Here is a 57,671-nt window from a genome sequence, read left to right on the forward strand (position 1 = left end):
GCTCGACGCCGACCCGACGGTGGACGTCATCATCATCGCCCGCGGCGGCGGCGACTTCCAGAACCTGCTCGGCTTCAGCGACGAAGGGCTCGTCCGCGCAGCCGCAGCGGCGAGCACCCCGATCGTGTCGGCCATCGGGCACGAGGCCGACCGTCCGATTCTCGACGAGGTCGCGGACCTCCGTGCCTCCACCCCGACCGACGCCGCCAAGCGCGTCGTGCCGGACGTCGCGGAAGAGCTCGCGAACGTCCGGCAGGCCCGCGCCCGCATCGGACTGCGGTTGTCGCAGACGCTCGCGGTCGAGGCCGACCGGATCGCGGCACTCCGCTCGCGGCCCGCGCTCGCGTCCACCGCGTGGCTCGTCGACACCCGTGCGGAGGAAGTCGCGCGCGACCTCTCCCGGTCGCGGGAGCTGCTCGACCGCCGGCTCGAGCGGGGACACTCCGAGGTCGGGCACCTGACCGCCCGGCTCCGGGCGCTCTCGCCGCGGGACACCCTGCGTCGTGGCTACGCGATCGTGCAGCGGGCCGACGGTGGCGTGGTGCGGTCGTCCGACGACCTGTCCGGGCAGACGCAGGTGCACGTCACGCTCGGCGCGGGGACGGCGACCGGGACGCTCGAGCCGGACGGGCCGGGTCCGGACGGCTCGGGGTCGGGGTCGGGGTCGGCCGCCTGACGCGTCGGGGTCGCCGACGGTCTGCTCACCACCCGCGGTCGCGCAGCCAGGTCGTCGCCAGCGTGCTCCACGCCTCGGCCGGCCCGAGGCCCTCGGCGAGCCCGATGCCGTGCACCCCGCGCTCGAACACGTGCAGGTCGAACGGCACCCCGTGTCGCGCCAGCGCGTGTGCGTAGGACAGCGAGTGCGTCACGGGCACGTGCTCGTCCTCGGCCGTGTGCCACAGGAACGTCGGCGGGGTCCGGTCGTCGACGAGCAGGTCCGCGTCCACCGCGGACCGCTCGCGGACGCTCGCGCCCGGTCCGAGCAGGTTGTCGGTGCTGCCGACGTGCGGGTGGTCCGTCATCGACGTCACCGGGTAGCAGAGCACCGTCAGGTCGGGTCGGTCGTCGACGTCCGACACGGCGCGCTCCGCCGGCGTCGGTGCGTTCGAGACGAGGGCCGCCAGGTGCCCGCCCGCCGACGACCCGATCACGACGATCCGCGGATCGGACGGGAGGCCCGCCCAGCGTCCGGCACGCAGCTCGCGGACGAGCGCGCGGGTCGCCACCACGGCGTCCGGGTGACGGTGCGGGGCGAGCGGGTACGCGAACACGACCGCGTCGATGCCGATCCCGTTGAGCCAGCGGGCGTACCCCTCCCCCTCGTGCGGAGCGTGCATGCCGTACCCGCCACCGGGCAGGACGACCGCGAGCGCGGGGCGGCCTGCCCGTCCGCCGCGCTCCGCTCCGGATCCTGCTTCCGGTGCCGGGTACCAGTCCACGCCCTCGGGGAGATCAACCATGGCGCGACCCTACCGGCCGGTGTTCTCCCCAGGCGCAGCGGGCGGGACCGTGCGTCGGTGGACGCTCGGTAGGATCGGGTCGTGCCATCCCAGCAGGAACCCGAGCAGACCGACGTCCAGTCGCTGAGCTACGAAGCCGCCCGCGACGAACTCGTGCGCGTCGTGAGCGAGCTCGAACAGGGCTCCGCGACCCTCGAGCGCTCGCTGTCGCTCTGGGAGCGCGGCGAGGCCCTCGCCGCGCGCTGCGAAGAGTGGCTCGTGGGTGCCCGTGCACGGCTCGACGCGGCGCGCGCGGCCAGCAGCGCCGAGGACGGCTCCGCCCGATGACCGACGCGAACGGTCGTCCGATCGTCGCCGAGCTCGGTCGCCCCGAGACGGCCGAGGAGACCTGGGCGCGCAAGGACGCCGCACGGACCGCTCGCCGCCAGCACCAGACCGCCTTCAACCTCGTGATCGCGCTCATCGCGTCGCTCGGCATCGTCCTGTTCCTCGTCGCCGTGGTCGTGCGGCCGAACACCACGGTCGACCGCACCGTCGACTACCAGCAGATCGCGGCCGACGCCCACGTCGGGGACATCACCCTGGCCGCCCCCGACCTGCCGAGCGGCTTCACGTCGAACCGCGCCGACTTCTCGGACAAGGCCTCGGACGACGTCGACGTCTGGACCGTCGGGTTCGTGACGCCGGACAAGCAGTACCTCAGCCTGCAGCAGGGCATCGACGCCAACGGCTCGTGGGTGTCGAACCAGCTCGACCAGCGCCCGTCCACCGGCAGCCGCGTGATCGACGGCACGAAGTGGACCGTCTACGACCGACGGGACGAAGGCTCCGACGCCGGCAACCACGCGTACTCGCTCGTGTCGACGTTCGGCGCGAACACCGTCGTGCTCTCCGGCACCGCCGACGACTCGTCGTACCGCACCGTGGCGAAGGCCGTCGCCGAGCAGTTCGCCCGGTAACGACCGCCGGACGCCGCACCGCCGGACACCCCCGCAACCCGACACCGCCCGACCCGATCCGAGGAGCCCCATGCCCGACCGCGCCGCCTCCACCCCGTCCGACGCCCTGCGCCTGCTCGTCGACGGCAACGCCCGCTTCGCCGCCGACAAGCGCCGCATGGGCCGCACGGACCCCGACCGTCGCACCGAGCTCCAGGGCTCGCAGTCGCCGTTCGCGACCGTCCTCGGCTGCTCCGACTCGCGCGTGCCGTTCGAGCACGTGTTCGACGCGGGCATCGGCGACCTCTTCGCCATCCGCAACGCCGGGCAGATCGTCGACGACGTCGTGCTCGGGTCGATCGAGTTCGCGGTCGTCGCGCTCGGCACCCCGCTCGTCGTCGTCCTGCGCCACACCCGGTGCGGTGCCGTCGCCGCCGCCCGCTCGGGTGAGCCGGTCCCCGCGCCGCACCTGCAGGCCCTGGTGGACGCGATCGCCCCCAGCGTCGAGAAGGTCCGTGCCACCGACGCCGAGCTCCCGCAGGAGGCGATCGGCGCCGCCCACCTCGAAGCCACGCTGCGCCAGGTGCTCGAGCGCTCCGGTGCGGTCTCCGACGCGATCGCCGAGGGCCGGCTGGCCGTGGTCGGCGCGACCTACGACCTCGGCACGGGCGAGGTCACCATCGACACGGTCGTCGGCAACGCCTGACGCCCCCTCGGCGCCGCACCCGCACGTCCCCACACCCGACGCACCGGTACAGTCGAACGCGACGCCCGGCGCCGGTTCCGTGACCCACGGAGACCTCGTGCGCCGGCGCAGTCCCCCGACGCGACCGCGTCCGGCGAGCACCCCAGGAAGGACCACGACGACGTGACCGACACCACCGAGACCGAGTTCCGCATCGAGCACGACACCATGGGCGAGGTGCGGGTGCCGAAGTCGGCCCTGTACCGCGCCCAGACCCAGCGTGCGGTCGAGAACTTCCCCATCTCGGGCACCGGGCTCGAGTCGGCGCAGATCATCGCGCTCGCACGCATCAAGCGCGCGGCGGCACTCGTCAACGGCGAACTTGGCATCGTCGAGCCCGCTGTCGCCGACGCCATCGCCGGCGCGGCGGACCTGGTCATCGGTGGGCAGCACCACGACCAGTTCCCCGTCGACGTCTACCAGACCGGCAGCGGCACGTCGTCGAACATGAACATGAACGAGGTCCTGGCAACCCTGGCGTCGGAGATCGGCGGCACCGCGGTGCACCCGAACGACCACGTCAACGCCTCGCAGTCCTCGAACGACGTGTTCCCGACCTCGGTGCACGTCGCCGTGACCGAGGCCCTGCTCCGCACGCTCGTGCCGTCGCTCCAGCACCTCGCCGAATCGCTCGAGGCCAAGGCGACGCTGTGGGCCGACGCTGTGAAGTCGGGCCGCACGCACCTGATGGACGCCACCCCGGTCACCCTCGGGCAGGAGTTCGGCGGCTACGCGCGCCAGATCCGCCTGGGCATCGAGCGGGTGACCGCGACGCTGCCCCGCGTCGCCGAGGTCCCGCTCGGCGGCACCGCCGTCGGCACCGGCATCAACACCCCGAAGGGCTTCCCGCAGCGGGTCATCGCCCAGCTCGCGGCGGACACCGACCTGCCGATCACCGAGGCCGTCGACCACTTCGAGGCCCAGGGTGCGCGCGATGCCCTGGTCGAGGCCTCCGGGGCGCTCAAGGTGCTCGCAGTCAGCCTGACGAAGATCAACAACGACCTGCGCTGGATGGGCTCCGGCCCGAACACGGGGCTCGGCGAACTCCACATCCCCGACCTGCAGCCGGGCTCGTCGATCATGCCCGGCAAGGTCAACCCGGTCATCCCCGAGGCGACCCTGATGGTCGGCGCGCGGGTCATCGGCAACGACGCCACCATCGCCTGGGCGGGTGCGTCCGGTTCGTTCGAGCTCAACGTCGCGATCCCCGTGATGGGTACGGCCCTGCTCGAGTCGATCCGACTGCTGGCGAACAGCTCGCGGGTGCTGGCCGACAAGACCATCGACGGCCTGCAGGCGAACCTCGAGCGCGCCCGGGCCTTCGCCGAGTCCTCGCCGTCCATCGTCACCCCGCTCAACCGGGTCATCGGCTACGAGGCCGCCGCGAAGGTGGCGAAGTACGCCGTCGCCGAGGGCATCACCGTCCGGCAGGCGGTCGTGGCGCTCGGGCACGTCGAGCGTGGCGAGGTCACCGAGGAGCAGCTCGACGCGGCACTGGACGTCCTGTCCATGACCCACCCGAACTGAGCCCTCCGCCTCAGCGCTGACGCCTCCGCGCTGACCGCTCCGCGCTGACCCCTCCGCCGAGGCGACAGATCTCCGCGAACCGTTCGCGGAGATCTGTCGCTTTCACGAGGGGTTTGCCGGGCGCTACACCAGGTCGGGCGAGTCCAGCAGGTCCGTCACGAGGGCGGCGATCGCGGAGCGCTCCGACCGGGTCAGCGTGACGTGCGCGAACAGGGGGTGGCCCTTGAGCCGCTCGATGACGCTCGCGATGCCGTCGTGGCGGCCGACCCGCAGGTTGTCGCGCTGCGCGACGTCGTGGGTGAGCACGACGCGGGAGTTCTGCCCGATGCGGGAGAGCATCGTCAGCAGGACGTTCCGTTCGAGCGACTGGGCCTCGTCGACGATCACGAACGCGTCGTGCAGGGACCGACCGCGGATGTGCGTGAGCGGCAGCACCTCGATCAGCCCCCGTTCGACGACCTCGTCGAGGACGTTGTCGGACACCACCGAACCGAGGGTGTCGTAGACCGCCTGCGCCCACGGGTTCATCTTCTCGCCGGCGTCACCGGGCAGGAAGCCGAGGTCCTGGCCGCCCACGGCGTACAGCGGCCGGAACACCATGATCTTCTTGTGCTGCTGCCGCTCGAGCACCGCTTCGAGCCCGGCGCACAGGGCCAACGCCGACTTGCCGGTACCCGCGCTGCCGCCCAGGGACACGATGCCGATCTCGGAGTCGAGCAGCGCGTCGATCGCGAGCCGCTGCTCGGCGGACCGGCCGCGCAGCCCGAACACCTCGCGGTCGCCGCGCACCAGCGCCACGGACCCGGCGGTGTGCACGCGGCCGAGGGCCGACCCGCGCTCGGAGTGGATGACGACGCCGGTGTTGACCGGCACGCCGTCGAGCTGGACGGACCGGATCTCCTCCTTCTCGTACAGGTCGGCCATCTGCTCGCCGGACACCTGCAGGTCGGCGATGCCGGTGTAGCCGGAGTCCACCGCGAGCTCGGCGCGGTACTCCTCCGCCGCCATGCCGATCGAGGACGCCTTGACGCGCAGGGGCAGGTCCTTCGAGACGACGACGACGTCGAGCCCGTCGTTCTGCAGGTTCGAGGCGACGGCGAGGATGCGGGAGTCGTTGTCGCCGAGCTGCAGCCCGGACGGCAGCACGGACTGGTTGGAGTGGTTCAGCTCGACGCGGAACGAACCGCCGTCACCGAGCGCGATCGGGAAGTCGAGCCGTTCGTGTTCGATGCGCATCTCGTCGAGCAGCCGCAGGGCCTGCCGCGCGAAGTACCCGATCTCCGGGTCGTTCCGCTTCGACTCGAGTTCGCTGACGACCACCACGGGCAGGACCACCGCGTGCTCGGCGAAGCGGAACAACGCCCGCGGATCACTGAGGAGCACCGATGTGTCGAGCACGTACGTGCGCTGGGCGACCGACGTGGACGAGTTCGCGGTGGGCTGGTGCTGGGTTCCGCGAGAGACGTTCTGAGAGGTCACGACCACTCCATCCCCGGGCCGCGAGCAGCCCGGTCCATGTCCTCGAACGCGGCCGTGGAGCGGGTCCCGAAGCACCGACTGTGGCCGCTTCGATCGGGCGCGGTGCCCGATGGGGACAACGTACGTCCGGCCTCCGACACCCCGCCAGCGACACGCGGTCCCCGGCGTTACGGTCACGTGAACAACGCGGCGTTCTGCACGTCCACACCCGCGAAAGCGACAGATCTCCGCGAACCGTTCGCGGAGATCTGTCGCTCTGGCGGAACTCTGCTACTGCAGCGTGGCGTACGAGACGCAGGCGTCCCGGAACATGTCGAGCGTCTCGTCGGTGGTCGACGCGAACACCGACACCCGCGCGACGCCGAGCCGCGTGGTCGCCGTGACACCGTGGTTGTGCAGCGCGGCGGACAGTGCCGTCAGGCGCCCCTCGGCCGGCCGTAGCACGACGATGCCGGCGCGCTCGCGCGGGTCGCGACTGGACTCGACCTCGAGCCCGAACTCGTCCGCGATCGCGAACACGCGCTCGACGCGCTCGGTGACGCGCTCCTGCACGGCGGCGACACCGACGGCGGTCAGCCGGTCCAGCGACACCGCCAGGCGGGCCTGCGCGATCGGGTCGATGCGGGTCATCTGGTACCCGGCTGCACCGGGGCGCACGGCGGGGACGTCGACGGGCCAGCCGGTGGTGCCGTGCGGACCGGACAGCGCCGGACGCAGGCGGTTCAGGGCGCGGTCGCTGAACGCGGTGAAGCCCGTGCCCCAGCCGGCGTGCAGCCACTTCTGGCCGCCCGTCGCGACGACGTCCGCGATCTCGTACGGGGCGTCGACGACTCCGAAGCCCTGGATCGCGTCGAGGATCAGCAGGCGGTCGCCGATGACCTCGCGGATGCCGGCGAGGTCGGCCAGGTAGCCGGTGCGCCAGTCGACCAACGAGACCGCCACGGCCGTCACGTCGTCGGTCAGGCGCTCCTGGATGAGCGACGGGGTCATCCACCCGACACCGGACTCGATGACGACGGGCTGGACCCGGCCGCCGGTCGCCGATGCGGCGCTCGCCAGCGCGAGCGGCAGCGACGGGTACTCGTCCGCCGACACCAACACCCCGCCGGTCAGGCCGAAGGCGGTGTGCAGCAGGCCGGGGGTGGTGGCGGTCTGCGAGACGACCTGGTCCTCGCGGCGACCGACCAGCCGGGCGGCGACGGTGCGGACGCGGGCGTCCTGCTCGTCGAGCGTCTCCATGGCGCCGAAGCGCATGTGCTCCTGGATCGTGCCGAGCACGCGCTGCTCCTCGAGCACGGCGGTCTGCACGGGGCCGAACGCGGCGTGGTCGAGGTAGCCGGGGTCTTCGGAGAAGCCGGCGGCGTACTCGTCGATGTTCACAGGTGGTGCACCTTTCACGGGGTGGAACCCTGTGAGCCTACTGGGACGGGGCTGCCGGGGCCGAACCGACGCGGGACGTGGCCAGCGCGTCAGCAGCTTGGGCGACGTCCGTCGGTCAGCCGCCGAAGCGTCGCGAGCGGAGGCCGAAGTCGCGGACGGCGCGCAGGAAGTCGACCTCGCGCAGGTCGGGGTAGAGCGCCTCGACGAAGTAGAACTCGCTGTGTGCGCTCTGCCACAGCATGAAGTCGGACAACCGCTGCTCGCCCGAGGTCCGGATCACCAGGTCGGGGTCGGGCTGGCCCTGGGTGTACAGGTGGTCGCCGATGAGCTCGGGGGTCAGGACCTCGGCCAGGGTGTCGATCGTGCCGCCGCCCGCGCCGTGCGATTCCACGATGCTCCGCATGGCGTCGGCGATCTCACGGCGTCCGCCGTACCCGACGGCCAGGTTGATGTGGAGGCCGGTGCGGCCGGCGGTGCGCTCCTCGGCCTGGGCGAGCGCGGACACGAGCGAGTCGGGCAGGCCTTCGTTCGACCCGACGTGCTGGACGCGCCAGTCCGTGGTGTCGGCCAGGACCCCGGCCAGGTCGCCGATGATCCCGACGAGCTCGCTGAGTTCCGCTCCGGCACGCCCGGTCAGGTTGTCGGCGGAGAGCAGGTACAGCGTCACGACCTCGATGCCGAGCTCGTCGCACCAGGTCAGGAACTCGGGGATCTTCGCGGCGCCGGCGCGGTGGCCGTGTGCGGCGGACTCGAGCCCGAGCTGCTTCGCCCACCGACGGTTGCCGTCGACGATCATGGCGACGTGCTTGGGCTTCGCGCTGCCCTCGATCTGGCGGCGGATGCGGCTCTGGTAGGCGCGGTAGAGGATCCCTCGTCCTGCCCATCCCACCCTGCCGGTCACGCACCGAGCGTAGTGCACCGTCGGTCGGAGCGTCCCGAGTGCGGCTCCCCCGGAACTCGTGGCATCCGTTCGGGCGCGGGGCTTACAGTCGCACCATGCAGGACGAGCACGAGACCGCCACCCTCCCCCACGTCCCGTTCACCGAAGAAGCCGCGACGACCACGGAGGACACCCGCCCCGCCTGGCGCGGCTGGATCCACCTCGGAGCGTTCCCGTTCGCCGTCGCGATGGGCATCGTCCTCATCGCCCTCGCCGACAGCACCGCGGCGAAGGTCGGCAGTGCGGTGTTCATGGCGACGTCGCTGGCCATGTTCGGGGTCTCCGCGACGTACCACCGGTTCCCGTGGGGGCCGACCGTCAAGGCGGTGCTCAAGCGCATCGACCACACGAACATCCTGCTGCTCATCGCCGGCACCTACACGCCGATCGCGATCTGCGCCCTGCCGCACACCCTGATGGTGGTCGTGCTCTGGGTGATGTGGTCCGGGGCGGCGCTCGGGATCGCCTTCCGGGTGCTCTGGATCAACGCGCCGCGGTGGCTGTACGTGCCGATCTACCTGGTGCTCGGGTGCGCAGCGCTCGGGCTGCTGCCGCAGTTCTTCGCGGCGAGCGTGCCGATGACGGTGCTCGTGCTGTCCGGTGGCGTCGCCTACATCATCGGGGCGCTGGTCTACGGCTTCAAGCGGCCGAACCCGGTCCCCACCCAGTTCGGCTTCCACGAGGTGTTCCACGCCCTGACGGTGGTGGCCTTCGGCGCGCAGTGGGTCGGCGTGCTCATCGTCGCCCTGGACCCGGTGCGCTGACCGTCCGTCGCACGTTCCTTCCCAGAACGGGTGCGATGCCGGATCGTTCCGGGCGTACTCACCCGGAACTTCCGACCAGGTACGCCCAATTCGACCAGGTACGCCCGGTTCCGGCGGGTGCGCTAGCGCGTCAACCGCGCTCGGTGTCGTCCCCGACGTCGGCGCGGCCGTCCTCGGCCGCCCGCCGCTCCGACTCGTCCGTCGCCGGACCGTCGACCGCGGTGCCGTTCGCTTCCGCCTCAAGACGCTCGCGGATCTCCGACCGGTAGCGCGTCCGCCGGATGCGTCGGGTCATGTCGACGACCAGGACGATCGTCGCGACGGCCACGAGCGCGATGGCGATGAAGCCGACGACACCCGGGGTGACGTTCACGTCCGGTACGACGCTGGGGCTGGGACTGGGGGTGGCGGCGAGTGCCGCCGCGATGGAGCTCACGGGGTCGGTTCCTTGTCGGCTGGGATCCCGGCGAACAGGTCGGTCTCCGGGAGCTCGGTCGGCACGCGGGCCTCCACGAGCTGGTAGTCCTCGGTCGGCCACACCGTGGCCAGGAGGTCGTTCGGCCAGTAGAAGAACGCACTGTCCGGCGCCACCTGGCTGGCGTGGGCACGGAGCGCGGCGTCGCGGTGGTCGAAGTACTCGTGCACGTCGACGTGCGTGGTGGCGAGGTCCGGTCGGTCGGCGAACCGCTCGACCCACTCGCGCAGCTGTTCGATCGCGGGGCTGTCCGGGTCGCGCTCCTGCAGCGCCTCGAAGATGGTGCTGAAGCGTCGCGGGTTCATCGTGCGCTCGTAGTAGAGCTTCGCGATCGACCACGGTTCGCCGGCGCCGGGGTACGCAGCGGGGTCCGCCGCGGCGGTCCAGGCGGCGACGGACACCTCGTGCGTGCGGATGTGGTCGGGGTGCGGGTAGCCGCCGTTCTCGTCGTAGGTGACGAGCACGTGCGGGCGGAAGCGTCGGATGACCCGGACGAGCGCCTCGGTGCTGTACTCGAGCGGCACGGTCGAGAAGGTGCCGGGTCGGACGGTCTCACCCTTGTCGGCGTCGGGCAGACCGGAGTCGTGGTAGCCGAGCCACAGGTGGTCGATGCCGAGGGCTGCCTGCGCGGCGGCCATCTCGGTGCGGCGGTACCCGGCCATGTCGCGGTGCGCACGGCTGGTCGCCGGCTCGCCGAGCTGGTCGTTCAGGATGTCGCCGGCCTCACCGCCCGTGCAGGACACGACGAGCACCTCGTGCCCCTCGGCCACGTACTTCGCCGCGGTCGCCGCCCCCTTGCTCGACTCGTCGTCGGGGTGGGCGTGGACGGCCAGCAAGCGGTACGGCACAGGACTTCCTCACGTGTGGTGAGCGTGGGCGAGCGGGGACGGGAAGTGCACAGCGACGCGTGAACTACCCTGGGATCAGGATAATCACCCCGGGAGCCCCGAACTGTCCGAACAGCACCACGCCGCCACCCTCGACGACCGCTACGGCCGCACCCCGGCCCGCGCGCGCCGCAGCAAGGCCGTCGCGATCACCGCCGCGATCGCCGTCGTCGTGGTCTTCGCCGCCTGGGTGATCTGGGCGGGTCTGGACCAGTCCGACCGCGGCCTGACCGACGACGTCGTGGGGTACGAGGTCCTCTCCCAGCACAGCACGGTCGTGCACTCGCAGGTCTCCGTCGACCCGGGGGTCCGCGCGAAGTGCGCCGTCCAGGTCCTCGACAAGAGCTACTCGATCGTGGGTTGGAAGGAGATCACCCTCGCCCCGTCCGAGCAGCGCACGCGCAGCGTCAGCACCGAGGTGACGACGACGACCCGTGGCGTCACCGGCTTGATCCACGACTGCTGGATTCCCTAGACTGACCTGATTCGCCTCTCGAGACCGACCACTCGGCCGGTCTCGTTTTTTCATGGTCGAAGGGACAGAAGATGAGCAACGACACGCAGGTCACCTGGCTGACCCAGGAGGCGCACGACCGTCTCCAGGCGGAGCTCGACGAGCTGAGCGGCGAGGGCCGTGCCGAGATCGCGCGCCGCATCGAGGCCGCTCGCGAAGAGGGCGACCTCAAGGAGAACGGCGGCTACCACGCCGCCAAGGACGAGCAGGGCAAGATCGAGGCGCGTATCCGCGTCCTCACGAACCTCCTCAAGCACGCCACCGTCAGCGAAGCCGTCTTCGACGGCACGGTCGAGCCCGGCACGGTCGTCACCGCCGTCATCGCGGGCGACGAGTCGACCTTCCTGGTCGGTAGCCGCGAGATCGTCGCCGAGGGCTCCGACCTGACGGTCTACAGCCCGGTCAGCCCCGTCGGCGCTGCGATCGTCGGCCTCAAGGCCGGCGACAAGGCCACCTACACGGCGCCGAACGGCAAGGAGATCGCGGTCGAGGTCGTCAAGATCGAGCGCTACGAGCCGTAGGCCCGGCCCTCTGCAGACGGGAGGCCCGTGGCGACACCGCCACGGGCCTCCCGTCTGTCCGCTGGTCGCGCCCAGAGCGCGCACCGCATTTCCGACAGTCCACGCGTCGAACGACTCGTGGATCGTCGCGGACTAGTGCTCGAGGAGCTCCGGGCGGAAGCCGACCTCGTGGAGGCGCTGGATGACCTCCTGCGCGTGTTCGGGGCCGCGGGCCTCGATCGACAGGTCGAGGGCGACCTCGTTGATGACCAGGCCCTGTCCGTGGCGGGTGTGCAGGACCTCGACCACGTTCGCACCGGCGTCCGAAATCACCTGCGCGACCCGGGCGAGCTGGCCCGGGCGGTCCGGCAGCATGATGCGGATGCCGATGTACCGTGATGCGGCGACCAGACCGCGGGTGATCACGCGCTCCATCATGAGCGGGTCGATGTTGCCGCCGCTCAGCAGCACGACGGTGCGCCCGGTGTCGCGGACGGCACCCGACATGATGGCGGCGACGCCGACGGCGCCGGCGGCCTCGACCACGAGCTTGGCGCGCTCGAGCAGCACGAGCAGGGCTCGGGCGGTGTCGTCGTCGGAGACCGTGACGATGTCGTCGACCAGGTCGCGGATGATCGGAAAGTTCAGGTCACCGGGGCGGGCGACCGCGATGCCGTCGGAGATGGTCGGCTTCGTCGTGATGGTGACGGGTTCGCCGGCGCGGATCGACGACGGGTAGGCGGCCGCGTTCTCGGCCTGCACCCCGATGACCTTGATCGGGCGCCCGAGCCGCTCGGCCATGCCCTTGACCGCGAGGGCGATGCCGGAGATCACACCGCCACCGCCGATCGGCACGACGACGGTGTCGACGTCGGGCACCTGGTCGATGATCTCGAGACCGAGGGTGCCCTGACCGGCGATGACGGCCGGGTGGTCGAACGGCGGGATGAAGACCGCTCCGGTGTGCGCGGCGAAGTCCTTCGCGGCGCTCAGCGCTTCCTCCACCGAGTGGCCGCGCAGCACGACCTCGGCACCGTAGTGGCGGGTGGCCTGCAGCTTCGGCAGCGCGACGCCGACCGGGGTGAAGATCGTCGCCGGGATGCCGAGCTCGCGTGCGGCGAGGGCGACGCCCTGGGCGTGGTTGCCGGCGCTGGCGGCGACGACGCCCTTGGCGCGCTGTTCCGCGGACAGGGTCGACAGACGGTTGTACGCGCCGCGGACCTTGTACGCACCGGTGCGCTGCAGGTTCTCGCACTTCAGGTGCACGGGCGACCCGAGCAGTTCGGCCAGGAACTGCGAGGTCTCCATCGGGGTGACGCGCGCGACGCCCGAGATGGTCTCCCGTGCCGTCTCGATGTCCGCGAGGGTGGGGATCGCGGCGAGCGTGTGCTGGGAGGCGCTGGTGTCGGTCACTCCCCCATCATCGTCGTTCCGGGCGTTCGCGGCGAACCCGTGACACGAGGGATCGTGCAGCGTCAGCCTGCCGTTCCCTTGACCGCGGTCGGCTGCTCGTCGGTGCCGGGCTTCGGGACGTCACCGCGGCGCTCCCGCAGCTTCAGGATCCGGCGGCGACGCTTCGTCCTGACGTTCTCGTCGTGCGCCTCCTGCTTGGCCTCGCGCACGTGGTCGGAGTCCATCGTCTTCCAGCGGCCGCTCGAGATCGTCGTGACCATCGAGTTGACGGTCGCGATGAGCGGGACGGCGAAGAACGCGCCCGCGATGCCCGCCAGGCCCGAGGCCGCGGTGACCCCGAGGACGACGGCGAGCGGGTGCACCTTGACGGCGCTGCCCATGACGAGCGGCTGCAGGATGTGCCCCTCGACCTGCTGCACGATGAGGATGACGACGAGCATCCAGACCGCGGCCACCCAGCCGTTGAACACCAGGGCGACGAAGACCGCCAGGAACCCGGTGACGATCGCCCCGACCACCGGGATGAACGACCCGAGGAAGACGAACACGGCGATCGGCACGACGAGCGGCAGCTGCAGGATCGCGGCGCCGATGCCGATGCCGACGGCGTCGACGAACGCGACGAAGATCTGCACCCGGATGAAGCTCGTCAGCGTCGTCCACCCCGCGACACCCGCGCCGTCGATCGCGCTGCGGGCGTTCTTCGGGAAGAGCCGGACCGTCCAGCGCCAGACGTTCTTGCCGTCGATGAGCAGGAAGATCACCGTGAAGATGACGATGAACAGGCCCGTGAGGATGTGCGTCAGCGACGACCCCGCGCTGGCCACTCCGGACAGGATCGAGCCGGAGTTGCTCTGCAGCCAGTCGGTCGCCTGGTTGAGGTAGGAGTTCAGGTCCTTCTGGCTGATGCCGAGCCCGGACCCGAGCACGAAGTCGCGGATGTTGTCGTACTGCGACAGCGTGCGGTCGCGGAGCGACGGGTACGCGGCGGCGATCTGGTCGACGACGAGCCAGATGAGCGCCCCGACGGCGGCGAGTCCCCCGACCAGGCTGACGATGACGGCGACCCACTTCGGCACGTGGTGTCGCTGCATCCAGTTCGACAGCGGGACCAGGAGCGCGGCGACCACGATGCCGATGAGGAACGGGATGAGGATCTCGCTGAAGAGCGTCACCAGGTAGATGACCACCGCGACGACGCCCACCACGACGAGGATGCGCCACGACCACGCACCGGCGATCCGCATGCCGGGCGGCACCGCGTCATCGACGACGACGGGATCGGTGTGCGGTGTCTTCTTGCCCCAGGCCATGGGCCGATCCTAGCGATGCGCTCGGCGTCGCGTTCCAGATACGGCATACGTTCCGACGCCGTGCTGTCGGCGGGGTTCGGTAGCGTCGGCGCATGGTCAGGTCCTCGCTCTCCGCTGCCGAAGCCCGCCGCGTCGCCCTCGCCGCGCAGGGGTTCGGTCGGCCGCCGTCGACGGACGTCTCGACGCGCGCGGTGAACGCCGCCTTCGCCCGTCTCGGGCTGCTGCAGATCGACTCCGTGAACGTGTTCGAACGCAGCCACTACCTGCCGCTCTTCGCACGCCTGGGGGCGTACGACCGGTCCACGCTCGACCGGCTGACCCTCGGTCGGTCCGGCCCGTACACCGAGTACTGGGCGCACGAGGCCGCCCTCATCCCGCGCGACGACCTGCGGCTGTTCCGCTGGCGGATGGACGCCCTGCGGCAGCGCGACGCCGGCCCGACCCGGATCGACGGCGTCACCCGCACCGCCGAGGTCCGACGCGAGCTGCACGCGCTGCTGCGTGCCGAGGGGCCGATGCGAGCCAGCGCGGTCGAGCACGAGTCGAACGTGCGCCGTGGACCGTGGTGGGGCTGGAGCGACGTGAAGACCGGACTCGAGCAGATGTTCCGTTGGGGCGAGGCCGTGAGTGCGGGACGGTCGGGGTTCGAGCGCGTGTACGCCCTGCCCGAGCAGGTCCTGCCGGCCGGCTTCCTCAAGACGGCGCCACCGCGCGCCGACGCCGTCCTCGACCTCGTGCGGCACGCCACCCGCGCCCTCGGTGTCGGCACCCGCGCGGACATCGCCGACTACTACCGGCTGCGGTCGGACGACACCGCGGCCGCCATCGCGGAGCTGACCGCCGCCGGCGAGCTCCTGCCCGTGCGGGTCGAGGGCTGGGGCGAGCGGGCCTGGCTCCACCCCGACGCCCGGGTGCCCCGACAGCTCACCGCCGACGCCGTGCTCAGCCCGTTCGACCCGGTCGTGTGGTTCCGCCGCCGGGCGGAGCGCATGTACGGGTTCCACTACCGGATCGAGATCTACACACCGGCGCCGAAGCGGGTCTTCGGGTACTACGTGCTCCCCGTGCTGCAGGACGACCGGCTCGTCGGCCGGGTCGACCTGAAGAGCGACCGGCAGCGGGGCGTGCTTCGGGTCCGGACCGCGTGGCAGGAACCCGGCGAGCACCTCGACGCCGAGCGGCTGGCCGAGACCCTCCGACGCACCGCCGCGTGGCAGGGACTCGACGCGATCGAGGTCACCGATCGGGGCACGGCCGCGGCGGCCGTCGCCGGCGCGCTCGGCCTCTCGCTGGTCCCCCACGAGGCCGTGGACGACGCCGATCCCCCGGAACCAGCCGAGCAACTCGACGCAGCGGAGGCCTGACCGGCGTCAGAAGCGGTCGGCGTTCGCCCGCAACCGCGCGATGCGGTCCGGCAGCGGCGGGTGCGTGGAGAACAGCCGGTCCATCACACCGGGGCGCATCGGGTCGGCGATCCACAGGTGGGCCATCGACGAGTTCTGCGTCTGCATCGGGCGACCGTACGCGCCGAGCTTCTCGAGCGCCCGTGCGAGACCTTCTGGATGGCGGGTCGTCATCGCACCGGTGGCGTCGGCGAGGTACTCGCGCTGCCGGGACACGGCGGCCTGCACACCCGCTGCGGCGATCGGCGCGACGACGACGGCCACGATGCCGGCGATGAGCAGCACGGGGTTCGCGCCGCCACCGTTGTCGGAGTTGCGGTTCCGGCCGCCGGACAGGCCGCTGAAGATCGAGATGCGCAGGAGCACGTCGGCGATCAGGCCGACGGCCACCACCAGCCCGAACACCATCGTCGAGATCCGGATGTCGTAGTTCCTGACGTGGCCGAGCTCGTGGGCCATCACGCCCTGCAGCTCCTGGTCGTCCATGATCTGCAGCAGCCCGGTCGTCGCGGCCACGACGGCGTGCTCGGGATCGCGCCCGGTGGCGAAGGCGTTCGGCGACGGGTCCTGGATGACGTAGACCCGGGGCATCGGCATGCCGGTCGAGATCGCCAGGTTCTCGACCGTCCGCCAGAGCCGCGGTTCGGAGGTGCGGTCGATCTCGATGCCGCCGGCGATGGCGGTCGCCTGCCGAGCGGCGAAGAAGTACTGCAGCACCGCGTAGCCCAGCGCGACCGCGAGGACGATGACGCCGATCGAGACGTTCCCGGCCAGGTAGCCGCCCAGGAACCCGAGCGCGCCGATGATCAGCAGGAAGACCAGGACGATGACGACGGTGTTGCGCTTGTTCCGCGCGATGGCGCTGTACACGGCAGCTGCGGGACTGGGGTCAGAACTGGACGCGCGGCGGCTCGGCGATCGCTGCCGGCTCGGCGGTCTCGAAGAACGTCGCCTCGGCGAAGCCCCGCCGCTTGGCGAACGTGGAGTTCGGGAAGACCCGGATCTTCGTGTTCAGCTCGCGCACGCCGCCGTTGTAGAAGCGCCGGGCGGACTGGATCTTGTCCTCGGTGTCGACGAGCTCGGTCTGCAGCTGCAGGAAGTTCTGGCTCGACTGCAGCTGCGGGTACCCCTCGGCGACCGCGAACACGCTCTTCAGCGCCTTCTGCATGTGCCCCTCGGCCGCGGAGGCCGTCCCGGCGTCTCCGGCCGTGAGGGTCTCCGAGCGCGCCTTGGTGACGTCGTCGAAGACGGCCTTCTCGTGGGTGGCGTACCCCTTGACCGTGTCGACGATGGTCGGGATGAGGTCGGCACGCCGCTTCAGCTGCACCGAGATGTCGCTCCAGGCCTCGTCCACCCGGACCTTGAGCGTGACGAGGGAGTTGTACGTCACCCAGAGGTAGATCCCGATGATGACCAGGATCACCACCACCACTCCGACGACGATCAGCGTCGTGACGAGTCCGGTGTCCATGTGGGGGTGCTCCTTCTCGCGTTCGGATCCGCGGTGCTGCGTGGCCTGAACGGCCGTCGTGAAGTCTACCGACGCGTGCGCGGTGCTCCCGTCGACCGCCAGGGTTCACGGGCGATTCCCGAGTCATGCACACCGGGCATTCGGACTGACGGACGATCCGGGCCGGATGCCCGACATCATCCGCGAGGTGTATTGACCCGGCGGCCCACATCACGTGGGATGGACTCGGTGAGCACGCGCGGGGACAACGTGGACGACCGGGCCGTCGGGGGCGACGGCCCTCGTCGTCGTACCCGGTTCGTCGCACTCGCCTCGGCCACGGCGGTCCTCGCCGCGGCGCTGTTGGCAGCGGCAGCCGCCCCCGCGTTCGCCGTCGCCGGCGCCGCGGACACCGAGCGCATCAGCGCCGCGACCACCGCGACCCCGCAGCCGGGCGAGCTCGTGGGCCCGCCGAGCAGCGGCCGCCCGGGCACCCCGACGCCCCCGCCCGCGTCCACCGGGCGACCACCCGTCGCCCCGACCATCGCCGACCCGGGGGACGTCACGAGCAGCACCGCCCGGTTCCACGGCACCGGCACCCCGGCGCACGTGGTCCGCGTCACCGGCCCGGCGTCCACCGGGTCGGCCGGGTGCTCCGCGCAGGTGCAGGCGAACGGGTCGTGGGCCTGCCTGGGCACGGTGCGCTCGGGCCCCCAGCAGGTCTTCACGGTGCGTGACGTCACGACCCCGACCCAGCCGTCCGCGAGCGCTCCGGCGTCCGACGTCATCGTGCCGCCGACCGTCGCGTCCGACCACCCGACCAGCGGCGCACTGTCGGGCACCGGCTACCCCGGGTCCACCGTGCTCCTGTCGGTCTCCGGGTCGTCGTCGCAGCAGAGCGCCCCGGTCGGACCGGACGGTCGATGGGTGGCCTCGCTCGCGCTGCGGTCCGACGCCACCGTCACGGTCACCGCGTCGCAGACCGCGAGCACGGCGCACGGCTACCGCTCCGACCTGCGCAGTGCGTCCTCGGCCCCGGTGCGGGTCACCGTCGACCGCACCGCGCCGGCGGTTCCGCGGATCACGGCGCCCGGCGACGGCGACCGCGTCGGTTCGCGTGCCACGCTCGTCCGCGGCACCGGCGAGCCCGGCGCCGACGTGACCGTGTACGTCGACCGAGCACCGGTCTGCCGGGCCGCGGTGGCTGCGAACGGGTCCTGGTCCTGTTCGACCGCCGGGTCGCAGCTCCGGTCCGGCGGTCACGACCTCACCGCGACGCAACACGACGCCGCGGGCAACTACTCGCGGTCGTCCGCTGCCGTGCGGGTCACGGTGTGGTCGACGTCGGGCACCCCCACCGGGACGCCCGGCACCGACGGGGACGCACCCACGAACGGCACCGGCACCACGACCACGCCCGGCGACGGCCAGGACCCCGGTGACACCGGCACCCCTGGCGGGCACGAGAACGGAAACGGCACCGGCAGCGGGACCGGCACCGGCACCGGCACGAACGGGAACGGCGGCGGCGACGGCAGCGGCGGATCCGACGGCAGCGGTGGGTCCGGATCGGCGGCCGGACCCGGCGACGGCGCCACGACGAGCGGCACCAGCGTCCCCGGAGCGGCGGGCCCCGGCGGCGGCCACACCGACTGGTCCGGCCCCGCGGGCGACTGGACCGCAACCACCGCCTACGACCGCACCGTGCCGACGATCCAGGCCGCGTTCTCGTGGCGGACCGTGCTCATCGCCACGGCGGTCGCCGCGGGCTTCCTCCTGCTCGTCGCCGCGCCCCTCGCCCTCGTCGCCGCGGCGGCCCGCGGTCGCATCCGGTCGCCCTTCGCCGGCCTGCTCGGGCGGAACCGCTCGCGTTCGGACCGCTCCGGAACGGACGACGTCCTGCCGACGTGGGTGTCGATCACGATCGCGGTGACCGTGGCCGCCCTCTGCACGCTGCTGGGCGTGGGCGTCTCGCTCGAGGCCCGCTACGTCCGCCTCGCGATCGCCGTGCTGCTCGGGACCACGGTGCTCACCGCCGCCGTGGTGCTCGTGACCCGGTGGGCGGCCGGACCCGACCACCGCGCTGTGGGCTTCCGGGTGTCCCCGTGGCTGGTGCTCGCGGCGCTGATCGCGTGCGGCATCACGCGGGCCGCCGACCTCTCCCCCGCCCTGATCGTCGGGGTGGTGCTCGTGCCGTCGGGTCGCCCCGACCTGGACACCGGCGCGCTGCGCCTCGGCTCGGCGATCGCCGCGGGTGCCCGGAGCGCGACCTGGCGGACGGTCGCCCTGCTCGCACTCGCGGCCTCCGGCTGGGTGCTGCACAGCCTGACCGCCGGCGGGGGCTTCTGGCACGCGCTGACGTCGGAGTTCGCCATCACCCTGTGCGTGGGCGGGGTCGGAGCCGTCATCGCGACGCTGCTGCCGTTCGCCGGGTCCGCCGGCAGCGCGCTCCTCGCGGCCTCACGCGGCCGGTACGTCGCGCTGGCCGTCGTCGCGGTCGCGCTCACCGCCGCGGTCTACTCGGGCCCGACGGGGACGCACGTGTCGCCGGTGCTGCTCGGCGCGGTCGGCGCGGCCTGCGTGGCGGGCGCGATCGGGGCCTGGTTCTGGGCGCGCACCACGCGACCGGACGCGCGCGCCTGACCCGCACCGGGCCTCCCGTCCGCCGTCCCCGCGCGGCGGATACAGTGACGAACGGTGCGTGACGCGCCGCTCGACCGCCCCAGGGAGCGATGATGACCGAGACCCGATCCGACTACGACCCGACGCGCTTCCGTGAGGTGTTCGAGGGCAGCTTCACGTACGCGAACGGCTTCGCGCGGAACACCCACCGCTTCGCGGGCCGCCCTGCGCTGCGCGAGCCGGACACGGGTCGGTCGTGGACGTACGCGGAGCTCGGCGACGCCGTCGACCGCATCGGCGGATGGCTCGTCCGGCACGGCGCCGGCCGCGGTTCGGTCGTGATGGTCGAACTGTTCAACTCCCCCGAGTTCGCGATGCTCTACCTGGCGTGCCACCGCATCGGTGCGGTGTTCTCCCCCACGAACTTCCGGCTCGCGCCGGACGAGGTCGCCTTCATCATCGAGGACTCCGCACCGGTGGTGCTGGTGCACGACGCCAGCCGCACCGCCGAGATCGCCCGCGCACTCGAGACCTCGCCGCACCGTCCCGACCACCTGGTCGTCGTCGGTGGCGACGACCAGGCCGCACGCGACGACCAACACACGCACGACGCGCACGACGACCAAGACGCGCACGACGACCAGCCCGCACGCGATACTCGCGTCTCGTTCACCGCTCTCCTCGCCGCCGACCCGGTCACGCCCGCCGAGCTCGCGGCCACCGAGCCCCGCAGCGCCTACGACGAGACCACCCGGCTCTACACCTCCGGCACCACGGGACGACCGAAGCCGGTGCCCCTGCCGAGCCTGGTCGAGGTGCTCAGCGCCCACGACGTCGTGATGCACTTCCCGCTCAGCCCGTTCGACAAGACCCTCAACATGTCGCCGCTGTTCCACCGGGGCGGCCTGTACTCGGGCGGCCCGAACCCGGTGTTCTACGTCGGTGCCGAGCTCACGACCCTGCGCCACTTCGACGCCGAGCGGGTGCTCGACCTGGTCGAGTCCGAGCGGCTGACGTTCCTGATCGGCGCACCCCCGAACCTGGTGCAGCTCGCGGACGCGCAGGAGGCGCGTCCCCGCGACCTGTCGTCGTTGCACGGCATCGTCACGATGGGCGCACCGCTCGACCGCGCTGCCGCACTCCGCTACCAGGAGCTCCTGTCCCCGCGGATCTTCAACGGGTACGGCACGACCGAGACCTTCTGGAACACGTTCCTGCGTCCCGAGGACTTCCCCGACGGCGCCGGCTCCACCGGACGTGCGTCGACGGACGACGACGTCGCCGTGGTGCGGGTCTACGAGGACCGCCTGGCCGACCCGACCGACACCGTGCCGAAGGACGGATCCGAGATCGGCGAGTTCGCGGTCCGGACCGTCAAGTCCGGCTACTCGTACCGCAACCCGGGGCTCGAGGCCGAGAAGTTCGCGAACGGCTGGTTCTACCCCGGTGACCTCGCGACGTGGGACGAGCACGAACGGGTGACGATCGTCGGCCGCAAGGACGACATGATCATCTCCGGCGGCGAGAACGTGCACCCCGTGCAGGTCGAGGCCGCGCTGCAGGAGCACCCGGGCGTCGCCGACTCGATCGTCGTCGGGATCCCGGACGACCGCTGGGGCGAGGTCGTCACGGCGTACGTGGTCCGTGCCGCGGGACGACTTCCGGACGACGACGACGCCGCCGCTGCCGAACTCGAGGAGTGGACGGGCTCGCACCCCGGGCTCGCCCGCTACAAGCGGCCGCGGCGGTACCGGTTCGTCGACGAGCTGCCGTACAACGCCACGGGCAAGAAGGTGCACTACCTCGCGAAGGCGACGGCAGCGGAGGACCAGGCGGCGGGCCGGCTGATCGAGCCGTAGCGGGCTCTGCAGGTGCGCGGCGTCGGACGGGAGGCCCGTGGCGGCCCCGCCCCGCGCCTCCAGGCCGTCAGGCGGTCGCGTCCACCCCGCGGCTCGGCGCGTTCCGGGCGAACAGGCCCGGCAGCAGCCCGCCGATCTTGGTCCCGATGCACAGGCTGACGAAGGTCGCCAGGGGTGTCGCGAGGGAGTCGGGGTCGAACGTCGCCACCGCCACCAGGCCGACCGTCCCCGGCACGAGCAGCAGGAACGCCGGGAAGAACGACACCGTCGCGGGGATCGCCGGCACGAGCCGCTCGAGCAACCGCGTCGCGACGAACAGCAGGGCCGCCGTCGCTCCCGTCGCGACGACGCTCCCCCACACCGGCGTCGTCCCGCTCACCAGGGCGTAGGCGGTGACCATGACCGCCACCGACACGAGCGTCAGCCGCCAGCCCGACCGGAACACCAGGCCGAGTCCGACCGCCAGGACCACCACGGCGACCCACGACACCCAGTAGGACGGGACGGACTCCCACCCCGCCAGGTCCGTGCCGACGCCGGCGACCTCGCCGACGAGCGCCGCCGAGGACGGGTCGACGTGCAGCCCGGTCAGTGCGCTGCCCGAGGCGATGCCCGCGGCCATGAACCCGAGCATGATGAGCCCCTGGACGAGCCGCGAGGACCCGGTGACGATGTCGGCCGCGGTGAGCTCGAGCAGCGCGTTGGTGATGAGGGCGCCGGGGACGAACATCGCCACCGGCGCGCACACGGCGAAGAGCGGCACCTGCTCGAACCCGGCGCCGGCGGTGACGAGTCCGACGATGGCGGTCGACGCGAAGGCGGCCAGGAACGGGATGATCGCGACGGCCTCGCGGAAGCGGCGGAGCAGCAGGCCGATGACGCCGACGAGCGCACCGACGAGGAGCGCGAGCAGGATCGCCCACCACGGGCACCGGAAGACGACGGCGAGCCCGGCGGAGGTCAGCGCGTTGCCGAGGATCCAGGGCAGTGCGGGCGGCGGGACGGTACCGGCGCGGATGGCCCGGACCCGCGCGGGGATCTCGGCGAGGGCGATGGACCCGCTCTCCAGCCCGAGCACGACCCGGTTCGCGCGTGCGGCCTGCCGCGAGGACAGCTCGACGCCCTCGGCGTTCACGATGGTCGCCGCACCGGTCGAGACCTCGCTCACCATCACGAGCGCCGGCAGGACCCCGATCGCCAGGGTCGGTCCGACGCCAGCGGCGTCGCGGGCCTTCTCGAGCGCCGAGCGGACGTCGGTGACGGAGCTGCCCGTATCGAGCAGCAGCGCACCCAGCGTGCCGAGGAGCATGCCGACGGGGACGGTCTCGCCGTCGACGACCTCGACGTGGGCCTCGGGCCGACGGAGGGCGTTCTGCAGGTTCGCGAGTGCGCTTCCGAGTCCGACCACGCAGGCGATCGTACTGGCAGCGACGCGCTGGGCGAGTCGCGTGGTACCCCCGGTGGGACTCGAACCCACAACTCAGCGATTTTAAGTCGCGTGCCTCTACCGATTGGGCCACGGGGGCGGGCCGCAACAGCCTACCGATGCCCTCGACGACGAGAGGCGGCCACCCCGAAGGGTGACCGCCTCTGGCGTGCTGTTGCCGGGACTACTTGGCGTCGGCCGGGGCCTTCACGGGCTCGGCCTCGTTCGAGACGTCCTCGGCGGGCTCGCCGTACGCCGGGCCGGCGGCACCGGCGGGCTTGCCCTCCTCCGGAGCGGTCGTGGGCTTCGCGGCCTCGACCGGGGCGGCGGGTGCCTCGGCGGCGGGCTTCGGACGGGACGCGAACGCCTCGAACGCAGCGCGCGGGGTCTCACGGTCGTCGAGCGACGCGATGTCGCGACCGAGGAAGAAGCCACCGACCCAGTCGCCGATGACGCGCCACTTGCGCTCCCACGACGGCATCGCCATGCCGTGGTAGCCGCGGTGTGCGCCCCACGCCAGGAAGCCCTTCATGGCGAACTTGCCGGACTGGAACACGCCGATGCCGAGACCGAGGCCCGCGACGGCGCCGAGGTTCTCGTGCTTGTAGTCGGTCGTGGCCTCGCCACGGATGGTCGCGACCAGGTTCTTCGCGAGCTGCTTCGCCTGACGGACGGCGTGCTGGGCGTTCGGCACGCAGAAGCCGCCGACGCCACCACCGGTGAGGTCCGGCACGGCCGCGACGTCACCGCAGGCCCATGCGTCCGCGATCACGCCGTTGTCGTCGACGACGCGCAGGTCGGGCTGCACGCGGATGCGTCCGCGCTGCTCGAGCGGGAAGTCGGTGCCCTTGACCATCGGGTTCGCCATGACACCGGCGGTCCAGATGATGAGGTCGGACTCGATCTTCTCGATGGCGCCGTCGCTCGTCTTGAGCTCGCAGACGCCACCGACGGCCGAGGCCAGCTGGGTCTCGAGGTGGACGTTCGCACCGCGCTGCGCCAGGTTCTTGAGCACCCAGTGCGAGGTCTCGAGCGAGACCTCGGGCATGATGCGGCCCATCGCCTCGACCAGGTGGAAGCGGGTCTCGTCGAAGGACAGCTGCGGGTAGCTCTTCAGCAGGTCGGTGACGAAGGAGCGGAGCTCGGCGAAGACCTCGATGCCGGCGAAGCCGCCACCGACGACGACGACGGTCAGCAGGCGGTCACGCTCGGGACCGGCGGGGAGGTTCGCCGCCTTGTGGAAGTTCGTGAGGATCTTGTCGCGGATCGCCGCGGCTTCCTCGATCGTCTTGAGGCCGATGGCCTCGTCCGCGACGCCCGGGATCGGGAACGTGCGGGACACCGCACCGGCGGTCATGACGATCTGGTCGTAGGACTCCTCCCACGCCTCGCCCTCGGCCGGGGTGATCGTGGCGGTCTTCGTCGCGTGGTCGACCTTGGTGACCTTCGCGGTGACGACGCGGGTGTTCTTGAGGTGACGGCGGTGCGAGACGACCGCGTGACGCGGCTCGATCGAACCGGCGGCGACCTCGGGCAGGAACGGCTGGTACGTCATGTACGGCAGCGGGTCCACCATGACGACCTCGGCTTCGCCCTGGCGAAGGTGCTTCTCGAGCTTCCATGCGGTGTAGAAACCGGCGTAACCGCCGCCGACGACGAGGATCTTGGGCACGGGGGATGATCTCCTTGGATGGGGGTTTCGGAGTCGAGTCAGACTTCGCCGCCACCCGCCCCGACTCCAGCGTCTGCACCCTCATCATACGCCCGGCACTCGCACCGGGAGGGCGACCAGTCCGCGCGCTCGAGCGCGAGGTCGCCGATGGGGTTGACGCCGGGTCCGGCGGCGAGGGCGTGACCGACGAGGGCGTGCAGGCACTTCACACGGGTGGGCATGCCACCGGCGCTGATGCCGACGATCTCGTCGACGTGCTCGATCGACTCGCGATCGGCCAGGTAGGACTCGTGGGCCGCGAGGTACGCGGCCGCAGTGGTGTCGTCCTCGAGCAGTGCTGCCAGCTCCGGCATCACCTGGTTGGCCTCGAGGGTGCTGACCGCGGCGGTGGCCGCGGGGTGGCACAGGTAGTAGAACGTCGGGAACGGGGTGCCGTTCGACAGTCGGGGCTTCGTGGAGACGACCGTGGGGTTGCCACAGACGCACCGTGCCGCGATCCCGATGACGTCGCGTGCCGGTCGGCCGAGCTGCGCCGACACGACCTGGACGTCGCGGTCGGAGGGCGGGTCGAAGGGAGGGGTCGTCACGGGAACGTGAGCCTACCGGAGACCCGGTGCCCCGCGCACCGTCGTGCCGGACGGCTGCCGGGCGCTCGGCGCTACTTGCTCTCGCCGGTGCCCGAGACGTCCGGGGCCACCAGGTCGGCCGCGGTCTCGTCGGTGAGCCCGGACTGCAGCACCGAGGAGAGCATCGCCTGCACCCAGTCCACCTTCGGCGTCTGGACCGTGGTGCTGACCGGCGTGCCGGAATCCGTCGTCGGCACGGTCTCGGTCGTGCGGTTCTCGGCGCCCATCACGAGGTAGCTCTCCTCGCCCGGGTACACGTAGAGCAGGCGGTCGCGTGCCTGCGCCTCGATGTAGGCGGGGTCGTCCCAGCGGGCGACGTCCTTCTTCTTCTGCGTGACGTCGGCCTTCTGGCTCGCCACCTCGCGCTGCTGCTGGGCGATCTGCTCCTGCTGCTGGATGAGCGTGCGGAGCGACGGCGCGAGCACCACGACGAAGAGCACGATGATCGCGAGCATGAGCAGGCTGAAGCCGGAGAAGTGGATCGAGCGGTACCAGGGCTGCGCCGACGTGCTGCCGTCGGGCATCGCCACGGGGACGCGGCGGACGCGGGGCTTCTGGCTGGGCACGATCCGACGATAACCCGACCGACGTGGTGGGCACGCTCGGCACGCGGCCGTTCGGCGCCCTCTCAGCGTCTCGCCGACGTCCACACACGACGAGACGCCGTCCTCTCGGAGGAGGACGGCGTCTCGGTGGTGCAGGGACTGCTGAGCGGCTGGCTACAGCGACGCGGCGCGCGGGAAGGCCGAGCGACCGGCGTACACCGCTGCGTCGCCGAGCTCTTCCTCGATGCGGAGCAGCTGGTTGTACTTGGCGACGCGGTCCGAACGGGCCGGTGCACCGGTCTTGATCTGACCACCGTCGACCGCGACCGCGATGTCCGCGATCGTGGTGTCCTCGGTCTCACCCGAGCGGTGCGACAGGATCGAGGTGAGGCCGTGGCGGTGCGCGAGCGACACCGCGTCGAGGGTCTCGGTGAGCGTGCCGATCTGGTTGACCTTCACCAGGATCGAGTTCGCGGCCTTCTCGTCGATGCCCCGCTGCAGACGCTTCGGGTTGGTGACGAACAGGTCGTCGCCGACGATCTGGACCTTGTCGCCGAGCTCGGCGGTCAGGTGCGACCAGCCCTCCCAGTCGTCCTCGGCCAGCGGGTCCTCGATGGTGACGAGCGGGTAGTTCGCGACGAGGTCGGCGAAGTACGCGGTGAACTCCTGGCTCGAGAGCTGCTTGCCCTCGAACGAGTACTTGCCGTCGTGGAAGAACTCGGTGGACGCGACGTCGAGGCCGACGGCGATGTCCTTGCCCGGGGTGTAGCCGGCCTTCTCGATCGCGGTCAGCAGGAAGTCGAGCGCTGCACGGTTCGATGCGAGCTCCGGCGCGAAGCCGCCCTCGTCGCCGAGGCCGGTCGCGAGGCCCTGCTTCTTCAGCTCGCCCTTGAGGGCGTGGTAGGTCTCGACGCCCCACCGGAGCGCTTCGGAGAACGACTCGGCGCCGTAGGGCACGAGGAAGAACTCCTGGATGTCGACGTTGGTGTCCGCGTGGGCACCACCGTTGACGACGTTCATCAGCGGGACGGGCAGCGTGTGCGCGTTCGGGCCGCCGAGGTAGCGGAACAGCGGCAGGTCGGCCGAGTCGGCAGCGGCACGGGCCACGGCGAGCGAGGCACCGAGGATCGAGTTCGCGCCGAGGCGGGACTTGTTCTCGGTTCCGTCGAGCTCGATGAGCGCGGCGTCGACGAGGCGCTGGTCGGTGGCGTCGAAGCCCTCGAGCGCCGGGCCGATCTCGTCGAGGACGGCGTCGACGGCCTTGAGCACGCCCTTGCCGCCGTAGCGCGAGGCATCGCCGTCGCGGAGTTCGTACGCCTCGAACGCACCGGTGGAGGCACCGGAGGGGACGAGCGCGCGGGACACGACGCCGTCGTCGAGGAGGACCTCGACCTCGACCGTCGGGTTGCCTCGGGAATCGAGGACTTCGCGTGCGCCTACGGCATCGATCAGGGCCACGGGGTACTCCCTACACATTGGTTGTGGTGTTTGCGGGACCGATCCTAGCGAGCCGAGGTGAACACGACGTCGACCGTGACGCCCGGTGTGGACGACTCAGTCGAGCGGGCGGAACTCCACACCCTCGAGCGACGTCGTGTCGGCGCCGACGGTGGCGAAGGCGGAGAACCCCTGTGCGGCCAGACCGGCGAGCAGGTTCTTCGTGTTCTTGGTGCGCCGTTCGAGCCGTACGCGTCGGTGCGACCCGAGTGCCTCGGTCTTCAGGGCCGCGAGCCGGACCGGGTCGACGTCCTTGTCGTAGACGAGCACCACGGCGTCGGACTCCGCGGACTCCGGGAGTGTCACGAGGTCGACCAGGCGCTCGAAGCCCAGCGAGAAGCCGACTGCGGGGACGTCCTGGCCGAGGAAGCGGCCGATCATGCCGTCGTACCGACCGCCACCGCCCAGGCTGTAGCCGAAGTCGGGGTGCGCGACCTCGAAGATCGTGCCGGTGTAGTAGCCCATCCCGCGCACGAGCGTCGGGTCGAAGCGGAGGTCGACCCCGGGCAGGGCCTCGCGCAGGCGCAACAGGTCGGCGAACGCCTCGGAGTCGAGCCACGCGGCGCCCTCGACCGAGGTCCAGTCCGCGGCCTCGAGCGCGCGGATCGTGTCCTCGAGCCCCGGCAGCTCCTGCCCGACGGTGCTGCGGAGTTCGGCGGCGACGCCGTCCGGGCCGATCTTGTCGAGCTTGTCGATCGTGATGAGCGCGCGGTCGGCGGCAGCCGGGTCGGCGATGCCCCACGACGCCAGCAAGGTCAGCAGGATCCGCCGGTCGTTGATGCGGATCGTGGTGCCGGTCACGCCGAGTGCGTCGAGGGCGGCGGTCGTGGCGCGGATGAGCTCGATCTCGGCCAGCTGTCCGGGCTCCCCGAGGATGTCGATGTCGCACTGCACGAACTGGCGGTAGCGCCCCTTCTGCGGACGCTCGGCGCGCCAGACCGGCGCGATCTGCACCGATCGGAACACCGACGGCAGCTCGGCACGGTGCGAGGCGTAGAACCGGGCGAGCGGCACGGTCAGGTCGAAGCGGAGCCCGAGGTCGGCGAGGTCGAGCGGGGCCTGGGCCGTCTGCAGGTCCTCGGTGCTGAGCCCGCGCTTCATGACCGCGAACGCCAGCTTCTCGTTGTCACCGCCGAGCCCGGAGTGCAGGCGCGCGGCGTCCTCGACCACCGGGGTCTCGATCTCGTCGAACCCGTGCCGGGAGTAGACGTCGCGGACGACACCGAGCACGTGCTCGCGTCGGGCCTTGTCCGCGGGGAGGAAGTCACGCATGCCACGGGGTGCCGTCACGGTCGTCGCCATGCGGTCAAGTCTGGCAGATGCGCATCACCGGGTTGCGCGGCATGCGTTCTACTGGCATACTGCATTCAGTACCTCGGTTCGGAGCGTGCCTGATCCACTCTCCGAACCGATCGCGTGGGCACCGTGCTGCAGTGTGCCCCGCGACTCGAGCGGGTTCTGCGTGCACATCTCTCCCTGGGGGTGTGCCCACCCGCTCACGGGCGCCCTCCTTTTTCGGGTTAGGAGGGCGCCCTTCTCTTTTCGGGTGCACGCACGCTGCGGCTCCCGCGCACGCACGCTGCGGCTCCCCGCACCCTCACTCCGTGGCCCGGCCGGCGTCCTCGAGCGCAGCGACCGCGGCTCGGAGACTCGCGACCGGGTCGATGCCGTCGCGCACCGCCCTCGCGACCTCCTCGAGCATCGCGATCCCCCACGTGGGGTCCACGACCCCCGCACCGTCGGCCGGCGCCGGGGACCCGACCGATGCCCGAGCGGTCTCCGTTCCGGATACCGCAGCGGCCGTGGCGGACGGGTCACGGGCCTCCCGGTCGGCGGCCACGACGGACGCCACGGCCGCGACGGCCGCACCGTGCTCGTCCAGGCGCTCCAGCAGCTTGACGGCCCGTTCCAGCGGCGGCATCGCGCGCGGGACCCCGTCCAGCACACTCGTCCGGGCCGACTTCTCGGCCGCCTTCGCCGCGCGCCACACCCGGACGACGTCGTCGACGGTGTCCGCGGTCTCGTCGCCGAACACGTGCGGGTGCCGACGGACCATCTTGTCGCGGACCCCGGCGGCGACGTCCTCGAGGGTGAACTCCCCCGCGCGTTCGGCGATCCCGGCGTGCAGGACGACCTGGTACAGGACGTCGCCGAGCTCCTCGCGGACGTCGTCGGGGTCGCCGTCGTCGATGGCGTCGACCAGTTCGTAGGACTCCTCGACCGCGTACCGCGCCAGCGTGGCGTGGGTCTGCGCACGGTTCCAGACGCAGCCCCCGTCCTCGGCGAGCAGGCGGTCGACGACGGTGACGAGGTCCGGTACGGCGGTCATCGGGCCATCGTCTCACCCACGTATGCTGGTCGTGGTGTGTCGGGAAGTCTGGTCGACGGACACTCACCCGACCCCTCGAGACGGAGATCCATGTCGTCCCTCGTCCGCTCCCCCCGCTTCAGCGCCATCGCGCTCCTGACCGCCGCCGTGCTCGGCCTGGTCGTCGCGAACTCGCCCGTCGGCCCCGGCCTCGAACGCCTGCTCGACGCGCACCCGCCGCTGGGCGCCGTCGGCCTCGACCTGTCGATCGCGCACTGGGTCAGCGACGGCCTGCTCGCGGTCTTCTTCCTGCTCGTCGCGATCGAGCTGAAGCAGGAGCTCGTCGACGGTGAGCTGTCGAACCCGAAGACTGCGATCGTGCCGGCCATCGCGGCGGTCGGCGGCGTGCTCGTCCCGGCCGGGGTGTTCCTGCTGGTGACCGCGGGTACCCCGTACACGCACGGCTGGCCGATCCCGACGGCGACGGACATCGCGTTCGCCCTCGGTGTCCTGGCGATGTTCGGTCGTGGGCTGCCGAGCGGCATCCGCGTGTTCCTGCTCGCACTCGCGGTGCTCGACGACCTCATCGCGATCATCATCATCGCCGTCGTGTTCGCGCACGACACCGACTTCGCGGCCCTCGGCGGTGCGGTCGTCGCACTGGCCGTGTTCTGGGTGCTCGGCCGGATGCTCCGCCCGGGGCGCAGTGGCCAGACACTCCTGATCGTGGCGATGGTCCTGGTCGGACTCGTCACCTGGTGGCTCGTCTACCACTCCGGAGTGCACGCCACCATCGCCGGCGTCGCGCTCGGCCTCGTGCTGCCCCGCCGACCGGGCCACACCCTGCACGAGCACGTCGAGCCGTGGTCGAACGCGATCGTGCTGCCGGTGTTCGCGTTCGTCTCGGCCGCGGTCGTCATCCCCTCGGTCGGCATCAGCGAGCTCTCCCCCACGTTCTGGGCGGTCGTCATCGCGCTGCCGGTCGGCAAGGTCATCGGCATCACGCTGTTCGGCGTCGTCGCCACGCGGCTCTTCCGGTCACCGGGGCGGTCCTCGTTGTCGTTCTTCTCGATCATCACCGTCGGGGTGCTCGGCGGGATCGGGTTCACGGTCTCCCTGCTCATGAACGAGCTGGCGTTCGCCCGCAACGAGGAGGTCCTCGACGAGGGCGTGCTCGCCGTGCTCGTCGGGTCCGGCATCGCCATCGTCGCGTCGGCGGTCGTCGTCACGCTGCGGGCACGGGCGTACCGTGCGCGCCGCGAGCTGTCCGAGGCCGAGGACACCGAGTAGCGGGCCGCAGGCCCTGGCGCGGTTCGACCCGAAACGACGTTCTCGTTGTCATACGACATCGAGAAAGTCGTTCCGGGTCGAAGATCGCCGCCCCCTACGCGGCCGGCGCCTCCGCCGGCGTCGTCGCGCCGTAGACCGCGGTCAGGATGCTCTCGACCCACCGGATCAGGGCGTCGTCCGGCAGCGCCTGGTCGTGCGGCCGCGGCATCGGGATGCTCGCCGCGTTCTGCTGCGGGAACCACTTCGCGCCCGGGAACATCCGCTTGAGCCGCACCTGCGACGAGTCGGCGAGCTCCTTGCCCGCGACGCGCAGGTTCGACCCCATGACGACCACGTCGGACAGGCCGACCTGCTGCGCCATGCGACGGAGCCGGGAGACCTCGACCAGCGTCTGCACCGCTTGCGGCGGCTGCCCGTACCGGTCGGTGAGCTCGTCGAGCACCATGTCGATGGCGTCCTGCTGCGCCGTCGGGGCCGAGGCCGCGGACAGCTTCTGGTACGCCTCGAGCCGGAGCCGCTCGGACTCGACGTAGTCCTCGGGGATGTGCGCGTCGACCGGGATCTCGAGCCGCAGCTCGGTCTGCCCCTCGGCGACGTCACCGCGGAACTGCGAGACCGCCTCGCCGATCATCCGGAGGTACAGGTCGAACCCGACGCCCGCGATGTGCCCGGACTGCTCGCCACCGAGCAGGTTGCCGGCACCACGGATCTCGAGGTCCTTCATGGCGACCTGCATGCCCGCGCCGAGCTCGTTGTTCGCCGCGATCGTCTCGAGGCGGTCCTGCGCGGTCTCGGACAGGGGCTTCTCGGAGTCGTACAGGAAGTACGCGTACCCGCGCTCCCGCCCACGGCCGACACGACCGCGCAGCTGGTGGAGCTGGGACAGCCCGTACTTGTCGGCCTTGTCGATGATGAGCGTGTTCGCGTTCGCGATGTCGAGCCCGGTCTCGATGATCGTCGTCGACACGAGGACGTCGAACCGACGCTCCCAGAAGTCGACCATGACCTGCTCGAGGGTGCTCTCGGACATCTGCCCGTGCGCCACGGCGATGCGGGCGTCCGGCACGATCTCGGCCAGGTGCGCGGCGACGCCCTGGATGTCCTTCACGCGGTTGTGCACGTAGAACACCTGGCCCTCACGCAGGAGTTCGCGGCGGATCGCGGCGGCCACCTGCAGGTCGGACTGCGGCCCGACGAAGGTCAGGATGGGGTGGCGGTCCTCTGGTGGGGTGGCCAGGGTCGACATCTCGCGGATGCCGGTGACGGCCATCTCGAGCGACCGCGGGATCGGGGTCGCCGACATGGCCAGGACGTCGACGTTCGTCTTGAACTTCTTGAGCTGGTCCTTGTGCTCGACGCCGAACCGCTGTTCCTCGTCGATGATGACGAGGCCGACGTCCTTGAAGGTGATGCCCTGCGACAGGATCCGGTGGGTCGCGATGACGATGTCGACGGTCCCGTCGGCGAGCCCGGCGATGGTCTCCTTGGACTCCTTCTCGGACTGGAACCGGCTCAGGGCGCGCAGGTGCACGGGGAACCCGGCGAAGCGCTCCTGGAACGTCTCCATGTGCTGGCGGACGAGCAGCGTCGTCGGCACGAGCATGACGACCTGCTTGCCGTCCTGCACCGCCTTGAACGCGGCGCGGATCGCGACCTCGGTCTTGCCGTAGCCGACGTCGCCGGAGAGCAGGCGGTCCATCGGGATCGGCCGCTCCATGTCCCGCTTGATCTCGTCGATGGTGGTGAGCTGGTCGGCGGTCTCGGCGAACGGGAACGCCTCTTCCAGCTCGCGCTGCCACGGGGTGTCCGGCCCGAACGCGTGCCCCTTCGACGCCATCCGCGCCGAGTACAGCTTGACCAGGTCGACCGCGATGTCGCGGACGGCCTTGCGGGCCTTCGACTTGGCGGCGGACCAGTCCGAGCCGCCCATCTTCGACAGGCTCGGGGACTCGCCGCCGACGTACCGCGACAGCTGGTCGAGCTGGTCGGTCGGCACGAAGAGCTTGTCGCCCGGGTAGTTCCGCTTCGACGGCGCGTACTCGAGCACGAGGTACTCGCGCTGCGTCTTCACCGCGTTGCGGCCGCCGCTGGAGACCTCGCGGCTGACGAGCTCGACGAACTTGCCGATGCCGTGCGTCGCGTGCACGACGACGTCGCCCGGCTTGAGCTGCAGCGGGTCGACCACGTTCTTGCGGCGGCTCGCCAGCTTCTTGACGGTGCGCGCGCCCTGCTGGACGCTCCGGCCGTAGAACTCCGCCTCGCTGAGGACCACGATGCGCGGATCCGGGATGGCGAAGCCGTGCTCGACGGTGGCGGTCGTGACGATGGCGACACCCGGCTCGGGAGGCGCGGGCAGGGCTTCGGCACGGGCTGCGACGCCGGCGTCGGCGAGGACCTGCACCGCCCGTTCGACCAGCCCCTGGCCCTGGGCGGTCACCACGACCGCCCACCCGTCATCGGTGAGCGCCTTGACGTGCGCGATCGCGCCGTCGGCACTGCCCGCGAAGCTCGGCACCGCCTCGGCGCGGACGCGGATGTACTCGCCCGCCTCGGCTGCCGCCTCGGCGTCGGTGAGCACGCGCGCGGTGTCGCCTTCGTCGAGCCCGGAGTCGAACGGCGACACCGTCCACCAGGTGCGCTGCCCACGGGTGTTCTTGAGCTGCTGCACCGTCAGGAAGTTGCCGGCGTCGAGGTCGATGGGTGCCTGCGCCCCGGCGACCGCGGCGCTCCAGGCGGCCTGCAGGAACTCGGTGTTCGTCTCGGCCAGGCTGTTGGCGCGGCCGTTCACCCGCTCGGGCGAGAACACCGCGATGGTGGCGGTCTCGGGCAGGTACGACGTCATCGGCACGAGGTCCTGCACGAGCGCCGGGGCGAGGGACTCCATGCCCTCGACCGGGATGCCCTCGGCGATCTTCGCCAACATCTGCGACAGGTTGGGGAACTCGTGGAGCATCTCGCGCGCCCGCTGCCGGACGTCGTCGCTGAGCAGGAGTTCGCGCGAGGCGGTGAGCTCGACCGAGCCGAGGTCGTCCTCGGTGGTGCGCTGATCGGCGACCGAGAACGCCTTGATCGCCTCGATCTCGTCGCCGAAGAAGTCGACGCGGACCGGGTGGTCGGCCGTGGGCGGGAAGACGTCGAGGATGCCGCCGCGCACCGCGAACTCTCCGCGCCGGGTGACGAGGTCGACGCGGGCGTAGGCCATGTCGACGAGCTTCGCGGCGATCGCTGCCAGGTCGTTGCCGCGCGAGTCGGTCCGGAGCAGGACGGGTGCGAGCGAGGTCAGGTTGGCCGCGATCGGCTGCAGGGCGGCCCGGACGCTCGCCACGACGATGGTGGTGCGGCGGTCGGCGACGTCTGCGGCGGACCACGAAGCGAGTCGGCGCAGGGTCGCGATCCGGGTGCCGACGGTCTGCGCACTCGGGCTGAGGCGTTCGTGCGGCAGGGTCTCCCACGCCGGGAACTCGAGGACGTCGGCGTCGGGGACGTAGCTGCCGAGGGCGTCGCGGACGGCTTCGGCCTCACGCCCGGTCGCCGTGATGACGAGCACGCACTGCGGACCGTTCCGTTCGGCGATCAGCGCCCCGAGCAGCGGGACCCGCAGGCCGTCGACGACCGAGAAGTCGGCGTCACGAGGCGCGGCGCGGAGCACGCGATCGAACGCGGAGGCGCGCGAGAGCGCAGGGATGATGCCCGAGATCGTCACTCAGGAGATGGTACCGGCCCCCACCGACACCGCCCGCGTGGTGCGCGACGGGCGAACACGGCCGGGATCGGCCGGTGCCGTCAGGACGGCGCGTGCACGCGCTGCTGCGCGGCGACGAGCCCGAGCTCGGCGATCGCCTCGACCGCGTCCGCGGCGTCGGCCAGCAGGATCGGCAGCGACTTCTTCTCGGCTGCGGAGAAGTCACGCAGCACGTAGTCGGCCGGGTCCTGACGGCCGGGCGGGCGACCGATGCCGACCCGCACGCGCGAGAACTCGTTCGTACCGGTCGCCTTGATGATGTCGCGGAGGCCGTTGTGGCCGCCGTGCCCACCGCTGCCCTTGAGCCGGACGGTGTCGAACGGCAGGTCGAGCTCGTCGTGCACGACGACCAGATCGGCCGGGGTGGCGCTGTAGAACCCGAGCACCGACGACACCGGGCCGCCCGACGTGTTCATGAACGAACCGGGCTTCGCCAGCACGAACCGCGGGCCGCCGGGCACCAGGCGCCCTTCGGCGACCTGGTTCGGCGTCTTGTGCTTCTTGAACGTCGCGCCCATGCGGGACGCGAGTTCGTCGAGGACCATCTGGCCGACGTTGTGGCGGTTGCCGGCGTAGTCGGGCCCGGGGTTCCCGAGTCCGACCACGACCAGTGTTCGATCCGCCACAGCGTCGACCAGATGCCTTCGAAGGGGTGTTACTCGGAGACGGGCTCGGAGCCGCCCTCGGCACCGGCTTCGGCGCCGGCCTCGGCCGAGGCCTCGTCCGCAGCGTCGTCGTCGGCGGTGCCACGCGGGGTGACGATCTGCACGACGAGTGCCTCGGGGTCGGTCTCGAGCTCGGCACCCTCGGGGAGGGTCAGCTCGGACGCGACGATCTGCTTGCCGTCCTCGAGGCCCTCGACGTCGACGACGACGTGCTCCGGGATGTCGGTCGCGAGGACCAGGAGGGAGACGGTGTTCAGGTCCTGCACGTGGATCGTGCCGGAGAAGGACTCGCCCTCGATGACGACGGGCACGTCGACCGTGACCTTCTCGCCGCGGCGCAGGACCACGAGGTCGATGTGCTCGATGATCTGGCGCACCGGGTCACGCTGGACGTCCTTGACGAGGGCGAGCTGGGCCGCACCCTCGATGTCGAGGTCGACGACCGCGTTGGCGGTACGGACGAGCAGCATGGTCTCGTGACCGGGCAGCGAGATGTGCTTCGGCTCGGTGCCGTGGCCGTAGACGACCGCGGGGATCTTGTCGGCGGCGCGGAGCTTGCGCGCTGCACCCTTGCCGAACTTGGTGCGGACGTCCGCTGCGAGCTTCGTGTAGTCGGCCATGGTGCCTCCTGGTCTCGGGGGTCGACACCGGCGGTCCGGCATCGTGGGGGTCTGTGGTGTTGCAACTCGAACGCGTGCACGCGTGAGGAACGTTCCCTGCTGGGCCGGGTCTCCCACCGCGTCGATCACGGCCGCTGTCGCGGCCCTCGCCGAAGTCAATCACCGACTCTACCAGCACCCGCCGGGCGTGTCGTGCCTCAGTGCCCGGCGGCCACCGCTTCCTTCGGCACTCTGAGGAACGAGAGCACCACGAAGGCGAGGACGTAGAGGCCGACGAACGTCCAGACCACCCCACCGGGCCCGCCCCACGGCAGGACGGCGCTGACCACGGCGTTGCCGAGGAAGGTCGCACCGCCGGCCGCCGTCGCGTACATGGCCATCGCGGCGCCGCGGCGCTCCTCGCCGGCGAAGGCGGGGACGATCGCACCCATCGGCGTGAACCCGGCGAGCATGATGCCGAAGACCGTCCCCGCGGCGGTGGCGAGCCAGAAGCCCCACTCGGAACCGGCGGGCACCAGGTGCGGGACGTACCACCAGGCCAGCAGCCCGATGGCCGAGGCGCCGATGCCGAACCACTTGACGGTGCGGATCCAGCCGATGCGGTCACCGAGGGCGCCGAAGAAGGCGTTGAACAGGATGTTGCCGGCGTAGACGATCACCGTCATCGTCAGCCACTTCGACTGCCCCCACCCGAGCTCGGTGCCGATGATCGCCGGCATGATCACGAACATGCCGAACTCGGGCGCCGTGTTGACGAGCCGGATCAGGACGGCGAGCAGGACCTTGGGGCGCGTGATGCAGACCTCGATGCCGCTGGCGATGACCCGTGCGGCGGAGTGCGAGCGCGGGGCGATGCGGCCGAGTCCGGTCTGCTCGTGGACACCGAACCGGACGATCACCCAGCCGGCCGCGACCAGCACGAGCGACAGGGCCATCGACCACGTCTCCCCTGTGTGGCCGCCGCCGAACGCGGGGATGCTGCCGATCGCGATGAGCGAGCCGAGCGTCGGCAGGCCACCGGTGAAGACGACGTAGAACCAGCCGACGGCGGTGGCGTTCCGCTCACGTGCGACGGTGTGGTTCACCCAGCAGAGGAACGAGAAGGCGAACAGCGGGAACCCGAGTCCGCGCAGGAAGTACGTCAGGGCGATGAGACCGACCGACCCGGTGGGCAGTGCCGCGAGGAACGCGACCTGGAACACCACCCACAGGACGGCGCCGATCGTCATGACGCGGCGGGGCCCCCACAGCTCGGAGAGCACACCGGCGAAGTACGAGGCCACCAGGACGGCGACGCCGTAGATGCCGATGACCATCGCTGCACTGTCCGTGCCGCCGGAGCCGAGCGCCGCGGCGATGTGCGGCGCGATGAAGTTCGACTCGATGCCGTCGCCCGTCATAAAGACGAGGACGCCGAGGAAGCCCCACCGCAGTGGGTGCGGGATGCCGAGGCGGGCGATGAGGCCCTCGCGCCCGACGGCGGGTGCCGGTGGCGTGGAGCCAGGTGGTGCGGTCGCGACGCCGTTCGGCGGGGTCAGGGTCGTGGTGCGTTCGGTGCGGGGTTCCGACATGTGTCGTCTCTCCTGGAGGGGCCCCGGAGTGCTCGACCCGGCATCGCGGCATGTCTCCGGGGTGCGCCGCGCGCCACGCTCCCGACCACCCGCGCAGTGGCTGCGGGCGATCGGGGCGTCGGCGATGATGCGAGTCCTGTACCCGGGACGCCCCGTGCTGATGCGGAGACGGCTCCCGGCGGACCATCGCCGGCCCGAAGCATGGTGCCCGAGATTAGACCGCTCCAACGCCTCTCGTCAAGAACGACAACTGTTGTGTAACGATCGGCGCTCGTCCCGCGCGGAGGTGGTCGTTCCGGGCGTACTGGGGCGTTCCGGGCGTAGGTGGTCGTTCCTTTCGGCCGACTACGCCCGATTCGACCTTCCATCGCGCGCGTGATGGGAAAGAACGCTCCGCGAGGATCAGCGACCGAGGCTGCGCCGGTGCTCCTGCGCGGCCGCCAGCAGCTCGCGGGCGTCGTTGCTCGCAGCCTCGGCGGCGTCACGAGCACGTTCGAGGGCCTCGATCTCCGCGGTCGCCCGGTCGAGTTCGCGCTGCAGGTCGGCCCGGCGTTCCTCGGCCTGCTCGAGGTCCGCCTCCGCGGCGTCGAGCGCCGCATCGGCGTCCCGCGACTCGCTCCGGGCGGCGGTCTCCGCCTGGCGCGCGGCCTTCCGGTCGGCGGCCGGGTCACGCTCCGGCTCCGGCTCGGCGTCCGGCTCCGGTCGGTCCGGTGGTGCGGTCTCCGTCGACCGGGAGGCACGGCTCGCCTTCCGCGCGCCCCTCGCCCGGGTGATCGGGATGGGTGGGGCATCGCTGCCGGACCAGGCGTCCGGCACCGCGTCCGGGTCCGCGAGCGCCCCGTCCAGGTCGACCGCGTCGAACCCCACGCTCTCCAAGGGCGTCACGAGCAGCCCCGAGCGCACGGCGGCTCCGGCGTGCGGATCGGCCATCGCTGCCTCGATCGTCGCGCGCACCTGGTCGAGCACAGCCGACGTCGCGGGGTGTCCGGCGTCCGAGGCGAGGTCGGCCCCGGCCTGCGCCAGAGCCTCGATCACCTCGGAGCGTTGCTGTCGGAGCGTCCGGATCTCGCCGGGGTCGGCGTCGGCCTGGGCCTTGCGGAGGGCCGGCCCGAGGCCGACCGCGTCGTCGAGGGCGCCGTCGTGCGCGAGCAGGTCCACGACCCACGCTGCCGGTGCGGGCTTCCGGAGCTTCCCGATCGCCGCCGCCAGGTCGCGGTCGTCCTTCCGCACCGCGCGCTGGCGGGCCGTGCGCTCGGCGACGAAGTCCCCCGGCGCGACGAGCAGCAGCTCCCTGGCGACGTCCGCGAACTCCATGCCCCCAGCTTGCCCGCGATCCCCTCAGTACCGCTCGAGACGGTCCGCCCGGAGCACCGGGGTGTTCGCCGGAGCTGCCACGATGTACCCGAGCTCCCGGAGCGCCGTCGCCGCGACTTCGGGAGCGTCGTGGACGCCGACCGCCGTCTGGATCGAGCGGAATCGCCGCCGACCGGCGGCGAGTACGTGGCGGGCATCCTCGGCGTGATCGATCCCGAACTCGTTGACGAGCATCTCGAGGATGTCCTCGATCGATGGACGGTGCCGATGCCCGCCGAGCGGGAAGTGCAGCGTCGAGATCCGCGTGATCTTCCCGTTGGCAGCATCCTTCGCGCGACGCTTCCCTCGCTTGGTCCGAGCCATGAGCATCGCCCAGATCACCTCGTCTCGGTGCGCGTGGATGTTCAGGTGCGCAACGGGAACCGACTCGATCGAGTCGCGGACGTAGTCGAAGTGGAAGAACGGCTCGGCGACCTGCTCGACCGCCACGGCGAAGGAGGACTGTTCGACGGCGAGGTAGTTGCCGCTCGTGTTCCACCGACAGCGGAACTGGACGAGCAGGCGGAACAGGACGTGTCCGTCGACGGTGAGCGGGACGCCGATCGGATCAGACTGCGAGATCGCGACCTGCGGCCGCGCCGGCGATGTCCCGACCTTGACGTCGAAGGACACGGGTGTGCCGAGGACTGCCGAGAGTGTGTCGATCAGTTCTTGTGCGAACCCCTGGACCCGTGCTGCGAGGTCAGAGGTGCGGTCAGTCATCACCTTCGAGGAAGTCGAGTTCGTCGAGGGCGCGCAGGATCGACTGTTCTTCGGGGTCGAGCTGGAACGTCGCTCCCTTCTCGCGGAGGTCTGCCAACGGCATGTGCGCTCGGGCAAGCAGGCGTGAACGCTCGATCGCGATCGAGCTCCGGTCCATGAAGGTCACCGTCGGAACCATGTCGTCTCCTTTCACTTGTTGCGGGAACGATACTGCCGGACGCCACCGACGCAACGGTTTCTGTATGCATGGCGACCGCGAGGTACGAGCACCTCGCGGTCGCGGCGGGGGTCACCAGTCGTGGACGGTGCCGTCGGCCAGGCGGTTGAACGGCAGGTAGGCCTGTTCGTACGGGTACTTGCCGGCCTCGTCGACGTCGAGGCTGACCCCGAGGCCGGGCTCGTCACCGGGGTGCAGGTAGCCGTCCGTGAAGGTGAAGGTCTGCTGGAACACCTGGTTCGTCTGCGGCCCGTGCTGCATGTACTCCTGGATGCCGAAGTTGTGGATCGCCATCCCGAGGTGCATCTGCGCGGCGAGGCCGACGGGCGAGATGTCGGTCGGCCCGTGGAACCCGGACTTGATCTGGTACATCGCGGCGTAGTCCATCGTCTTCCTGAGCGGGGAGATGCCGCCCATGTGCGTGACGGCCCCGCGGACGTAGTCGATGAGCTGGTCGCGGATGATGTCCTTGAAGTCCCAGATGGTGTTGAAGACCTCGCCGATCGCGAGCGGTGTGGTGGTGTGCTGCCGGACGAGCTTCAGGGCTTCCTGGTTCTCGGCCGGGGTGCAGTCCTCGAGCCAGAACAGGTCGTACGGCTCGAGCGACTTGCCGAGCTTCGCGGCCTGCAGCGGGGTCATCCGGTGGTGGCCGTCGTGCAGCAGCGGCAGTTCGGGTCCGAACTCGTTGCGCACGGCTTCGAACACGGTGGGCACGTGGCGCAGGTAGGCGCGGGTGTCCCAGTCCTCCATGGCGGGGAAGGCGCCGCGCTGCGCCGGCTCGAAGTCGTACCGGACGCCCTCGTTGCCCTCGGTGGTCTTGTTCGAGGCGATGCCGTAGATGCTCTCGAGGCCCGGGACGCCGGTCTGCACGCGGATCGAGCGGTAGCCCTCCTCCTGGTGTTCGCGGATCGAGTCGAACAGTTCGGGGAGTTCCTTGCCCGAGGCGTGCCCGTACGCCATCAGCCCGGTGCGCGAGGCCCCGCCGAGCAGCTGGTACAGCGGCATGCCGGCGACCTTGGCCTTGATGTCCCAGAGCGCCATGTCGACGGATGCGATGGCGGCCATCGTGACGGGGCCGCGGCGCCAGTACGACGAGCGGTAGAGGAACTGCCAGGCGTCCTCGATGCGGCTGGCGTCGCGGCCGATCAGCAGCGGCACGACGTGCTCGGACAGGTAGGCGGCGACGCCGAGCTCGCGGCCGTTCAACGTCGCGTCGCCGAGGCCGGTGACGCCGTCGGCGGTCGTGATCTTCAGCGTCACGAAGTTCCGGTTCGGGCTGGTGACGATGACCTCGGCGCGCTCGATGAGCTGGCCGCGGTCGGCCGACGCCCACGTGTCCGGACGCCCGGAGGTCTGCCCGGTCGCCGCGCCGGTGTCGGCGGCGCCCGGCACCGGGGCCGCGGGGTTCGTGGTGGTGTCGGTCATGCGTGGACTCCTTCGTCGGTGCTGCTGGTGGTGCGTGCGGCGGTGCTCGCCGCCCGGATGTCGTCGGCCGCCGCGGTGATCGCGTCGACCACGGCGGTGGTGTCGAGGTCGGGGGCGATGCCGCGCAGCACGTCGTGCACGTCCGAGTCTGCCCCGGGGGCTCCGTCGTCGTCCACGAGGTCCGGCTGCGTCGTGACGTGGAGCCACCATGCTGCGATCGCCGTCGCGGCGCCGGGCCCGATGCCCGCGGACGGGTCGCGCCCGAGCCGGTGCCGCACGACGTCGACGACCCGGACGGGCAGCTTCTGCGACCCGCCGGAGGCGATCTGCCGCAGGGTGTGCCGGATGCGGGGGTTCGCGAACCGGTCCACCAGGGCGGCGCGGGCGGCGGCGACCTCGTCGGCGGGCAGCGGCAGTTCGCGGGCGGCCTCGTCCCACAGCTGCTCGACGGCGGCCCGGCACACCGGGTCGTCCATCGCCGCGGCGACGGTCTCGTGCCCGCGCTGGAGCCCGAGGTACGCGAGCAGCGAGTGCGAGCCGTTCAGCAGCCAGAGCTTCCGCTGCTCGTACGGGGTGACGTCGTCGACGATGCGCACGCCGGCGGTGCCCCACGCGGGCCGGTCGATGCCGTCGAAGCGGTCCTCGAGCACCCACTCCGCGAACGGCTCGGTGACCACCGGCACCCGGTCCCCGGCGAGCGCTCCCGGCAGGGCGGCGAGGCCCGTGACGTCGGCGTCGGTGGTCGCGGGGGTGATCCGGTCCACCATCGACGACGGGAACGCGACGTTCGCCTCGATCCACGCGCGCAGGTCGGGGTCCGTGGTGGCACCCAGCACGGCCTCGCGCAGCACCGCGCCGTTGTGCGTCAGGTTGTCGAGGCTGACCAGTGCGATGCGCCCGCCGCCGGCCGTCCGACGGGCGTCGAGCCCCGCGACCAACCGGGCCGGGACGTCGGACCCGGACCGGTAGCCCTGCTCGGTGACCGTCAGCGTGACGATGGTCGTCGCCGGCGACGCGACCACGTGCCTCCAGGCCGTGTCGTCGCTGCCCGCGTGGGCGGCCACGATCGTGTCGACCACCTCGGCGTCGTCGCCGGACGCGGCGCGGGTGACCAGCGTGTACCGGCAGTCCTGCGCGGCCAACGCGTCGGCCGCCGCGGGCGAGCGGCCGGTGAAGGCGGTGATGCCCCACGGCTCCCCCGTGGTGTGGGCCGTGTACCAGGCGAGGTGGGCGCGCGCGAACGCACCCACCCCCAGGTGGACGATGCCCGGTCGGCGGTCGGTCATGCCGACACCGGCACGAGGGACCGCAGGTACGCCAGGTTGTCGGCGGTACGGGCCTCGAGCGGCAGGTCGGTGGAGAAGTCCTCGATGGTGACCCAGCCGTCGTAGCCGACCTGGCGGAGGGCGTCGAGGTACTCGGAGACGGACGCCTGGCCGGTGCGCAACGGTGCCCACTCGTGCTGCCAGATCGTGCTGCCGTCGGCCCGGGTGTCGCCGGTGTCGACCCAGCGTGCGTTCTTCACGTGGGCGTGGGCGAGGTAGGGGCCGAGGAGCTCGAAGGCGGCGAGGTGGTCCTCGTACCCCTCGATGACCAGGTTGCCGAGGTCGTGGATGACCCCGACGTGCTCCGGGTCGAGGCCGTCGACGAGTCGCAGCGCCGCCGAGGCCGAGGGGGTGATGGTCATGTGGTGGAGCTCGACGAGCGCCTTGACGCCGAGCTCGGTCGCCCGGGTCACCGCCCACTCGAGGTCGGCTCGGGTCCGGTCGAAGATCTGCCCGTAGGTCTCGCCGGTGCGTTCCTTCTCCTGCCGGTACACCGGCATCGAGACCCGCACCTGCCGGGCGCCGAGCTCGCTCGTGACGCGGAGCATCGTCTCGACGCCCTCGTGGTCCGACGCCTGCTGGTACCCGCCGATGCCGGAGTACTCGAGGCCGGCGGCGTCGGTGATCCGGGCGATCTCGCCGACCTGGTCCTGGATGCCGGTGAACTGCCACGTCGAGGCGTTGCCGGCCCAGAACGAGCGACCGGCGGGCACGACGGTGCCGTCCGCGGGGCGGTCGTCGACGATGCGCCACTCGACGCCGTCCCAGCCCTGGTCGGCCAGCGTCGAAGCGGCCTGCGACGGGGTCCAGTCGGGGGTGGACGCGGTGAACACGGAGAACTTCATCGGGTGGCTCCTTCGGTCGCGGTGTCGGACGTTGCTGCAGCGCCCACCACGGGCACCACGTCGTCGTACTTCCCGTCGATCACGTCGTCGATCCGGACGAGCTGCCCGAGCGTCGCGCTGACGTAGAGCCCGCGGACGGTGGCGAGCGACACGAGGGCCGCGTCGACGGTCACGCCGGGCTCGCGGCCCTCGCGGATCGCGGCGACGATGTCGGTGTACTGCCGACCGTGGCCGGCGGCGAAGTGGTCGGGCTCGGCGGGGCCGCCGACGACGTGCTCCGGCGGGACGACGTCGTCCTTCTGGTCGACGGCGCCCGCGACCGCCGACGCGTTCGCGGTGGTCGACGCGGACTCGAGGGTGGCGGCGTCGGGTGCGATGTGGAAGTAGGCCAGGCGGTCGTCGTCGACGATCGCGGACCCGTGGGTGCCGTACACGGCGTAGCGGGCGGAGAGCCCCGGGTACGCGGCGGTCGTGCAGTGGATGACGCCGAGCGCGCCCCCGGCGAACCGGACGGTGGCGACGGCGGTGTCCTCGACCTCGATGCGGTCGTGCGCGAGCAGCCCGGTCTGCGCCGAGATCTCGACCGGACGGCCGAGCGCCCAGACGAGCAGGTCGACGGTGTGCACGCCCTGGTTCATGACCGCGCCGCCGCCGTCGAGCGCCCAGGTTCCGCGCCAGTCGCCGGAGTCGTAGTAGCCCTGCGACCGGTACCAGGCCACGCTCGCCAGGCCCGAGGTCACGGTGCCGAACCCGCCGTCGTGGGCGGCCGAGGCGACGGCGGCCGAGGCCGGGTCGAACCGGTGCTGGCTGATGACGCTCGTGACCAGGCCACGGTCGCGGGCCGCCGCGGCGAGCGCGGCGATCTGCCGGGCTCGGGGCATCGTGGTGTCGAGGGGCTTCTCGATGACGACGTGCTTGCCGGCGGCCAGGGCGGCCTCGGCGAGCTGCACGTGCATGCCGGACGGCGAGCAGATCGCAACGACGTCGATGTCGGTCTGCTCGATCGCCTCCTCGATGGTGGACGTCGTGATGGGGCGGGTGACACCCATCGCCTCGATCTCGTCGGCGGCGCTCGTGGCGGCCGCGGGGATCGCGTCGACGAGGGCGACGGCCTGCAGGTCCGGGTGGTGGACGGCGACCGTGGCGTGGTGGCGTCCGATGACGCCGGCGCCGACGACTGCCAACTTCAGTGGGGTGGTCATCGCAGGGTGACTCCGATCTGGTCGGTGAGGGTGCGGAGGGCACGACCGGCGCGACCGAAGGCCGCGGGGCCGGAGAACCCGCCGAGGGAGGTGAAGTCGCTGAGGTGCGGCTCGAGCGAGGCGTAGCCGGAGTACCCGGCGTCGCGCAGCGCGGTGAGGGTCTGGAGCAGCTCGCCGTCGCCCTCGCCGGCGGGGACCACCGACGAGTCGGCGGCGAGGGCGTCCTTGACCTGCAGGTAGTCGACGTAGGGCGCGAGCTGCGCCCACCCGTCGGTGAACGGCTTGACGCCGCACTGCACGTAGTTCGCGTTGTCCCAGGCCAGGCGGAGTGCCGGGGACCCGACGCTCTCGACGAGGTCGAGCACGCGCGCGGGGACGTCGCCGTAGATGTCCTTCTCGTTCTCGTGCAGCAGGGTCACGCCCTCGCGCTCGGCGAGGTCGGCCAGGGCGCGCATCCGGACGAGGACGTCGTCGCGGACGTCCTCGGGCTGCCGGCCTTCGAAGTAGAACGAGAAGATCCGGATGTTCGTGGTGCCGAGGGCGTGCGCGGCGGCGATCGCGCGGCCGAGCCGTCCGACCTCGTGCTCGACGGGCTCGTCGACGGAGACCTTGCCGATCGGTGAGGCGATGGCGGACACGGTCTGTCCGCGCTCCTCGAGCAGGCGGTGCAGTCCGGCGAGCTGGTCCTCGTCGAGGTCGACGACGTTCACGCCCCAGGCGCTGCGGACCTCGATGGCGCTCGCGCCGAGCGCCTGCAGGACCGCGACCTGGACGACGGGGTCCGCGTCGATCTCGTCGCCGAAACCGGAGAGTTCCCACGTGGGCTGGTCGGTCATGGTGTCCTTTCGTGTCGGACGGGAGGCACGTGGCGGGGCCGCCACGGGCCTCCAGTCCGGTTCTGGGTTGTGGTGACTGCCGCGCTCACTTGACGGAACCGGCCGTCAGACCGCCCACCAGGTAGCGCTGGAAGATGAGGTACAGGGCGACGACCGGCACCGCGCAGACGATCGAGGCGGCCATCATCTGGCCGTAGATCGGGACCGCGCCGCCCTCCTGCGTGGTGCCGAGTACCTGCAGGACCACGGCCACCGTCCTGGTGTTCGGGGTCGTCATGATCGTGGAGAACAGGACGTCGTTCCAGCCGAGCAGGAAGGCGAAGATCGCGGAGACGACGATGCCGGGCCACGACAGCGGCAGGACGATCTTGGTCAGGATCTTGGTGCTCGAGGCGCCGTCGATGCGCGCCGCTTCCTCGAGTTCCTTCGGCAGGCCACGCAGGTAGGTGACCATCACCCAGGTCGAGAACGGCAGGGCGAACGTCAGGTAGGTGACGAACAGGCCCCAGCGGGTGCCGATGATCTGCACGCCCGTGGCGCTGGCGATGTTCGAGAAGACGACGAACACGGGCAGCAGCAGGAGCGTGCCGGGGATCGACTGCAGCGCGAGGAGCCCGCGCAGGATGGTCAGGCGCCCGAGGAACCGGAACCGGACCAGCACGTACGCGGTCGACACGGCGAGCGCGGCACTCGCGATGGCGACCGCGCCGGCGGTGAGCATCGAGTTGACCAGCCCCTCGCCGAGCGCGACCGTCGACCAGATCTCGACGTAGTTCGACAGCGTGAACTCCGACGGGAAGTACTCGCCACGGGCGACCGCGACGTCCGAGTTCACCGATCCGAACAGGATGTACAGGACCGGGACGGCGATGAACGCGATGATGACGGCGATCACCACGATCAGCAGCCAGCGGGGCAGGAGCCGGGTGACGTCGGTGTCGTACGGACGCTTGCTCCGTCTCCCGCCGCTGCTGGTCGTGATGCTCTCGGTGAGCGTCGCGGTGGGGCGGGTGCGGGTGCTGAAGGACGTGCTCGGGGTGGTCATGCGCGTGCTCCGTCGATGTCGGCGGCGGTCGGGGCGGCGGCGAGCGTCGCGCGGTCGGCGCGGCGCTGCTTCCGGTTGGGGCCGGCGTCGTCACCGGTGTCGAGCTTCACGGCCCGCAGGTAGACGAACAGCGGGATGGCGACGATCACGAGCGAGCAGATCGCCATGGCCGCGGACAGGCCGAAGCGGAACGACTGGAAGCTCGCGATGTACGTCAGGACGGGCATGACCTCGACGCTCGACGGCAGCGGGATGCCGAACAGCACGAACGGCAGCGTGAAGTTGTTGATGTTGTGCAGGATCGAGATGATCACCGCGAGGCTGAGCGGCCCGCGCAGGTACGGGAAGATGATGTAGCGGAGCTTCGCCCACCAGGTCACCCCGTCGAGCGCGGCGGCCTCGTGCACCTCGTTGTCCACCGCCTGCAGTCCGGCCAGGGACAGCAGGTAGACGAACGGCCAGCTCGTCCAGATCATCACGCCGGCGAGCGCCCAGTACGACGCGGAGCCGTTCAACCAGAGCACGTCGGTGTGCAGGATCGAGTTCACGACGCCCTGCGGCTGCAGCATCGTGCGGAAGAACGTGCCGACGACGAACGCGGGCAGCACGTAGGGGATCAGGTAGATCGACCGGACGAGGCCGCGCCCCGGGAACCGGTTCTGCGTGGAGATCGCGGCCGCGACGCCGATCGGGACGGTGACCGCCGTGACGAGCACGGACAGCGACACCGAGATCCAGATCGAGTGGAGCAGGGGTGAGTTCGTGAAGGCCTCGGTGAAGTTCGCGAAGCCGACGAAGGGGGCGCTGAACCACTGCCGCAGCGTGTACTGGTCCAGGTCGAGCATCGCGATGAAGAAGCCCACCAGGAGCGGCACCACGATGACGGCGAGCATGAGGACGCCGCCGGGGATGAGCATCCAGAGCGGACGCTCCTTCTTGTACAGGGGCGTCTTGCCAGCCGGGCGCACGGGCCGCGGCGGCGCCGCGTCGGTGCGGGGCCGGGTCTGCGTGCTGGTCATCACAGACCTCCGTTCTTCTGACGGTCGAGGGTGGACTGGGCGTCGCGTTGCGCTGCTTCGAGTCGCGCACGGAGCTGGTCGTCGGTGACCTCGCCGCCCTTGAGTGACGGGATGGACTGCACGACGACGTCGACCAGGGCGAGCTGGATGTCGGACCAGGCGCCGGTGAAGGCGGTGGGCTTCGACAGGCGGCCGGCGTCGATGATCGGCTTGAGCTGTGGGTTGTCGGCCGCGAGCTGTGCGGCGGCGTCGGCGTTCGTCGGCAGGTTGCCGAACAGGTCGTAGTACTCGAGCTGGGCCTTCGGGGCGCTGAGCTGCTTGACGAAGTCGAACGACAGGTCCTGCTTCGTGCCGTAGTCGGCCACGACCCAGTTGTCGCCGGACAGGATGCTCGCGGCCTCGATGCCGTCGGTGGGGCGTTCGCTCGCGCCCGGTGGGACGGTGGGGAGCAGGGCGAACTCGTACTTCCCGTCGACCTTCGTGTCCGTGAAGGAGTTGATCGCGGTGGTGGTCGTCATCGGGAAGAACGCGGCCTTGCCCTCGGTGAACTGCGCGAGGGCCTGCGCGTTGTTCCAGCCGATCGCGGCCTTGTCGACGACGCCGTCCTTCGTGACCCAGTCGAAGTAGGTCCGGTACGCGTTCGCGACGGCGTCGCTGTCGATCTCGGCCTTCGAGCCGTCGACGATGGTGTTGCCGGCGTTCTGCGCCATGCCCCACACGAACTTCCACGGGTCGAAACCGTCGGCGTAGGCGATCGCCATGCCGTGGCGGCCGTCACCGGTCGTGGCCTTCGCGTCCTCGGTGAGTTCGTCCCACGTGGTCGGCATGTCGGTGATGCCGGCCTTCGCGAGCAGGTCCTTGTTGACGGCCATGACGAACGGGCGGCTGGCGAAGGGGATCCCGATCTGCTGCGAGTCGCTCGGACCCGAGATGCCGAACGAGGCCGGGTCGAACTGGTCCTTGCCGCCGATCGCCTTCCACTCCTTCGACCCCATCTCGACGAAGGCGCCGGTGGCGTACGCGGTCGGGGTGAACGTGGTGCCGATGGCGTAGACGTCGGGGCCCTGACCGGAGATGACGCTGGTCTGGATCGCGGTCAGTTCCTCCTGCGCGGACGAGTAGGTCTCCCACTGGATGTCCGCGCCGGTGGTGCGCTTGAACTCGGCAGCGGTGTCCTGCTGCCACTGCTTGCGCTCCTTTGGGTACGTGGTGTCCGCGCCCATCATCACGCGGAGGGTGTTCGGGTCGTCGCCGCTGCCGTTCACGACGGCGCAGCCCTGCAGGGAGAGAGCGGTGAGGGCGATCACCGCGACGGCACCGACGAGGGTGCGGGGCTTGAGCCGTGTCCTGTTCATCCGGGGGTTTCCTCCTCGAGACCTCCTCCGGGCGGCGCTGCCCGGTGGCACCACTGTTCCGCCGTTGGCAACATCCGGCAACCGGTTGCCACTTGTTGCCAGACGCGAATACGTTCGGCCTCGTGAGCAGCACAGACACGGACGTCGGCGACGCCTCCGGCGCGGGTTTCAGCGCCGCCCGACGCGTGACCATCCGGGACATCGCCGACGCGACCGGCGTGGCACCGTCGACCGTGTCCCGCGCACTCTCGCTCCCCGACCGCGTGAACCACAGCACGCAGGAACGCATCCAGCGGGCGGCCCGCGAACTCGGCTACGTCGCCAACTCGCAGGCACGCGCCCTGACTTCCGGTCGCACCCGCGCCGTGGCCGTGCTCGTCTCCGACATCACGAACCCGTTCTACTTCGACGTCATCCGCAGCACGCAGCACCAGCTCGCGGGTGCCGGCTGGACGCAGTTGCTCGTCGACACCGAGGAGTCCGCCGACGCCGAACTCGCCACCCTGAGCGCGATCGGCGCGAAGGCCGACGGCGTCGTCCTCACCGCGTCCCGCCTGTCCGACGCGCAGATCGCCCGGTTCGCCGAGCGCATCCCGCTCGTCGTCGTGAACCGTCGCCCCGCCGGGGTGCCCTCGGTGCTCATCGACACCCCCGGCGGCGTCGAGCAGGCGGTGCAGCACCTCGTCTCCCTCGGACACCGCGACGTCCTCTACGTCGCCGGTCCGGACAGCTCGTGGTCGAACGAACGCCGGTGGAAGGCGCTCGTCCGCGTCGCGAAGCGCCTCGGCGTCCGCGTCGCACGCATCGGGCCGCACGCGCCCTTCGTCGACTCCGGAGCCGCTGCCGCCGACGCCGCCGTGCACGCCGGGGCCACCGCCTGCATCGCCTTCAACGACCTGATCGCCATCGGGATGCTCGGGCGGCTGCGGGAACGGGGCGTCCGCGTCCCCGAGGACATGAGCATCGTCGGTTGCGACGACATCTTCGGCGCCGACTTCTGCAACCCGCCGCTCACCACGATGACCTCGCCGATCGAACGCGCCGGCCGGGTCGCGATCCGGATGCTGCTCGGCCGCCTCGGCGCGATCCCCGCCGACGAGCTGCCCGGTGAGCACATGACCGGCGCCGTCGCGCTGCCCACGCACCTGACCGTCCGGGAGTCGACGGGTCCCGCGCCCGCCTGACGCCGGCGCTCGCCCGCAGAACCCGCCGTCCCCGTCGTCCCCGCCGTCCCCGCCGTCCCCGAAGGAGTCGATGATGACCCAGACCAGCACCGCCACCCGTCTCGCGCCGCACCCCGACCGGCTGCTCCCCGCCGACCCCGGTGCACGCCGGGTGGCACGGACCGTCTACGACACGGTCAAGGACGCGCCGATCATCTCTCCCCACGGCCACGTCGACGCGGCGCTCATCGCCGCGGACCAGCCGTTCAGCGACCCGGCGTCGCTGCTCATCACGCCCGACCACTACGTGCTCCGGTTGCTGCACGCGAACGGGGTGGACCTGGCCGCGCTGGGACGCGCCGACCTGTCCGCGACCGGCACCGTGCCTCCCGAACCGGACGGCCGTGCCGTCTGGCGGAACCTGGCGGACCACTGGGACGACTTCCTCGGCACCCCCGTGCGCTACTGGTTCGAGACCGAGCTGCACGACGTCTTCGGGCTGACGGAGCAGCCGTCAGCGGCGAACGCCGACGCGCAGTACGACCACATCGCCGCCCTGCTGGCGTCGCCCGCGTTCCGCCCGCGCGCCCTGTTCGACACCTTCGGCATCGAGGTCCTCGCCACCACCGACGGCCCAGCCGACGACCTCGCCGCGCACGCGCAGCTCGCCGCCGACCCCACGTTCACCGGCCGGGTGGTCCCCACGTTCCGCGCGGACGCCGTGTTCGACCCCACCCGGCCGGACTGGAGGCCCGTGGTCGATGCCGTCGGACAGGCCGCCGGCATCGACACGGGGACCCACGCAGGGCTGTTGGCAGCACTGCGCGCACGTCGCCAGTACTTCATCGACCACGGCGCGACCGCCACGGACACGGGGGTGCTCGACGCAGGCTCCGCTCCCCTGTCGTCCGCCGAGCGGGAACGCATCCACGCGGCCGCACGGCGCGACCCGTCGTCGCTCAGCGAGGCCGAGGCGACGGCGTACCGGCACGACATGCTCTACCGCTGGGCCGAGATGAGCGTCGAGGACGGCCTCGTCATGCAGCTGCACCCCGGCGTGATCCGGAACCACCACACGCCGACGCTCGAGCGGTTCGGGCCGGACACCGGCCACGATCTGCCCGCTGTCGGCTCGTTCACCACGCCCCTGCGGCCGTTGCTCGAGGCCTTCGGGACCGCCCCGGGCTTCCACCTCGTGCTGTTCACCGTCGACGAGACCGTGTTCTCGCGCGAGATCGGTCCGCTCGCCGGCTTCTACCCCGCCGTGTACGCCGGTGCACCGTGGTGGTTCATCGACACCCCGGCGGCGATCGGCCGCTACCGCTCCGCGATCACCGACTCGGCGTCGTTCACGAAGACCTCGGGCTTCATCGACGACACCCGGGCGTACTGCTCCATCCCCGCGCGGCACGACATGGCGCGGCGGGCGGATGCGGCGTACCTGGCGTCGCTCGTCGTGACGCACGAGATCTCGGAGGAGGACGCGGTCCGCACGGCGGGGCGCATCGTGTCCGACATCCCGCGGGCGACGTTCAAGCTGTAGCGGTGCGGGCCGGGGCCGTGACGCTGCGGACGCGTTCCAGCGCGGAACGGATCTCGGCTTCGGCGGTCTCGGCGTCGGGCGCCCACCGGCACTCGAGCGAGACGGCGCCCCGGTACCCGCCGTCGTGCACGGCCGCGAGGAAGTCGCGCCAGACGTCGTCGACGCGCCGGGTGGCCGTCGGTCCGGGTCACTGAGGTGGACGTGCCCGATCCGGTCGCCACCGGCGCCGGTACGGTCGGACGATGGACCTCGACGTCACCGCTGCGTACGGCGACCGTGCCGGCGAGTACGCCGAGCTCCTCGGATCGATGTCGGCCGTCCATGACGAGGACAGAACACAGGTCGAGGCCTGGGCGTCCGGATCCGGCACGCGCATCCTCGACGCAGGGTGCGGGCCGGGGCACTGGGCCGCACACCTGGCGGATCGTGGACACGCGGTGATCGGCATCGACGCGGTCGCACCCTTCGTTGAACACGCACGACGCGCGCACGACGGCGTCGACTTCCGCCTGGGCGCGATCGAGTCCACCGGTCTCGACGACGGCAGCGTCGACGGGGTGCTCGCCTGGTACTCCGTGATCCACCACGATCCGTCCTGCGTCGGCGAGGTCTTCGCCGAGTTCCGCAGGGTGCTCCGGCCGGGCGGCGGACTGCTGGTCGGGTTCTTCGATGGGCCCGCGATCGAGTCCTTCGACCACGCGGTCGTCACGGCGTACCGGTGGCCGACGAGCGCGCTGGCGGAGGTCCTCGACGACCACGGATTCGACGTGGTGGACGTCCGGTTTCGGGTCGATCCGGGACAGCGGCCGCACGCTGCCATCCGCGCGACGCGGCGGTGAGGCGCCTCAGCCGGAAGTGACCAACAGCGCCGCAAGGATCGTCGTCACCGTGGCGTCGACCGAACCATCGATGGAGACGTCGACGGCGGCCTCGTCGGGCTGCGGCCGTTCGAGCGTCGCGAACTGGGAGTCGAGCAGCGACGACGGCATGTACTCGTGCTGCCGGTCCGCCTGCCGCTCGGCGATGAGGTCGTGCGAGCCGTCCAGGAACGCGATGACGAGGCCGGGCGCCGACTGCCGGAGCCGGTCGCGGTAGACGCGCTTGAGTGCCGAGTTGGCCATGACGCAGCGGCTCCCGGACGCCTCGACGGCCGCGATCTTCGCGGCGCAGGCGTCGAGCCAGGGCCAGCGGTCGTCGTCGGTCAACGGGATGCCCTGCCGCATCTTCTCCTTGTTCGCCGTCGGGTGCAGGTCGTCGGCGTCGACGAACACGGTCGGTTGGCCCTGCTCGGCGAGCGCGTCGGCGAGCGCCTGCCCGATCGTGGACTTGCCGGAACCGGAGACGCCCATGACGAGGACGGGTGGGAGGACAGCGGTGTCGGTCATCCCTCCACAGTATTGACGGAGTGAACAGCGGTCCCCAGTTGCCGTAACACCCGTGCGGTCCCAGGGCGCCGACCGTAGGTTGGTGTCACGTCCGGACGAAGGAGACGACGTGGCAGACAGCACTGGTCAGGCGAACATCGGGGTCATCGGCCTCGCCGTCATGGGGTCGAACCTCGCACGCAACCTCGCGTCGCGTGAGGGCAACACGGTCGCGGTGTACAACCGCACCTACGCCCGCACCGAAGAACTCATCAAGGAGCACGGCGATGCCGGCTTCATCGCGTCCGAGGACATCGACGGCTTCGTGGCCTCGCTCTCGAAGCCGCGCACGGCGATCATCATGGTGCAGGCCGGCAAGGGCACCGACGCGGTGATCTCGCAGCTCGCCGAGAAGTTCGAGGAAGGCGACATCATCGTCGACGGCGGCAACGCCAACTTCCACGACACGATCCGGCGTGAGCACGACCTGCGCGAGAAGGGTCTCAACTTCGTCGGCACGGGCATCTCCGGTGGTGAAGAGGGCGCGCTCAAGGGTCCGTCGATCATGCCCGGCGGCTCGAAGGAAGCCTGGGAGACCCTCGGGCCGATCCTGAAGTCGATCGCGGCAGTCGCCGAGGGCGAGCCCTGCGTGACCCACATCGGCACCGACGGCGCCGGGCACTTCGTGAAGATGGTCCACAACGGCATCGAGTACGCCGACATGCAGCTCATCGCCGAGTCCTACGACCTGCTCCGCCGCGTCGGGGGGCTCTCCGTCGAGGACCTGGTCAAGGTGTTCCAGGAGTGGAACGGCGGCGACCTCGAGTCCTACCTGATCGAGATCACGGTCGAGGTCCTGAAGCAGCGCGACGCCGACTCGGGCAAGCCGCTCGTCGACGTCATCCGCGACGAAGCGGGCTCCAAGGGCACCGGCGTGTGGACCGTGCAGAACGCGGTCGGTCTCGGCATCCCGGTCTCCGGCATCGGCGAAGCGGTGTTCGCCCGCGCGGTGTCGTCGAAGCCGTCGCAGCGTGCCGCCGTGCAGCAGGCGTTCCCGGACCGGCCCGACATCGCCGAGGTCCCCGACGGCTTCGAGGACGACGTCCGCGCGGCGCTCTACGCCTCCAAGGTCGTCGCCTACGCGCAGGGCTTCGACCTGATCATCGCCGGGGCCAAGGAGTACGGCTGGGACATCAACCTCGGCAACGTGGCGAAGATCTGGCGCGGTGGCTGCATCATCCGCGCGCAGTTCCTCAACCGCATCGTCGAGGCGTACGACAAGAACCCGGAGCTCGAGTCGCTGCTGGTGGACCCGTACTTCGCGAACGCCGTGCAGGAGGGCGAAGCCGCCTGGCGTCGCATCGTCGGGATCGCCGCCGCGTCGGGGATCCCCGCTCCGGGCTTCTCGTCAGCGCTGTCGTACTTCGACTCGCTCGCGTCCGAGCGGCTGCCCGCATCGCTGATCCAGGGGCAGCGCGACTTCTTCGGGGCGCACACGTACCAGCGCATCGACAAGGACGGCACCTTCCACACGCTGTGGTCCGACGACGACCGCCGTGAGGTCGACCAGGAACCGTCCACCCACTAGACCGCGGCACGACCGCACCCTCGAAGGGCCCCGCCGATCGGCGGGGCCCTTCCCACCTCCGACCGCGGTCGGCTCGGTTCAGGCGACGATGCGCTCTCGCGCGAGGTCGGCGACGAGCCGGTCCAACCGCGGCCCGCGGCCGAGCAGTCGACGGGCGCCGGGAGCGGTCCGCACGAAGAAGGTCGCGACCGCGGGGGTGTCGTCCGGCCGGACGTAGTGGATCGCGACCGCGCACGCCCGTCGACCGTCGGCGCGGTCGCCGTCTCCGTGGACGTCCTCGATCCCGACGTGCACGACCCGGCTCCACCGGATCACGAGCAACCGTGTGGCCTTGCGGTCCTCGAGTTCCCACAGCGACGCCTCGGTCGCCCCGAACGCCCAGGTCACCCTTGGTCCGAGGCTCGCCTCCGGCCGGACCTCGGCGATCGCGTCACGCAGTTCGGTCGTCGGAGCCGCCGGAACGAGCCAGACAGTGGGGTCGATGCGGCGGATTGCGAGCGCGAGGGCCTCGTCGGCGTGTCGGCGTCGCACCGCAGCGGCGCGGACGACCGCGACCACGATGACCGTGACGCCCAGCGCGATCGCGCCGAACTCGACGATCCCGAACCACGACAGATCGACCTCGGGCGCCGTGGAGACGACGACGACCCGTGCGGTGACGAGCGCCGCCCAGATGCCGACGATCACCCACCGCAACGTGGACAGCCGCTGCGCGGCCGACATCGGCGTGCGCTCGGGGCGGCGGGCGCGACCGGGGCGCGGAACGGGATCTGGACGCCTCGGCACACCCCGATCCTCGCACGGCCCGATCGGCAGGTGCTGGCCGGGGTCGGTGAACGCCCGGGGAACCGCACGCACAGGCCACGAGCGGGCGGGCGACCTACGCTCGGGCGGTGACCACCGAACGCACCACGGACGTCCCGACGCCGGGCGACCCATCGACGGACCAGCACACGGCCGGTGTCCCGCTGCGCCGGCCCGCGGTCCTCGCTGCGGCCGTCGGACTCGTGGCTGCCGCGGCCTTCCTCGGGATCGCCGAGTTCGGCGCGCTGCTCCTCGGTGGTGCCGGCAGCCCGCTGGTGGCCGTCGGTTCGGCCGTGATCGACCTCGCACCCGCGGGCGCCAAGAACCTGATGGTCGCCCTGTTCGGCACCGGCGACAAGGTCGCGCTCTTCGTGCTCATGACCGTCCTGGTCGCCGCGATCAGCGCCGGCGCCGGGGTCCTCGAGCGCGCTCGTCCGCCCTTCGGAGCACTCGTCTTCGCCGTCGGCGGGGTGCTCGCGTTGATCGCGGTCAGCACCCGTTCCGGCAGCGGCACGTTCGACGGCGCCCCGACCGTCTTCGGCGTCGCCGCCGCCGTGATCACCCTGCGGCTGCTGCTGCGTCGGCTCCGGCGCTGGGAGGCCGCCGCAGCCGTCCCGTCGGCGTCACCGCGACCTGCCTCGGCCGAGCGCCGCGCGTTCCTGGTCTGGGGCGTCGCGACCGCAGCGGTGGCGGTCGTGGTGGGCACTGCCTCCAGGGTGGGGTCGTCCGCGATGCAGGCGGTCGCCGCTGCTCGACGAGCCGTCCGCCTGCCCGCGGCGGCGACGCCCGCGCCGGCGGTGCCGGGCGGTGCCTCGCTCGACGTCGACGGGATCACGCCGTACGTCACGCCGAACGCCGACTTCTACCGGATCGACACCGCGCTGCGCGTCCCCTCGATCGACCCGGCCGACTGGAGCCTGCGCATCCACGGCGCCGTCGAGCACGAGGTGACGCTGACGTGGGACGAACTGCTGGCACTGCCGCTCGAAGAGCACATGGCCACCCTGAGCTGCGTGTCGAACGAGGTCGGTGGTGACCTGATCGGCAACGCGCTCTGGCTCGGGTACCCGATCCGGGAGCTCCTGGCCCGCGCGAAGCCGACCGGGGACGCTGACATGGTGCTGTCCCGCAGCATCGACGGGTTCACCGCCGGGACGCCGCTCGACGTGCTGCAGGACGAGGGCACGGATGCTCTGCTCGCCATCGGGATGAACGGGGAACCACTGCCGACCGAGCACGGGTTCCCCGCGCGGATGGTCGTGCCCGGGCTGTTCGGCTACGTGTCGGCGACGAAGTGGGTCACCGAGATGGAGGTCACGCGCTTCGCCGACGCGCAGGGCTACTGGACGCCGCGCGGCTGGTCGGAACGCGGGCCCGTGAAGCTCGAGTCCCGCATCGACACCCCGCGGAACGGGACGACCGTCACGGTCGGCGAGCAGGTCGCCATCGCGGGGGTCGCCTGGCAGCCGCACACCGGGGTGAAGGCCGTGCAGGTCCGCGTCGGTTCAGGCGCGTGGCAGCAAGCGGAGCTCGCCGAGTCGGTGTCGGCGGACACCTGGCGCCAGTGGGTGCTGCGGTGGACACCGACCGCGGGGTCGCACCGGATCGAGGTCCGCGCGGTGAGCGCCGACGGCGAGGTCCAGACGAGCGTCGAGCGGCCACCAGCGCCGAACGGTGCGACGGGGTGGGCCACGGTGACGGTGGACGCGAAGTAGGTCGGGCGGGGGGCGTGCGACCCGCCGTCTGCGTGTTGTCGACGTTCCGAAATCTCGGCATGTCGAGCGTTCGAACGGCCATCTGTGCGACCTCGGCGAACCTGAGCGGCGTGTCGCGGCCCCTGAGCGAGCGAGCCGGCAGCGCGGATCGCTCGTCGGGTCAGGCGGGGAGCGTCGCGACGACGCAGGTGCCGTCGACCTCGTCGTCCTGCTCGACCACGGCCGTGAACCCTGCGGCCACGAACGCCGCGACCGACGCATCTGCCTGCGCCACGGACACCTCGATCACGACCGAACCACCGGGGCGCAACCACTCCCCCGCTCCCGCGGCGATCCGCCGGTGCAGGTCCAGGCCGTCCGCCCCACCGTCGAGCGCGACACGGTGCTCGTGCTCCCGCGCCTCGACCGGCATCATCGCGATCGACGCCGTCGGGACGTAGGGGGCGTTCACCGCGACGACGTCGACCGCGCCACGGAACCGATCCGGCAGCGGCGCGAACAGGTCACCGGCGACGACG

52 protein-coding genes and 1 tRNA gene (2 of these 53 running past the window's edge) are annotated in these 57,671 nt (G+C 71.3%); 17 read left to right on the plus strand and 36 right to left on the minus strand.

Going from position 1 to position 57,671, the window contains the following annotated elements; genetic code table 11:
• On the plus strand, positions 1–676 hold the 3' portion of the coding sequence (xseA, locus tag ACVKXF_RS15100; protein ID WP_456796223.1) for an exodeoxyribonuclease VII large subunit. Its footprint begins 584 nt before the window's first position; only the last 676 of its 1,260 coding nucleotides appear in the window; its start codon lies beyond the left edge, outside the window; the stop codon is at positions 674–676.
• A 25-nt stretch (positions 677–701) separates the two neighbouring features.
• Here the strand turns inward: xseA and ACVKXF_RS15105 are convergent, their stop codons facing one another.
• Positions 702–1,460, minus strand: coding sequence for an alpha/beta hydrolase (locus tag ACVKXF_RS15105; RefSeq protein WP_456796224.1), 759 nt, complete (start codon positions 1,458–1,460; stop codon positions 702–704).
• 81 nt (positions 1,461–1,541) lie between these two features.
• Here ACVKXF_RS15105 and ACVKXF_RS15110 point away from each other — a divergent pair, with 81 nt between their 5' ends.
• The 4 genes from ACVKXF_RS15110 to ACVKXF_RS15125 all read left to right on the plus strand — a co-directional run bounded on the left by ACVKXF_RS15110 (position 1,542) and on the right by ACVKXF_RS15125 (position 4,670).
• Positions 1,542–1,787 carry an exodeoxyribonuclease VII small subunit gene (locus ACVKXF_RS15110; RefSeq protein WP_111084805.1) on the plus strand — a complete coding sequence of 82 codons (246 nt, stop codon included), beginning with the start codon at positions 1,542–1,544 and terminating at the stop codon, positions 1,785–1,787.
• Positions 1,784–2,419 (plus strand): DUF4245 domain-containing protein, encoded by a 636-nt coding sequence (locus ACVKXF_RS15115; RefSeq protein WP_340197316.1) that lies wholly within the window; start codon positions 1,784–1,786, stop codon positions 2,417–2,419. Before ACVKXF_RS15110 ends, ACVKXF_RS15115 begins: the two co-directional genes overlap by 4 nt.
• Positions 2,420–2,489: 70 nt before the next feature.
• Positions 2,490–3,104, plus strand: a complete 615-nt coding sequence (locus ACVKXF_RS15120) for a carbonic anhydrase (RefSeq protein ID WP_123313279.1) — start codon at positions 2,490–2,492, stop codon at positions 3,102–3,104.
• Between the two features lie 162 nt (positions 3,105–3,266).
• Entirely contained in the window at positions 3,267–4,670 is a 1,404-nt protein-coding gene (locus ACVKXF_RS15125) for a class II fumarate hydratase (protein WP_456796225.1), read from the plus strand.
• A gap of 123 nt (positions 4,671–4,793) precedes the next feature.
• Here the strand turns inward: ACVKXF_RS15125 and ACVKXF_RS15130 are convergent, their stop codons facing one another.
• The 3 genes from ACVKXF_RS15130 to ACVKXF_RS15140 form a co-directional block, all read right to left on the minus strand.
• Complete coding sequence (locus ACVKXF_RS15130; RefSeq protein WP_456796226.1) at positions 4,794–6,155, minus strand: PhoH family protein; 1,362 nt, start codon at positions 6,153–6,155, stop codon at positions 4,794–4,796.
• Positions 6,156–6,419: 264 nt separating this feature from the next.
• A complete protein-coding gene (locus tag ACVKXF_RS15135) occupies positions 6,420–7,529 on the minus strand; it encodes an aminotransferase class V-fold PLP-dependent enzyme (RefSeq protein ID WP_396290371.1) in 1,110 nt (369 codons plus the stop codon).
• Between the two features lie 115 nt (positions 7,530–7,644).
• Positions 7,645–8,430 (minus strand): isoprenyl transferase, encoded by a 786-nt coding sequence (locus ACVKXF_RS15140; RefSeq protein ID WP_173170760.1) that lies wholly within the window; start codon positions 8,428–8,430, stop codon positions 7,645–7,647.
• Between the two features lie 95 nt (positions 8,431–8,525).
• Between ACVKXF_RS15140 and trhA the strand changes: the two genes are divergently transcribed.
• Complete coding sequence (gene trhA, locus ACVKXF_RS15145; RefSeq protein WP_123313276.1) at positions 8,526–9,233, plus strand: PAQR family membrane homeostasis protein TrhA; 708 nt, start codon at positions 8,526–8,528, stop codon at positions 9,231–9,233.
• Positions 9,234–9,363: 130 nt separating this feature from the next.
• On the opposite strand, the gene ACVKXF_RS15150 is transcribed toward trhA, so the two are convergent.
• Both ACVKXF_RS15150 and mca read right to left on the minus strand, forming a co-directional pair.
• Complete coding sequence (locus ACVKXF_RS15150) at positions 9,364–9,669, minus strand: hypothetical protein (protein ID WP_111084812.1); 306 nt, start codon at positions 9,667–9,669, stop codon at positions 9,364–9,366.
• A complete protein-coding gene (gene mca / locus ACVKXF_RS15155; RefSeq protein WP_222659880.1) occupies positions 9,666–10,556 on the minus strand; it encodes a mycothiol conjugate amidase Mca in 891 nt (296 codons plus the stop codon). The genes ACVKXF_RS15150 and mca overlap by 4 nt, the downstream gene beginning before the upstream one ends.
• A gap of 187 nt (positions 10,557–10,743) precedes the next feature.
• On the opposite strand from mca, the gene ACVKXF_RS15160 reads away from it, so the two are divergent.
• Both ACVKXF_RS15160 and greA read left to right on the plus strand, forming a co-directional pair.
• Positions 10,744–11,070 (plus strand): DUF4307 domain-containing protein, encoded by a 327-nt coding sequence (locus tag ACVKXF_RS15160; RefSeq protein WP_261784264.1) that lies wholly within the window; start codon positions 10,744–10,746, stop codon positions 11,068–11,070.
• A 71-nt stretch (positions 11,071–11,141) separates the two neighbouring features.
• Positions 11,142–11,630: a transcription elongation factor GreA gene (greA, locus tag ACVKXF_RS15165; protein WP_111084815.1), complete on the plus strand. Its 489-nt coding sequence runs from the start codon at positions 11,142–11,144 to the stop codon at positions 11,628–11,630.
• Positions 11,631–11,762: 132 nt separating this feature from the next.
• Here greA and ilvA read toward each other — a convergent pair whose 3' ends face one another.
• Positions 11,763–13,022: a threonine ammonia-lyase gene (ilvA, locus tag ACVKXF_RS15170; RefSeq protein ID WP_123313273.1), complete on the minus strand. Its 1,260-nt coding sequence runs from the start codon at positions 13,020–13,022 to the stop codon at positions 11,763–11,765.
• A gap of 62 nt (positions 13,023–13,084) precedes the next feature.
• Positions 13,085–14,335, minus strand: a complete 1,251-nt coding sequence (locus ACVKXF_RS15175; protein WP_340197312.1) for an AI-2E family transporter — start codon at positions 14,333–14,335, stop codon at positions 13,085–13,087.
• 92 nt (positions 14,336–14,427) lie between these two features.
• Here ACVKXF_RS15175 and ACVKXF_RS15180 point away from each other — a divergent pair, with 92 nt between their 5' ends.
• The gene (locus ACVKXF_RS15180) at positions 14,428–15,699 is read left to right on the plus strand and encodes a winged helix-turn-helix domain-containing protein (protein WP_456796227.1); all 1,272 of its coding nucleotides are present in this window, start codon (positions 14,428–14,430) and stop codon (positions 15,697–15,699) included.
• Positions 15,700–15,705: 6 nt separating this feature from the next.
• Here ACVKXF_RS15180 and ACVKXF_RS15185 read toward each other — a convergent pair whose 3' ends face one another.
• Both ACVKXF_RS15185 and ACVKXF_RS15190 read right to left on the minus strand, forming a co-directional pair.
• Positions 15,706–16,608: a M48 family metalloprotease gene (locus ACVKXF_RS15185; RefSeq protein ID WP_456796228.1), complete on the minus strand. Its 903-nt coding sequence runs from the start codon at positions 16,606–16,608 to the stop codon at positions 15,706–15,708.
• 19 nt (positions 16,609–16,627) lie between these two features.
• The gene (locus ACVKXF_RS15190; protein ID WP_111084820.1) at positions 16,628–17,209 is read right to left on the minus strand and encodes a LemA family protein; all 582 of its coding nucleotides are present in this window, start codon (positions 17,207–17,209) and stop codon (positions 16,628–16,630) included.
• Between the two features lie 228 nt (positions 17,210–17,437).
• On the opposite strand from ACVKXF_RS15190, the gene ACVKXF_RS15195 reads away from it, so the two are divergent.
• Together ACVKXF_RS15195 and ACVKXF_RS15200 are read left to right on the plus strand one after the other, a co-directional pair.
• On the plus strand, positions 17,438–19,831 hold the full coding sequence (locus tag ACVKXF_RS15195) for an Ig-like domain-containing protein (RefSeq protein ID WP_456796229.1): 2,394 nt from the start codon (positions 17,438–17,440) through the stop codon (positions 19,829–19,831).
• Positions 19,832–19,923: 92 nt separating this feature from the next.
• A complete protein-coding gene (locus ACVKXF_RS15200) occupies positions 19,924–21,669 on the plus strand; it encodes a class I adenylate-forming enzyme family protein (protein WP_456796230.1) in 1,746 nt (581 codons plus the stop codon).
• Positions 21,670–21,736: 67 nt separating this feature from the next.
• On the opposite strand, the gene ACVKXF_RS15205 is transcribed toward ACVKXF_RS15200, so the two are convergent.
• The 8 genes from ACVKXF_RS15205 to ACVKXF_RS15240 form a co-directional block, all read right to left on the minus strand.
• The gene (locus ACVKXF_RS15205; RefSeq protein ID WP_456796231.1) at positions 21,737–23,077 is read right to left on the minus strand and encodes a threonine/serine exporter family protein; all 1,341 of its coding nucleotides are present in this window, start codon (positions 23,075–23,077) and stop codon (positions 21,737–21,739) included.
• Between the two features lie 41 nt (positions 23,078–23,118).
• Positions 23,119–23,195 (minus strand) — tRNA-Leu (locus ACVKXF_RS15210).
• Positions 23,196–23,279: 84 nt separating this feature from the next.
• The gene (locus ACVKXF_RS15215; RefSeq protein ID WP_123313268.1) at positions 23,280–24,767 is read right to left on the minus strand and encodes an NAD(P)/FAD-dependent oxidoreductase; all 1,488 of its coding nucleotides are present in this window, start codon (positions 24,765–24,767) and stop codon (positions 23,280–23,282) included.
• Between the two features lie 38 nt (positions 24,768–24,805).
• Positions 24,806–25,354: a DUF501 domain-containing protein gene (locus ACVKXF_RS15220; protein ID WP_456796232.1), complete on the minus strand. Its 549-nt coding sequence runs from the start codon at positions 25,352–25,354 to the stop codon at positions 24,806–24,808.
• Between the two features lie 71 nt (positions 25,355–25,425).
• Positions 25,426–25,959, minus strand: coding sequence for an FtsB family cell division protein (locus ACVKXF_RS15225; RefSeq protein WP_456796233.1), 534 nt, complete (start codon positions 25,957–25,959; stop codon positions 25,426–25,428).
• Positions 25,960–26,112: 153 nt separating this feature from the next.
• Positions 26,113–27,396 carry a phosphopyruvate hydratase gene (eno, locus tag ACVKXF_RS15230; RefSeq protein WP_123313266.1) on the minus strand — a complete coding sequence of 428 codons (1,284 nt, stop codon included), beginning with the start codon at positions 27,394–27,396 and terminating at the stop codon, positions 26,113–26,115.
• Between the two features lie 96 nt (positions 27,397–27,492).
• On the minus strand, positions 27,493–28,737 hold the full coding sequence (gene hisS, locus ACVKXF_RS15235) for a histidine--tRNA ligase (RefSeq protein ID WP_456796234.1): 1,245 nt from the start codon (positions 28,735–28,737) through the stop codon (positions 27,493–27,495).
• 295 nt (positions 28,738–29,032) lie between these two features.
• Complete coding sequence (locus ACVKXF_RS15240; protein ID WP_456796235.1) at positions 29,033–29,764, minus strand: MazG family protein; 732 nt, start codon at positions 29,762–29,764, stop codon at positions 29,033–29,035.
• 90 nt (positions 29,765–29,854) lie between these two features.
• On the opposite strand from ACVKXF_RS15240, the gene nhaA reads away from it, so the two are divergent.
• Positions 29,855–31,033: a Na+/H+ antiporter NhaA gene (gene nhaA / locus ACVKXF_RS15245; protein ID WP_123313263.1), complete on the plus strand. Its 1,179-nt coding sequence runs from the start codon at positions 29,855–29,857 to the stop codon at positions 31,031–31,033.
• Positions 31,034–31,127: 94 nt separating this feature from the next.
• Here nhaA and mfd read toward each other — a convergent pair whose 3' ends face one another.
• The 15 genes from mfd to ACVKXF_RS15320 all read right to left on the minus strand — a co-directional run bounded on the left by mfd (position 31,128) and on the right by ACVKXF_RS15320 (position 48,976).
• A complete protein-coding gene (gene mfd / locus ACVKXF_RS15250; protein ID WP_456796236.1) occupies positions 31,128–34,736 on the minus strand; it encodes a transcription-repair coupling factor in 3,609 nt (1,202 codons plus the stop codon).
• 80 nt (positions 34,737–34,816) lie between these two features.
• Entirely contained in the window at positions 34,817–35,401 is a 585-nt protein-coding gene (pth, locus tag ACVKXF_RS15255) for an aminoacyl-tRNA hydrolase (protein ID WP_222659848.1), read from the minus strand.
• A 29-nt stretch (positions 35,402–35,430) separates the two neighbouring features.
• A complete protein-coding gene (locus ACVKXF_RS15260; protein WP_123313260.1) occupies positions 35,431–36,060 on the minus strand; it encodes a 50S ribosomal protein L25/general stress protein Ctc in 630 nt (209 codons plus the stop codon).
• Between the two features lie 197 nt (positions 36,061–36,257).
• A complete protein-coding gene (locus ACVKXF_RS15265; protein ID WP_131845276.1) occupies positions 36,258–37,631 on the minus strand; it encodes an RbtT/DalT/CsbX family MFS transporter in 1,374 nt (457 codons plus the stop codon).
• A gap of 402 nt (positions 37,632–38,033) precedes the next feature.
• Positions 38,034–38,945, minus strand: coding sequence for a hypothetical protein (locus ACVKXF_RS15270; protein ID WP_456796237.1), 912 nt, complete (start codon positions 38,943–38,945; stop codon positions 38,034–38,036).
• A gap of 24 nt (positions 38,946–38,969) precedes the next feature.
• Positions 38,970–39,707 carry a hypothetical protein gene (locus ACVKXF_RS15275; protein ID WP_456796238.1) on the minus strand — a complete coding sequence of 246 codons (738 nt, stop codon included), beginning with the start codon at positions 39,705–39,707 and terminating at the stop codon, positions 38,970–38,972.
• On the minus strand, positions 39,700–39,885 hold the full coding sequence (locus ACVKXF_RS15280; RefSeq protein WP_456796239.1) for a hypothetical protein: 186 nt from the start codon (positions 39,883–39,885) through the stop codon (positions 39,700–39,702). The genes ACVKXF_RS15275 and ACVKXF_RS15280 overlap by 8 nt, the downstream gene beginning before the upstream one ends.
• Positions 39,886–39,996: 111 nt before the next feature.
• Positions 39,997–41,349: a D-mannonate dehydratase ManD gene (manD, locus tag ACVKXF_RS15285; protein ID WP_396290359.1), complete on the minus strand. Its 1,353-nt coding sequence runs from the start codon at positions 41,347–41,349 to the stop codon at positions 39,997–39,999.
• On the minus strand, positions 41,346–42,635 hold the full coding sequence (locus tag ACVKXF_RS15290; protein ID WP_456796240.1) for a mannitol dehydrogenase family protein: 1,290 nt from the start codon (positions 42,633–42,635) through the stop codon (positions 41,346–41,348). Before ACVKXF_RS15290 ends, manD begins: the two co-directional genes overlap by 4 nt.
• On the minus strand, positions 42,632–43,519 hold the full coding sequence (locus ACVKXF_RS15295; RefSeq protein ID WP_456796241.1) for a sugar phosphate isomerase/epimerase family protein: 888 nt from the start codon (positions 43,517–43,519) through the stop codon (positions 42,632–42,634). The genes ACVKXF_RS15290 and ACVKXF_RS15295 overlap by 4 nt, the downstream gene beginning before the upstream one ends.
• Positions 43,516–44,721 carry a Gfo/Idh/MocA family protein gene (locus tag ACVKXF_RS15300; RefSeq protein ID WP_456796242.1) on the minus strand — a complete coding sequence of 402 codons (1,206 nt, stop codon included), beginning with the start codon at positions 44,719–44,721 and terminating at the stop codon, positions 43,516–43,518. The genes ACVKXF_RS15295 and ACVKXF_RS15300 overlap by 4 nt, the downstream gene beginning before the upstream one ends.
• Positions 44,718–45,557 (minus strand): sugar phosphate isomerase/epimerase family protein, encoded by an 840-nt coding sequence (locus ACVKXF_RS15305; protein ID WP_123313254.1) that lies wholly within the window; start codon positions 45,555–45,557, stop codon positions 44,718–44,720. The genes ACVKXF_RS15300 and ACVKXF_RS15305 overlap by 4 nt, the downstream gene beginning before the upstream one ends.
• 85 nt (positions 45,558–45,642) lie before the next feature.
• Positions 45,643–46,602 carry a carbohydrate ABC transporter permease gene (locus ACVKXF_RS15310; RefSeq protein ID WP_221180561.1) on the minus strand — a complete coding sequence of 320 codons (960 nt, stop codon included), beginning with the start codon at positions 46,600–46,602 and terminating at the stop codon, positions 45,643–45,645.
• Entirely contained in the window at positions 46,599–47,621 is a 1,023-nt protein-coding gene (locus ACVKXF_RS15315; RefSeq protein WP_123313253.1) for a carbohydrate ABC transporter permease, read from the minus strand. Before ACVKXF_RS15315 ends, ACVKXF_RS15310 begins: the two co-directional genes overlap by 4 nt.
• Positions 47,621–48,976 (minus strand): ABC transporter substrate-binding protein, encoded by a 1,356-nt coding sequence (locus ACVKXF_RS15320; RefSeq protein WP_456796243.1) that lies wholly within the window; start codon positions 48,974–48,976, stop codon positions 47,621–47,623. The genes ACVKXF_RS15315 and ACVKXF_RS15320 overlap by 1 nt, the downstream gene beginning before the upstream one ends.
• Before the next feature lie 122 nt (positions 48,977–49,098).
• On the opposite strand from ACVKXF_RS15320, the gene ACVKXF_RS15325 reads away from it, so the two are divergent.
• From ACVKXF_RS15325 to ACVKXF_RS15335, 3 genes are all read left to right on the plus strand, one after another.
• Positions 49,099–50,160, plus strand: a complete 1,062-nt coding sequence (locus ACVKXF_RS15325) for a LacI family DNA-binding transcriptional regulator (RefSeq protein ID WP_456796244.1) — start codon at positions 49,099–49,101, stop codon at positions 50,158–50,160.
• Between the two features lie 73 nt (positions 50,161–50,233).
• Positions 50,234–51,682, plus strand: a complete 1,449-nt coding sequence (gene uxaC / locus ACVKXF_RS15330) for a glucuronate isomerase (protein ID WP_456796245.1) — start codon at positions 50,234–50,236, stop codon at positions 51,680–51,682.
• 242 nt (positions 51,683–51,924) lie between these two features.
• A complete protein-coding gene (locus ACVKXF_RS15335) occupies positions 51,925–52,521 on the plus strand; it encodes a class I SAM-dependent methyltransferase (protein ID WP_123313250.1) in 597 nt (198 codons plus the stop codon).
• Positions 52,522–52,527: 6 nt separating this feature from the next.
• Here the strand turns inward: ACVKXF_RS15335 and ACVKXF_RS15340 are convergent, their stop codons facing one another.
• Entirely contained in the window at positions 52,528–53,067 is a 540-nt protein-coding gene (locus ACVKXF_RS15340; RefSeq protein WP_456796246.1) for a gluconokinase, read from the minus strand.
• A 109-nt stretch (positions 53,068–53,176) separates the two neighbouring features.
• On the opposite strand from ACVKXF_RS15340, the gene gndA reads away from it, so the two are divergent.
• Positions 53,177–54,634 carry an NADP-dependent phosphogluconate dehydrogenase gene (gene gndA / locus ACVKXF_RS15345; protein ID WP_123672992.1) on the plus strand — a complete coding sequence of 486 codons (1,458 nt, stop codon included), beginning with the start codon at positions 53,177–53,179 and terminating at the stop codon, positions 54,632–54,634.
• Positions 54,635–54,712: 78 nt separating this feature from the next.
• On the opposite strand, the gene ACVKXF_RS15350 is transcribed toward gndA, so the two are convergent.
• The gene (locus ACVKXF_RS15350; protein ID WP_148061771.1) at positions 54,713–55,420 is read right to left on the minus strand and encodes a hypothetical protein; all 708 of its coding nucleotides are present in this window, start codon (positions 55,418–55,420) and stop codon (positions 54,713–54,715) included.
• A gap of 107 nt (positions 55,421–55,527) precedes the next feature.
• Between ACVKXF_RS15350 and ACVKXF_RS15355 the strand changes: the two genes are divergently transcribed.
• The gene (locus ACVKXF_RS15355; RefSeq protein WP_123313246.1) at positions 55,528–57,153 is read left to right on the plus strand and encodes a molybdopterin-dependent oxidoreductase; all 1,626 of its coding nucleotides are present in this window, start codon (positions 55,528–55,530) and stop codon (positions 57,151–57,153) included.
• A 160-nt stretch (positions 57,154–57,313) separates the two neighbouring features.
• Here ACVKXF_RS15355 and ACVKXF_RS15360 read toward each other — a convergent pair whose 3' ends face one another.
• Positions 57,314–57,671 carry the final stretch of a putative protein N(5)-glutamine methyltransferase gene (locus tag ACVKXF_RS15360; protein WP_456796247.1) on the minus strand. Its footprint extends 422 nt past the window's final position, so only the last 358 of its 780 coding nucleotides appear in the window; the start codon falls outside the window, past its right edge; the stop codon is at positions 57,314–57,316.

The organism is Curtobacterium sp. PvP017 (genome assembly GCF_054060195.1).

Coding starts and splice junctions, on each gene's coding strand:
- greA (WP_111084815.1), top strand. CDS start 11,142: ATGAGCAACGACACGCAGGTCACCTGGCTGACCCAGGAGGCGCACGAC.
- ACVKXF_RS15295 (WP_456796241.1), bottom strand. CDS start 43,519: ATGAAGTTCTCCGTGTTCACCGCGTCCACCCCCGACTGGACCCCGTCG.
- ACVKXF_RS15315 (WP_123313253.1), bottom strand. CDS start 47,621: ATGACCAGCACGCAGACCCGGCCCCGCACCGACGCGGCGCCGCCGCGG.
- ACVKXF_RS15290 (WP_456796240.1), bottom strand. CDS start 42,635: ATGACCGACCGCCGACCGGGCATCGTCCACCTGGGGGTGGGTGCGTTC.
- nhaA (WP_123313263.1), top strand. CDS start 29,855: ATGTCGTCCCTCGTCCGCTCCCCCCGCTTCAGCGCCATCGCGCTCCTG.
- ACVKXF_RS15260 (WP_123313260.1), bottom strand. CDS start 36,060: ATGGCCGACTACACGAAGCTCGCAGCGGACGTCCGCACCAAGTTCGGC.
- ACVKXF_RS15105 (WP_456796224.1), bottom strand. CDS start 1,460: ATGGTTGATCTCCCCGAGGGCGTGGACTGGTACCCGGCACCGGAAGCA.
- ACVKXF_RS15310 (WP_221180561.1), bottom strand. CDS start 46,602: ATGACCACCCCGAGCACGTCCTTCAGCACCCGCACCCGCCCCACCGCG.
- manD (WP_396290359.1), bottom strand. CDS start 41,349: ATGACCGACACCACCACGAACCCCGCGGCCCCGGTGCCGGGCGCCGCC.
- ACVKXF_RS15265 (WP_131845276.1), bottom strand. CDS start 37,631: ATGTCGGAACCCCGCACCGAACGCACCACGACCCTGACCCCGCCGAAC.
- trhA (WP_123313276.1), top strand. CDS start 8,526: ATGCAGGACGAGCACGAGACCGCCACCCTCCCCCACGTCCCGTTCACC.
- ACVKXF_RS15120 (WP_123313279.1), top strand. CDS start 2,490: ATGCCCGACCGCGCCGCCTCCACCCCGTCCGACGCCCTGCGCCTGCTC.
- ACVKXF_RS15280 (WP_456796239.1), bottom strand. CDS start 39,885: ATGGTTCCGACGGTGACCTTCATGGACCGGAGCTCGATCGCGATCGAG.
- ACVKXF_RS15115 (WP_340197316.1), top strand. CDS start 1,784: ATGACCGACGCGAACGGTCGTCCGATCGTCGCCGAGCTCGGTCGCCCC.
- ACVKXF_RS15240 (WP_456796235.1), bottom strand. CDS start 29,764: ATGACCGCCGTACCGGACCTCGTCACCGTCGTCGACCGCCTGCTCGCC.
- hisS (WP_456796234.1), bottom strand. CDS start 28,737: ATGGCGACGACCGTGACGGCACCCCGTGGCATGCGTGACTTCCTCCCC.
- ACVKXF_RS15190 (WP_111084820.1), bottom strand. CDS start 17,209: ATGGACACCGGACTCGTCACGACGCTGATCGTCGTCGGAGTGGTGGTG.
- ACVKXF_RS15335 (WP_123313250.1), top strand. CDS start 51,925: ATGGACCTCGACGTCACCGCTGCGTACGGCGACCGTGCCGGCGAGTAC.
- uxaC (WP_456796245.1), top strand. CDS start 50,234: ATGACCCAGACCAGCACCGCCACCCGTCTCGCGCCGCACCCCGACCGG.
- ACVKXF_RS15320 (WP_456796243.1), bottom strand. CDS start 48,976: ATGAACAGGACACGGCTCAAGCCCCGCACCCTCGTCGGTGCCGTCGCG.
- ACVKXF_RS15180 (WP_456796227.1), top strand. CDS start 14,428: ATGGTCAGGTCCTCGCTCTCCGCTGCCGAAGCCCGCCGCGTCGCCCTC.
- ACVKXF_RS15275 (WP_456796238.1), bottom strand. CDS start 39,707: ATGACTGACCGCACCTCTGACCTCGCAGCACGGGTCCAGGGGTTCGCA.
- ACVKXF_RS15175 (WP_340197312.1), bottom strand. CDS start 14,335: ATGGCCTGGGGCAAGAAGACACCGCACACCGATCCCGTCGTCGTCGAT.
- ACVKXF_RS15270 (WP_456796237.1), bottom strand. CDS start 38,945: ATGGAGTTCGCGGACGTCGCCAGGGAGCTGCTGCTCGTCGCGCCGGGG.
- ACVKXF_RS15305 (WP_123313254.1), bottom strand. CDS start 45,557: ATGACCGACCAGCCCACGTGGGAACTCTCCGGTTTCGGCGACGAGATC.
- ACVKXF_RS15340 (WP_456796246.1), bottom strand. CDS start 53,067: ATGACCGACACCGCTGTCCTCCCACCCGTCCTCGTCATGGGCGTCTCC.
- ACVKXF_RS15300 (WP_456796242.1), bottom strand. CDS start 44,721: ATGACCACCCCACTGAAGTTGGCAGTCGTCGGCGCCGGCGTCATCGGA.
- ACVKXF_RS15200 (WP_456796230.1), top strand. CDS start 19,924: ATGACCGAGACCCGATCCGACTACGACCCGACGCGCTTCCGTGAGGTG.